General features: G+C 54.7%; 17 protein-coding genes (2 of these 17 running past the window's edge). 13 read left to right on the top strand and 4 right to left on the bottom strand.

Annotated features, from left to right (window positions below; all coding sequences use genetic code 11):
- The 3 genes in view from ACQ4M4_RS04780 to ACQ4M4_RS04770 are tightly spaced (at most 21 nt apart) and all read right to left on the bottom strand, a layout consistent with a single transcriptional unit that may run on beyond the window.
- Positions 1-945 carry the 5' portion of a cyclic peptide export ABC transporter gene (locus tag ACQ4M4_RS04780; protein WP_430683324.1) on the bottom strand. Its footprint begins 723 nt before the window's first position, so the window shows 945 of its 1,668 coding nt (coding positions 1-945); the start codon lies at positions 943-945; its stop codon lies beyond the left edge, outside the window.
- Positions 946-953: 8 nt separating this feature from the next.
- Positions 954-2,006 carry an ABC transporter substrate-binding protein gene (locus ACQ4M4_RS04775; RefSeq protein WP_430683323.1) on the bottom strand — a complete coding sequence of 351 codons (1,053 nt, stop codon included), beginning with the start codon at positions 2,004-2,006 and terminating at the stop codon, positions 954-956.
- Between the two features lie 21 nt (positions 2,007-2,027).
- Positions 2,028-4,670 carry a TonB-dependent receptor domain-containing protein gene (locus tag ACQ4M4_RS04770; protein ID WP_430683322.1) on the bottom strand — a complete coding sequence of 881 codons (2,643 nt, stop codon included), beginning with the start codon at positions 4,668-4,670 and terminating at the stop codon, positions 2,028-2,030.
- An 817-nt stretch (positions 4,671-5,487) separates the two neighbouring features.
- On the opposite strand from ACQ4M4_RS04770, the gene ACQ4M4_RS04765 reads away from it, so the two are divergent.
- The 5 genes from ACQ4M4_RS04765 (at position 5,488) to ACQ4M4_RS04745 (ending at position 35,489) form a co-directional block, all read left to right on the top strand.
- On the top strand, positions 5,488-11,001 hold the full coding sequence (locus tag ACQ4M4_RS04765) for a beta-ketoacyl synthase N-terminal-like domain-containing protein (protein WP_430683321.1): 5,514 nt from the start codon (positions 5,488-5,490) through the stop codon (positions 10,999-11,001).
- A 164-nt stretch (positions 11,002-11,165) separates the two neighbouring features.
- Positions 11,166-16,232, top strand: coding sequence for a MupA/Atu3671 family FMN-dependent luciferase-like monooxygenase (locus tag ACQ4M4_RS04760; RefSeq protein WP_430683320.1), 5,067 nt, complete (start codon positions 11,166-11,168; stop codon positions 16,230-16,232).
- 6 nt (positions 16,233-16,238) lie between these two features.
- Positions 16,239-22,628, top strand: a complete 6,390-nt coding sequence (locus ACQ4M4_RS04755; protein WP_430683319.1) for an amino acid adenylation domain-containing protein — start codon at positions 16,239-16,241, stop codon at positions 22,626-22,628.
- A gap of 3 nt (positions 22,629-22,631) precedes the next feature.
- Entirely contained in the window at positions 22,632-30,917 is an 8,286-nt protein-coding gene (locus tag ACQ4M4_RS04750) for an amino acid adenylation domain-containing protein (RefSeq protein ID WP_430683318.1), read from the top strand.
- A gap of 12 nt (positions 30,918-30,929) precedes the next feature.
- Entirely contained in the window at positions 30,930-35,489 is a 4,560-nt protein-coding gene (locus ACQ4M4_RS04745) for a condensation domain-containing protein (protein ID WP_430683317.1), read from the top strand.
- Here ACQ4M4_RS04745 and ACQ4M4_RS04740 read toward each other — a convergent pair.
- Positions 35,464-35,613: a hypothetical protein gene (locus ACQ4M4_RS04740; protein ID WP_430683316.1), complete on the bottom strand. Its 150-nt coding sequence runs from the start codon at positions 35,611-35,613 to the stop codon at positions 35,464-35,466. The genes ACQ4M4_RS04745 and ACQ4M4_RS04740 overlap by 26 nt on opposite strands.
- Positions 35,614-35,644: 31 nt before the next feature.
- On the opposite strand from ACQ4M4_RS04740, the gene ACQ4M4_RS04735 reads away from it, so the two are divergent.
- From ACQ4M4_RS04735 to ACQ4M4_RS04700, 8 genes are all read left to right on the top strand, one after another.
- Positions 35,645-38,899: a non-ribosomal peptide synthetase gene (locus ACQ4M4_RS04735; RefSeq protein WP_430683315.1), complete on the top strand. Its 3,255-nt coding sequence runs from the start codon at positions 35,645-35,647 to the stop codon at positions 38,897-38,899.
- A complete protein-coding gene (locus ACQ4M4_RS04730) occupies positions 38,896-46,005 on the top strand; it encodes an amino acid adenylation domain-containing protein (protein WP_430683314.1) in 7,110 nt (2,369 codons plus the stop codon). The genes ACQ4M4_RS04735 and ACQ4M4_RS04730 overlap by 4 nt, the downstream gene beginning before the upstream one ends.
- Positions 45,905-50,863 (top strand): amino acid adenylation domain-containing protein, encoded by a 4,959-nt coding sequence (locus tag ACQ4M4_RS04725; protein WP_430683313.1) that lies wholly within the window; start codon positions 45,905-45,907, stop codon positions 50,861-50,863. Before ACQ4M4_RS04730 ends, ACQ4M4_RS04725 begins: the two co-directional genes overlap by 101 nt.
- 59 nt (positions 50,864-50,922) lie before the next feature.
- Positions 50,923-55,353 carry an amino acid adenylation domain-containing protein gene (locus tag ACQ4M4_RS04720; RefSeq protein ID WP_430683312.1) on the top strand — a complete coding sequence of 1,477 codons (4,431 nt, stop codon included), beginning with the start codon at positions 50,923-50,925 and terminating at the stop codon, positions 55,351-55,353.
- Complete coding sequence (locus ACQ4M4_RS04715) at positions 55,350-55,670, top strand: hypothetical protein (RefSeq protein WP_430683311.1); 321 nt, start codon at positions 55,350-55,352, stop codon at positions 55,668-55,670. Before ACQ4M4_RS04720 ends, ACQ4M4_RS04715 begins: the two co-directional genes overlap by 4 nt.
- A 71-nt stretch (positions 55,671-55,741) precedes the next feature.
- The gene (locus tag ACQ4M4_RS04710) at positions 55,742-55,963 is read left to right on the top strand and encodes an MbtH family protein (protein ID WP_430683310.1); all 222 of its coding nucleotides are present in this window, start codon (positions 55,742-55,744) and stop codon (positions 55,961-55,963) included.
- Positions 55,964-55,977: 14 nt separating this feature from the next.
- On the top strand, positions 55,978-56,784 hold the full coding sequence (locus tag ACQ4M4_RS04705; protein WP_430683309.1) for a thioesterase II family protein: 807 nt from the start codon (positions 55,978-55,980) through the stop codon (positions 56,782-56,784).
- Positions 56,777-57,671, top strand: partial view of a sucrase ferredoxin gene (locus ACQ4M4_RS04700; RefSeq protein ID WP_430683308.1) — the 5' portion only. The gene runs 134 nt beyond the window's last position; the window shows 895 of its 1,029 coding nt (coding positions 1-895); its start codon is at positions 56,777-56,779; its stop codon lies off the right edge, out of view. Before ACQ4M4_RS04705 ends, ACQ4M4_RS04700 begins: the two co-directional genes overlap by 8 nt.

The following is a 57,671-nucleotide window of genomic DNA, read 5'->3' as shown; positions in this document are numbered from 1 at the left end:
CTGTTCTAGTTCGCTTGTTTGAGCGGCTAGGGATAACCCTAAAGACTCAATTTTCTCCAGCGCAATGTTCGCTCGCAACAGCTCAGGCAAAGTATTTAAGATGCCTCGAATTGGCGTGAGCATAAAAATTAGAGTAAGAACATATCCAGAGAGAGTGGAACTAGAGATAGTAAACAGACGAGGTGCAATAAATAAAAGTATCCCGATCAACAGAAAAAGGGCAACGAGCCCCCAACTTCCTCCAATGGCAAATAAATCTGTGGCTGCAATGCGATAACGGCGTGACTGGGTCACTGTAGTTTGCAACTCTTCGGTGAGGAACGCCTGTCTTCGCTGATGATGAAGCTTCAGTTCTTTAATCCCTTCGGTGGCTGTTCGAAAATGTTGGAATAGCTCATCTTGTTCATCGCGAGCCATCCTCAAAGAAAGTCTGCCCTGGTAAACCAAATATTGATTGCTAAAGATCCCAATGGGCAGCAGGATGATGGTTAAGCCAAATAACGGTAAAGATAACCAGCTCAAATACACCAAACATCCCAATAGCAAGGATGCAAAAACACAGATCATCGAAATTGGCAGAGAAGCATTCGCAATGACCTCAAGATCCTGGGTTAGGGCCGCAAGAAGTCGAGGAATGCCAATTTCTTCGATATGCCGGAGTGGACACGCCAGGATACGAGATGTTAAACGCAGCCTCAAATTAAAAATGATGGTTTCGGCAGCGCGACTGATACACATTTGGGATGCTGCCGTTGAAACAAGCATCAAGAGACAAAGTCCCAAAAAGCGAAAAACTAACTTTTCGGAAGATGGGCTTGTTTCCAGGAGAGCAACGTTAATAAGAGCAATGAGTCCGGCACTGCTGGCCCCACTGATTAATCCTGTGAACGTCGCAAAAAGAACGTTGACTCCAGCAGTACTCAGCAACAACCGAATAAGGTTCATGAGTGGATTTAGTTTGCACGGGGTTCTAATAGAGATTGAGTGATGTCATCTAAAATTTGATGAGCCGCCTGAATGCTGCGCCCAGCAACCCAGCTTTCGCCATTCACCTGATAGATCTGTCCCGTTTGAACCGCGCTCATCTGCGACAAAATCGGGTCACGGGTGAATTCCTCAATGGTCATACTTCTAGAAGCCTGAGCAGAATGAATGAGAAAGATAACATCTCCATCCAAACTATCCAGCTCTTCGCGGGATACCATTGCCGCCCATCGTTGAGGCCGTGTTTGAGCAGGCGGACGAGCAAATCCAATATCTTGTAAGACCGAGCCAGGAAAACTGTTTAGGGTGTAAAATCCGATCCGTCCCTGTCCAGTTGTGAGAACTGAGATTTGCATGTCGGTTACACTCATGTTTTTCGCCTGAGTGAACTGTGCTCTTAACTCAGAAACGCGCTGTTGATAGTCTTCAATTAACTGGTTTGCACGGTCTGTTTTATCGAGCGCGGCGGCGAATAAGAGGAAGTTTTCTTTCCAGTCGCCAGAACGTCCGCTGCCTTCGGTTAAAACAGTGGGAGCAATGCGAGACAGCGGACGGTACAGCCGTTCTGCAGAGACTTTGGTTCCCAAAATGAGATCAGGCTGCAGTTTCAGAATGCTCTCCAGGTTGGGTTGATTGACCTCTCCGACAATTTCAATATCCTGCGTTTGCTGCCCTAAGTAGGCGGGCCATGCTCCATCGATGGGATCTCCATAGATGGTGGAACCAATGGGCTTTACGCCCAACGCAAGAACTGCATCCAGAGCCGCCGAGTCAATGACGACAACTCGTTCAGGTATTTTAGGGACCTGGGTTGTGCCCATTGCATGGTCAATGGGGCGAACGGCACTGCTAGGAGACATGGTCGATGGGGGATTATTCCGGATGGATTGAGGAATCATCCCTGTACAGCTTGCAATGAGGACCATGGTAAAGCTAAGTGTGGCCAGGGTAGCCAGCGATCGCCACCATGAATGACGGCGACCTTGCAGAAGTTGCCGCAAATATCGAATGTGGATGATCATGACTACCCCTCCCAATGAACCCTAGAAATTCGTGGTATAACGCAGGCTGAGCGTTCGGCCTTGAGCTGCATAGCGTCGAACTTCCTGGATGCCAATTCGTTCTTGAGAATCGACTGGGAAGTACTGGTCGTTCAGCAGGTTTTGAACGCCCAATTCTAACCGTCCGGCTGACCCTAGGCTGAGGCTGCTGATTAAATCGACTGTGGTGTAACCGTCTACATCAAACCGATCAACTCCATCATCAAAGGCGCGATCGCGGCTTCCCACGATCAATGCTTGCAGTCGATTACGCCATCCGGGTAGCGTTTCATTCTCAACGTACAGGCTAAAGCTTAAGGGCTGTACTTCAATCGAGCTGAGCGCGAGATAACTACCACTCCCTTGAGCATCAAATTCTCCTTCGTTCCAGGTAAGAGCACCGCCAACTTGCCATTGTTCGGCAGGTGACCAATCCGCAGTGAGCTCCACACCATAATTGCGTTGGGGGGCTCGAACGACATTGGTAAAACCAGTCGGATCCACAATCAGAGCTGAACCTAATTCAGATTCATTGAAGAAACCAGCTAGGCTTAGCTGAAGATCATCCCAACTCCCACGTACGCCTATCTCATAGTTATCTACCTTTTGAGGTTCAAGACTAAAACTGTCTTCAATGTTCGTTCCAGCAGGCAGAAAGCCTAGAACTGTACTTAACCGGGGAATTGAAAATCCCTGAGCAAAGTTTGCAAACAGCCCCACATTAGGAGTGGCTGCATAAACGACCCCTAAATTGAATACAACATCATTGGCACTGACTTGTCCTCCTGCAATTTGAGGAGGAGGGCCAGCAATGTTTGAAAATGGGGAAGCCGTGTAGTCATCAATATCAGCCGTGATATTTTCGTAGCGCAAGCCGCCACTGACAATCCAGCGATCGCTCACATCCCAATTGAGTTGTGCAAACAGCCCCAAACTGTCCAGTGAGTAAAAGGGTGTTTGAGTCGGGTTGCCAATAATTCGAGCTTCTCGGCGTTGCTCAAAAGCATCGATATCAAGGGCGTTAAACGGCGCTTCATTTTCCTCGTAATTGTAGTCTACGCCCCACAGTAAACTTAACGATTCCGCAAACGGAGTATCTAGCTGCAAGCGAGTACCAAACGCACGGGAATCTAAATTCGTTTGAAATAGCCGGGGTGCATCGGGAAACGCCCCAGGAACAAACGTGTTGCGAATATCGGCAATGGTTTGGGTGAGCCCAGTGGTACGGTAGTAAGCCTGAGCATTGAACTGCGAACCAAAGACATCCTCATGACGATAGGCGAGATTCAGGTTTTGTACCGTCTGCTGGGGGCTTTCATCAAAAATGATATTGCCAACCTCTAAAGCACGGGCTTTTTGCAGACCGGGAATTTGCAAAATAGACCCATCGGAAATGAAGTCGCTGTCAAAGGCATTATTGAAGATGTTGTAAGACAGATCTAACCGCTGCTCATCGGTAATATCAACACCAACCCGCGCCAGAAAGTTCAGCAGCCGATTATCTGTCGATAAACCATTGGGAGGAATGCGATCGCCCTCAGCATCAAAAGAAGCTCGGTCCGAATCAAACGATGCACCTACCCGAAAATCGACGTTTCCTTCTCGCCCAGAAAATCCGTACTGCAACCCATAGCCAATCCCTTCTCCTTCCAAATTCACCAGGTCAGAGATGAGGGATAGGGAAGCTTCAGACGTAAATCCTGCTTCAGTGGGACGACGTGTAATGATATTGATAATGCCGCCCGTCGCACCATTGCCATAAATTGCACTCGGCCCTCGAACGACCTCAATTCGTTCAATTGCCGATGGGTCAATTGCAAACAGCTCTGTTGAAAAACTGGTGTTTGTATTTTGGGGGATTCCGTCAATTAGAATGAGAGCCGGACGCCCGCGCAAACTTTGTGCACGAGTGCTACCTGTTGCCGTCGGCGGCCCAAACCCTGGAACAAGCGTTCCTAAAATTGAGGATAAATTATTACTGAGCAATGAGGCGTCCTCAATTTCCTCTCGCTCAATTACCGTAACAGAACGGGGAACATCCAGAATATTCTCTTCGGTGCGGGTCGCTGTAACCACCACTTGAATGGCGTCACTTTCTGTTGTGCCCACTTCCGTGCCAGGAGCAACGCTGACGACTAATCCTTGTTCAACTGCTGTGATACTCGCCGTTGGTGGAGCATCTACCCCTGTAATGGCGATTCTGACTTGATTGTCCGGCAAATTGGTGACTGAGACGAAGGCAATTCCTTCGGCAGGGCTAACGGCCTGAAACTCGTTTCCTTCTGGTAGCACCAGTGATGCATTCGAAAGATCGGCAATCAAGGCATTTCCAACGGTTGAAGTTGTTGGAGACTGAAGTGGAGCCGATGTTTCCAAAGAAATTTCCACTCCACCTTCTGTTGGTGTGAGTTGTACTCCAGTAATTTGGACAGCGGCTTGAGAAATGAGTGGATTTACTTGGGCAGTTTCAGCCGAAATGTGAGAAATCCATTCCTCAACGGTAGTCGCTGCCGTTTCAGTATCTTGGATCCGAGGAAGGTCAACGTCGGATGTTGCAAGGGGAATTTCTTCAGCCAAGCCGGGCTGAGCCATGATTGTGGCGATCGCCCCTAACCCCAAAATTCCTTTAGAAAATAGATAGTTCACACAGCCTCCTTACAGCACACCACAAACACTTGCTGAACTTTTACAAGAACAGCAAAACAACAGATAGCGGTCGTCAAAGATTTCCTTATAAATGAGAATAGCTCTCAATAGCTAGCGCATCTGTATCTTTTATCAAAAGTAAAGCCTTGTCAAGCTCATTCTTTCTGTGGCTTGTTCCTGGAGCTTTTTGAAGGATGGGAATAAGCCGGATCGCAATCAGAAATAAAATTTTCTATCGGAATATGTATCAATAACAGCTTGCAAATTTTGCGAAAGAGTGTAGATAATAGCGTTGACTAAGACGTGCGCAATTGGATGATTTTTCGTGGGTTTCATCCACGAAAAATCATTAAGGAGCAATTTGGTTTATGGTCGCTGCCCATTCTGCGGTTCCCCCAGCTGTGCGGATGGGAGGGTGGATGTCTATGAATGTCTGCCTATGGACGTGAGTTCATTTTGGTGATGTTCTAGCCATGTGGATGTTGCTGATCGAAGGACAGTAGAGCCGCTTTTTTGCTTCAAACATCCACCCATGTGAACCACAACCTCCATTTCAGTGGGCTTTTTCAATGGTTCGCAGTTCATTGGCGAGGCTGGGTCTCGTTATATTCCAGCCTGTTTGTAAGATCGGTAGCCTCAATTTCAGGAGCTGAGACAAGGCTGCTAGGTTTAGGACGCAAGATATGGGTCGTGTCGGGTCTGTATCCTTGTGGTCACAGTGCTGTTGTCAATTGCTCGTGAACCACTTCCTCAGGAATTTAGAGAAGGTTTTGAGATAACTGCATTTTGCAATGCAGTTTCTAAATTGTGCTGAGTTTTGAACGTACCCGAGGCGATTGGTCTGGGTGGAAATTTGTTTGACCTGCTTAACTTTTTAACGGGGTACACCAGAGTGATGAGTTCCAACGATAAAAATTTGGGCAATCTGGACAGTATTTCTACGCTCGTAGAGTTATTGCAGTGGCGATCGCAACATCAGCCTGACCAGGAAATTTACACTTTCTTAGAAGACGGCGAAGCCGCCTCACTTTCTGTCTCGAACCAGGCTTTGGATCGGCAAGCGAGAGCAATTGCGGCAACCCTGCAAGGCTTAAACGCCAGCGGTGCTCGCGTCTTGTTACTGTTTCCACCAGGGTTAGATTATATTGCGGCGTTGTTTGGCTGCTTGTATGGCGGTGCGATCGCAGTTCCGGCTTACCCACCACGCCCAAACCGCTCCCTGGAAAGATTGCAGGCGATCGCCAAAGATGCTCAGCCGTTGGTTGTCCTCACCACAAGTGCGATTTTGCCTAGCTTAAAGCGTCAGGCCACTGCTCTGGCAGAGTTAAACCGTTTAATCTGGATTGCCACTGATGAAATTTGTCTCCAAACGGCTGAACAGTGGCAAACACCATTCCTTGCACCCAATACCCTAGCGATTTTACAGTACACCTCTGGCTCTACCGCTGCTCCCAAAGGAGTCATGATTACGCATGCTCATGCTTTGTGTAATCTAGCGCTGATGCGCGATCGGTTTGAAATGACCTCTACCAGTCGGGGTGTGATTTGGCTGCCACCTTACCATGACATGGGGCTCGTCGGAGGGTTGCTCCAACCGCTATACGTCGGTGCGCCCGTTTGCTTAATGGCCCCAGTGATGTTTTTGCAAAAGCCCCTGCGTTGGCTCCAGGCTATATCCCATTACCGCTCTGTTGTAAGCGGCGGACCCAATTTTGCTTATGACTTGTGTCTGCAACGCATTGCCCCAGAAGATTGCTCTAACCTTGACTTAAGCTGTTGGCAGGTCGCTTTTACAGGAGCAGAGCCCATTCGGGCAGAAACCCTAGAGCGATTTGCTGCTACGTTTGCGTCCTGTGGGTTCCGCCGCGAGGCTTTTTATCCCTGCTACGGGATGGCAGAAGCAACCCTCATGATTACCGGAGGTAACAGGCGATCGCTTCCGGTGTTAAAACCTGTGCAAAAAGCGGCACTCACAGAGCATCGGGTCATTCCTGCTGATGGGGATGACACCGAGAGTCACATTCTGGTGGGATGCGGTCAGGCTGTTGCTAACCACTCAGTGATGATTGTGCATCCAGACACGCAAGCGGCATGTGGAGCCGAGCAGATTGGAGAAATTTGGGTATCTGGAGCCAGTGTTGCTCAGGGGTACTGGAATCAGCCTGAGAAGACGCAGCAAATTTTTCAAGCCCGCCTTGCACAGTTTCCAGATCAGTCATTTTTGCGAACGGGGGATCTTGGATTTCTAAGTGAAGGTGAGCTTTTTGTCACTGGACGCTTAAAGGATTTGATCATTATTCGTGGTCGCAACTACTATCCGCAGGATCTTGAACTGACGGTTGAACATAGCCACCCCGCGCTGCGGTTGGGTAGTGGTGCGGCCTTTTCGATTGATGTTTTTGGGGAAGAGCGGTTGGTGGTTGCTCAAGAAGTGGAGCGCCACGCATTACGCAATTTGCCGATTCAAGACGTAACCACAGCCATTCGTCGGGCGATCGCGGAACGGGCTGATCTGCAAGTTCACGCGATCGCGTTATTAAAAACTGGAAGTATTCCCAAAACCTCTAGCGGAAAAATTCAGCGACAGGCGTGTAAACAGGCATTTCTCACGCATGCGCTCGATCAAGTTGGATCATGGGTTGAGGCGACGCATCCACTCAACCCCGATCTGACCCACCCTCCCCTCCCCTCCAGTGACCGTACGGCGAATGAAAATTCCCCAGTCCAATCTTCTCTTTCAACTCAGTTGCAAGATCCGCCGCAAGCAAGTAACCGTTCCACCTTCCAACACACTGCCCACCCCTTCACGGCGGAAAAGATTCAAACTTGGCTAGTTGCCCAGCTCGCTCAACGGCTGCACCTCAACCCAGAGTCCGTGGATCGGCAGGCTCCTTTTTCGAGCTATGGGTTGGATTCTGTAACGGCTGTTAGTCTTTCGGGTGAACTGGAGGAATGGCTAGGACGACGGATCTCTCCAACCCTGGTTTACAGTTACCCGACGATCGCGGCACTGGCTCAATACCTTGCCAATGAGTCGGTAGAGCAACATGAGAGGACAACTCCCTCTCAAGCAAGCGTCTCGGATCTGGGATCTGCGGCAGCAATATCCAAAGAGGCGATCGCCATTGTTGGGTTAGGCTGTCGATTTCCAGGGGCTGAAAACCCAGCCGCGTTTTGGCAGGTGCTGCACCAGGGAATTGACGCCATTACCGAAGTGCCAAGCGATCGCTGGGATGTCGATACTCTCGACAGTCCTGAAACCCCGGCAGGAAAAATGAATTCCCGTTGGGGCGGTTTTTTGACTGCGATCGATCAATTTGATGCTGAGTTCTTTAGCATTTTGCCGCGAGAAGCTGAGCAAATTGATCCCCAGCAACGGTTGCTACTAGAAGTTGCCTGGGAAGCACTAGAACAGGCCGGACTGGCGGCTGAACAAGTTGCCGAAAGCCAAACAGGAGTTTTTGTTGGCATTAGCAACAGTGATTATGCCCGCCTACTGGTTAGACATACGGCTCATCAACCTGCTGGTTCTATGGGTTTAGTCAATGCTTACAGCGGTACGGGTAACGCTTTGAGCATTGCGGCAAATCGATTGTCCTATGTATTGAACTTGAAGGGGCCGAGTCTTGCCATTGATACTGCTTGCTCCTCATCTCTGGTTGCAGTTCACCTGGCCTGCCAAAGCTTATTGAATCGCGAATGTGATCTTGCGCTTGCCGGTGGCGTGAATTTGCTGTTGTCTCCTGACCTGACGATGACCTTTGCCCAGGCGCAGATGATGGCTGCCGATGGCCGCTGTAAAACCTTTGATGCCGCCGCCGATGGATATGTCAGAAGTGAGGGCTGTGGCGTTGTGGTGCTGAAGCGGCTTTCTAACGCACTGCAAGATGGTGATTCGGTGCTGGCAATCATTCGAGGGTCAGCCGTGAATCAAGATGGACGCAGCAATGGACTCACGGCACCGCACGGCCTTGCTCAGCAAGCGGTGATTGCCCAAGCGTTAAAACATGCTGATGTCGATCCAGCGCACATTCAATATGTAGAAGCGCATGGTACGGGCACGCCATTAGGCGACCCCATTGAGGTGTCGGCTTTACAGGCGGCTTTGGGCAACCGTCGTGCCGATCAACCCTGCGTCATTGGCTCGGTTAAAACCAATATTGGCCATTTAGAATCCGCCGCCGGAATTGCTGGACTGATTAAGGTGGTGTTGGCCTTGCAGCATCAAGAAATTCCGCCTCAACTTCACTGCACTCAACTGAATCCTCATCTGGCTCTGGACGATACGCCCTTTTCCATTGCGACAGCGGCTCAGCCCTGGCCCAAAACTCATATGCCGCGTTTGGCAGGGGTGAGTTCGTTTGGGTTTGGTGGAACGAATGCCCATGTCATTGTTGAGGAAGCTCCAGAGGATATTGCAGAGGCGATCGCTCCTGCAATACCCGATCGCCCCTGGCATCTTCTGGCGCTATCTGCCAGAAATGGAGCTGCTTTACGGGTTTTGGTTCAGCGCTATCACAGGTTCCTGTCAGACAGGATCTTGGCTGACTCAGCAGAGTCTTCATCGGTCTCCCTTGCGGATCTATGTTTTACGGCTAATGTAGGGCGCACTCACTTTCGCAACCGGGTGGCGATCGCTACGTCTTCCTTTGATCAACTTCAAACTCAACTGGCAGAACTTCTCAACCAGCCGACTTTGGAACAGGTGAGTGATGCTTCCTCACGTCGCAACCGTCTCCCGATTGTGTTTCTCTTTACCGGGCAGGGCTCTCAATTTGTTGGCATGGGGCGGCAGTTATACGACACACAACCCACCTTTCGATACGCCCTAGATCGCTGTGCCGAGATCTTGCGTTCGGAGATGGAACACTCTTTGCTAGAAGTTCTGTATCCAGACAAGAGTGCAACGCTGGATAGTCCGTTCTGTCTCAACGAAACGGCCTATACCCAGCCTGCTCTGTTCGCGTTGGAGTATGCGCTTGCAGAACTGTGGCGCTCTTGGGGCATTGAGCCAGATGTGGTGATGGGGCATAGTGTTGGGGAATATGTAGCCGCTTGTGTTGCAGGAATTTTTAGCTTGGAGGAAGGACTAAAGCTGATTGCGGCTCGCGCCCGACTGATGCAAGCGCTGCCAACGGGAAAAATGCTAGCGGTTCTTGCCCCTGAAAGTTTGGTTGCTGAGCGGATTGCCCCTTATCACCAGGTCGCATCCATTGCGGCTATCAATGGTGCCAAGAATGTTGTGATTTCAGGAGAAGCTGAGGCCATTGAGGCGATCGCCACCCAATTCCAGGCTGACGGCATTCAGACAAAGTTTCTGAATGTGTCTCATGCGTTTCACTCTCCATTGATGGCTCCTATGCAAACGGAGTTTCGGGCGATCGCCTCCACAGTCACGTTTCATTCTCCGCGCATTCGTCTCATCAGCAATTTAACGGGGGAGTGGGCAACAGATGCGGTGACAACGCCCGACTATTGGGTAGACCATGTGCAACAGCCTGTCAGGTTTGCGGCTGCTATGGAAACGTTGCACCGTTTAGAACCGCTGCATCATCCCGAGGCTCTCGCGTTGATAGAAGTTGGCCCCAAGCCAACCCTGTTAAGCATGGGTCGCCAATGTGTCCAGGAACATCATCCACAAGAGCGCCATGACAACTGGTTATGGTTACCGAGTTTGCGGCCTGGGCAGGAAGATTGGCCCGTGTTGCTCAACAGTGTAGGAGCACTCTATCGCGCCGGATGTGAGATTGATTGGCAAGGGTTTGACCAGAACTATGCACGCCGTCGTGTGTCGTTGCCGACCTATCCGTTTCAGCGGCAGCGATATTGGCTTCAGGAACAAACGGCATCTCCTGCACCCATTCAGGGGATGCACAGTGTTCTGCCACACCATGCTCATCCACCTCATGCTCATCTGCCCCATGCTCATCCATTATTGGGGCAATGCAAGGAGCTAGCCCATCGACCGGGCGATCGCCTCTGGGAAGCAACGTTAGATCCGCAACACCTTCCCTATTTGAATGAACATCGAATTTTGGGGACTCCGGTTTTATTTTTGGGAGGCTATGTCGAAATGATTTTAGCCGCAGCAGCAGAGGCATTTGGCACACCCTATCAACTAGTGGATCTCCAACTTCATGCTCCGCTTTTTTTAGATCCAGGCGATCGCCCCAGAGAAGACGCTGCTTCCCATCGCACCTTACAAATTGTGCTTGCAGAACAGCCTGATGGCTCTGCCAAATTTTATGCCCACAGTCGCAACAAATCGTCCACGTCGGCACCGGCAGAAACCTGGACCCTCCATGCCACAGCAACGGTTCATGCTTCCTAATTCATGCCGGATGAGTCTTGAATATTTCTCCTGCAAATGTGGGTTGGGTTGAGGGCAGAATCCTGACCAATGCAAAGGTTCGGTTGAGTTTGTCTAGCATCATTCAACTGACCAATTTGATCGATTACGGCTTGCTTAAAGTGCTTTCTTGAGTTGATTCCACTATGTCACTACCATCGAGTGCATCTCCATCTGAGATCACGACTCCTTCCACCGCTCACCTGTCATCATCACCACCATCGCTGCAATTTGGGCTGATGTTTTTTGCCAGCGGCCAAGAAGTTTTAGAGCGAGATAAGTACAGGCTTGTGCTTGAAAGCGCAAAATTCGCTGATCAGCACGGATTCGCCAGTGTGTGGCTGCCAGAGCGCCACTTTACCCAGTTTGGCTGTTTGTATCCCAATCCGGCGGTGCTGCATGCGGCCCTAGCCCGTGAAACACAACGGGTTGGGCTGCGGGCGGGCAGTGTGGTTCTGCCTTTGCACCATCCCATTCGGGTAGCCGAAGAGTGGGCCATGGTAGACAACCTATCTGGGGGGCGGGTTGGTATCTCGTTTGCCTCCGGCTGGAACCCAAGTGATTTTGCCTTCTTTCCTGAAAAATATGCGAAGCGGCATCAGGAAATGTATGAAGGCATCCAAACGGTGCAGGCTCTGTGGCAAGGAGAATCGATTCAAGTTCAGGCCGGAGACCAGCAGAGGGTGGCGGTGCAGATTTACCCGACTCCAGTGCAGCCTAAGCTGCCAACTTGGATTACGGCGGCGGGCAATCCCAACACGTTTGTTAAAGCGGGAGAAATTGGCGCAAATTTATTAACTCATCTGTTTGATCAGGATGTGACAGCGCTAGCCGAAAAGATTGCGCTCTATCGTCAGGCGCGATCGCACCATGGTCATGATCCTGAAGCAGGACAGGTTACGGTCACGCTCCATACCTTTTTGGGAAAAGACCTGGAAACGGTGCGACAACAGGTGCGAGAGCCTTACTGCACCTTTCTCAAATCGAACCGACATCTTCTAAAAGGATTGGGCTTTAGCCGAGGGTTGCCTTTGAAGGTGGAAGGGTTATCTGCGGCTGATTTAGATGATGTGGCTGGAGTGGTATTTGAGAAGTTTTTTGGCGATCGCCGTGCGTTGTTGGGTACTCCTGAAAGCTGTCTGAATTTGGTGCAGCAGCTTCAGCAGATAGGGGTAAACGAGATAGCCTGTCTGCTTGACTTTGGCCTGGATACGGAGTTGATTTTGCAAAATCTGCCCTATCTCAATCAGTTACGCGAAGCGGCTGCAACCGTATCGACTGATCCTTCTTGCGCCAGTTCCCATCTTTCCCCAAACAGTCGGGATGGTATTCAACCGTCCTCCGACCCGACACTTCAAACTTCTTCCCAAATTTCCTCCCAAATTTCTTCCCAAACGTTTCTTCAAGACTCGTTTCAAACCGTGCAACAACGGTGTGATCAGGTGCTTGCGGGAGCAGAGTTCTATCAGTATTTGAGCGATCGCGGTGTTGACCTGGCCCAAAGTTTTCAGGGAATTGAGCAGCTGTGGCGACGAGATGGGGAAGCGCTGGGGTGCATTCGGCAGTTAGAAACGCTGGATACCAACGCAGCCTATATCGTCCATCCTGCATTTTTGGATGCTTGTTTCCAGGTGTTGTTTGCCACGCTCCCCTTCCAGGCTGAAATTAGCCAATCGAGAACTCACTATTTGCCCGTTGGCTTTGAGCAATTGCACGTTCATCAACCCTTTGGGACGCAGGTTTGGAGCCATGCTGTGTTGCGTCAGGCCCCGCGAGACGCGGCTCTCTATGAGGGAGATGTGCACATTCTTGACGCGAATGGCACGCTGCTAATGCAGGTCACTGGGCTACGGTTACAGCGGGTTGCTGGAACGTTAGCGAGCGATCGCCCCTCCGAGTCACGCCCGGCTGTTGCGCCTGATGCTACCCATCAATCTGCTATTCAAGATTGGTTCTACCACGTTGAATGGCAGCCTACGTCCTCCTCCGTTCTTCCCCTGCCCGCTCTTGCCTCTCCTCAAACGATTGCTGCCCAACTGCGCCAGCACGGTTTTGCTTCGGAGCAAGCCCTCGGAGACTATCGGCAACTGTTGCCCCAGCTTGAAGCGCTCAGTGTGGACTACATTGTGTCGGCATTCCACCAGATTGGTTGGCAGTTTCACCTTCAGCATTGTTTTTCTAGTGCCGAGTTTGTGCAGCAGTGCCACATTGTCAAACCGCATCAGCGGCTTGTGGAACGGTTGTTACAAATTTTGCAGGACGTTGGAATATTGGCTGAGGTGGGCGATCGCCAGTGGCAGGTTTGCCAGGTTCCAGCAGTGGGTCATCCGTTGGAGACGTGGCGATCGCTGCATGAGCAATACCCGACTCACGCGGCCGAACTCGATTTGTTGGGGCGGTGTGGGCAGGCATTGGCCGATGTGCTTTTGGGCCATTGCGATCCGCTGCATGTTTTGTTTCCCAATGGTTCGTTTGCCCTGGTTGAGCAGCTTTACCAGCATTCTCCTGCCGCAAAGGTGATGAATCAGATGGTGCAGCAGGCGATCGCCACGGCTCTTGCGTCACTGCCGAGCGATCGCCCCCTGCGCATTTTGGAACTGGGGGCCGGAACTGGAGGCACTACCGCCTCGGTATTGCCGCACTTGCCACCGCAAACCGACTACCGATTTACCGATGTTTCCCCTCTGTTTCTTGCCAAAGCGCAGCAGAAGTTTGGGGACTCTCCTGGGGTGCAATACCAAATTCTAGATATTGAGCAACCTCAAGCAGCGCTTGCCCAGCAGTTTGACCTAATTTTGGCCGCTAACGTTTTACACGCAACGGCTGATCTAAATCAGACCTTAAACCATGTACAGCAAATGCTGGCCCCTGGTGGCTTGATGGTGTTGCTGGAGGGAATGCAGCCTCAACGCTGGCTCGATCTCATTTTTGGCTTGACAGAGGGCTGGTGGAAGTTTCGCGACAGTGATTTGCGACCGCACCACGCGCTGCTGAGCCAAGGGCAATGGCGAGAGTTGTTGCAGGAGCGGTTTGCAGCCGTTGAAGTGGTGACCCCAACCGACGATGAGTCCTTGTCTCAGCAGGGGGTCATTCTGGCGATGCAGGCTTCCGCTGTTCAGGCCGATTTTCAGGGCGATGTTCAGGGCGATCAGTCGCCTGTGGTGGAACCTGGTGACTGGCTGGTGTTTGCCGATCGGCTGGGCGTGGGCCAACACTTGGCTTCGGCGCTGCGAACCCAGGGCGATCGCTGTACCCTCGTGTATGCGGTGGAGTCAGGTACCCGGTTTGATCATCTAGATGCCGGAACGGTATACATCCACCCCGATCAGCCAGATGACTTTCGGCGGTTGTTTCAAACCCTGGCAGCATCGGGAACTCAGCGCTATCGGGGGCTGATCTATCTGTGGGGGCTAGAAGCGGGGGCAACCGATAAAACGATGGAGTCCCTAGAGGCGGCTTCCATGCGAACGGTTGAAAATCCGCTGCACCTGCTGCAAGCTCTAGAAACCAGTGCGATCGCCCCCACAACTCCCCTCTGGCTGGTGACTCGTGGTGCCCAAGCGGTGATTTCTGGTGAGGCCGTGGCGATCGCCCAGTCGATGTTGTGGGGGCTAGGTCGGGTGCTTGCGGTCGAGCAGCCGCAGCGTTGGGGTGGGCTAATTGATCTCGATCCCGCGTCTTCGTTGGTTCAGGCCGCAACCGACCTGTGGCAGACGATTCAGGCAGGGTCAATGGCTGAACCAATTGCCCTGCGACGGGGACAATGCTATGCCGCTCGGTTGGTGCATCAGGCGATCGCGACACCAGCCTCTCCTCAAATCCGCTGGCGATCGCAGCATAGCTATCTGATTACTGGAGGATTGGGCGATTTGGGGCTGGCGATCGCTCATTGGATGGTTGAGCAAGGTGCCCGTCATGTTATTTTGCTGAGCCGCCGTCATTTGCCGCCCCGTGACCAATGGCCGGCGATCGCCGCCACTGCCGCCACTGATTCGATTGGCACTGATGCCATCGGGATTGATGCCATCGGGATTGATTCTATCGGGATTGATTCCATCCGCCGTGATGCCGATGCTACTGCCGCCACCATTGCCACCGAAATCGCCGCCATTCAAGCGCTAGAACGTCAGGGTGCAAAGGTTTATGTGGCAACGGCTGATGTGAGTTGCCTGGAGCAGGTGCAAGCGGCACTACAGGCAGTGCAGGCCCAAGGGTGCCCTGCGGTGCGGGGAGTGTTTCACCTGGCGGGAGTGCCACAGCCCTTACAGCCCTTGGCGCAAATCGATCGGTCAACGCTTACAGCGGTTCTAAAGCCGAAGGTGTTGGGCGGATGGGTGCTCCATCACCTGTTTGCCGAAACGCCATTGGATTACTTTGTGCTGTTTTCATCTTGGTCCAGCCTGTTGGGCACGGTGGGGCAACGCATTGGTGGTTACAGCATGGCCAATACCTTTTTGGATGCGCTAGCTCACCATCGGCAGTCACTCGGCCAACCTGCCCTCAGCATCAACTGGGGCGATTGGGCCGAGATTGGCATGCGGCATCGCTCGGTGCAAGCGGGATATCGGCTCCTGCCCGATGCCTGGACGCTGCGCCCGCAGCAGGGGTTGGATGCGTTGGCTCTCCTATTACCACAGCAGGGGCAAACGGCGGTGTTGCCAGTGGCCTGGTCGCAGTTTTTCCAGCTTTTTCCCCAGGCTTCGCAGTCCTTTTTGGCGGCGATCGCCCCTTCTGCCCCACCGTTGCCAACTAGCGGCGCTGACCCAAACCATGCAGCCTCTGTTGCCCATGCTCAGGCATTGCTCCAGGAATTAGAGACCCTGCCTCCCAAAGCAAAACGGCAGCGGTTGATGGCCCATGTGCAAACCCAGGCCGCCGCCGTCATGGGCATTCGCCCAGCAGATTCGCTCGACCCTCAGCGCGGATTGTTTGAAATGGGCATGGACTCGCTGATGGCCCTGGAGCTAAAAACCAGCTTAGAGTCTAGCCTGGGGCAGCCCATTCCGGCAGTGGCCGCGTTTGAGCATCCCACAGTGGCCGCGCTTGCAACCTACCTGGCCCAGGAAATATTGGGCTGGGATGCAGCAGTGCCAGACCTGCCTTCCCAAGCCGCCGAGTTTGCTGACCCAGAGTTTGCTGACCCACTGACCAGCATTGCTCAGCTTTCAGACGACGACGTTGACCGACTATTTGCCGAAAAGATTTCGAGGTAAGCAACCGTGAGCGATTTTCTTGAGCAGATTAAAGATCTGTCGCCCAAGCGATTGGCGCTGCTCGCCGATGAATTGCAGTCCAGGCTCAATGCCATTGAGCAGGCCAGTACCGAAGCGATCGCCGTGATTGGCATGGGCTGTCGCTTTCCGGGGGGTGTTACCGATCCGGAGTCCTACTGGCACTTGTTAAAAACAGGCACCTATCCCATTACCCTGGTGCCTCCAGAACGATGGGATGGGGATGAATTTTACGACCCAGACCCCAACGCTGCTGGCAAAACCTACACCCGCTGGGGCGGTTTCTTGGATGGGGTCGATCAGTTTGATCCAGATTTTTTTGGCATGAGTCCCAGAGAGGCGTTGAGTCTCGACCCTCAGCAGCGGTTGTTGCTGGAAGTAAGTTGGGAAGCGCTAGAGCGGGCAGGGCAGTCTCCGCAGCAGTGGGTAGGCAGTCGCACAGGGGTGTATGTGGCGATTGGCACCGCCGACTATGCCAATCTGCAAACCCGAGCTGCCGATCTCACCGACATTGATGCCTACACGGGCATGGGCAGCGGATTTTGCTTTGCGGCGGGGCGGCTATCCTATGTGCTGGGACTGCAAGGCCCCAACCTGGCACTAGATGCAGCCTGTGCTTCGTCGCTGATGGCCGTTCACTTGGCCTGTCAGAGCTTGCGCCAGCGGGAATGTGAGATGGCGCTGGCGGGTGGGGTCAATCTCATCTTGTCGCCAGAAACCAACATCGCTTTTTCTAAAACGCGCATGATGGCGGCAGATGGCCGTTGTAAAACGTTTGATGCGGCGGCAGATGGCTATGTTCGGTCTGAAGGCTGTGGCGTGGTGGTGCTCAAGCGGCTGAGTGATGCGATCGCCCATCGTGATCCCATCTTGGCTCTGATTCGCGGGTCGGCAATCAGCCACGGTGGAGCCAGCGGCGGGTTGACCATTCCCAACGGAGCGGCTCAGCAGAGTACGATTCGAGCGGCGCTGGCTCAGGCAAAAGTAGAGCCGGCCCAAATTCAGTATGTAGAAGCGCAGGGCACCGGAACCTCTCTGGGAGATACGATCGAGGTGCGGGCGCTGAGTGCGGTATTTCAACAGGGGCGATCGCACCATGAGCCGCTGTGGCTTGCCTCCGTCAAAACCAACATTGGCCACACAGAAACGGCCTCTGGCATGGCCAGCCTGATCAAGGTAATTTTGGCACTGCAACATCAAGCATTGCCGCCCCATTTACACCTACAGCAGTTGAATCCTGAAATTTCCCTAGAGGAAATTCCGGCCAAAATTCCAACCCGCTTAACCCCCTGGACCACAGATGCAGCAACTCGTTTGGCTGGGATCAATGCCTTTGGGATGAGCGGTACCAATGCCCATGCCGTGGTTGAGGCGGCTCCACACCGGCCTCTGCCTGCCAATACGCCAGAGCGTCCGCTACACATTCTCACCCTGTCGGCCAAAACGCCCAGAGCCTTGCGAGATCTGGTCGGTCGCGTTGAGTCAGCCTTAGAGCAAACGTCTGCCGATCGACTTGCCGATGTTTGTTTTACAGCGGGGGCGGGGCGATCGCACTTTGAGCATCGGTTGGCCGTGGTAGGAGCAACTCCTACGGAGATGCGGCAACAGCTCGCGGCTTGTCGGGCAACCCCATTGCCACCCGAACCCATTGGAACCGTTGGGCGCTCCCTCCATCCACCCAAAATTGTGTTTGTCTTCACCCCATCCCCGCGCACCAAGCACGCCGGGCGGCAGCTTTATGCCACGCAGCCAACCTTTCGACAGGCGATCGATCGCTGCGTAGCGCAACTTCAGCCTGAGGTGGCTCGGCGCGAGCCCCAACTGCGACAGAAAACCTATCTACCCAACCATTCATCGAGGAATTCGTTCGAGCATTTACGAGCTGATTCGTCAGACCATTCCTCCAGCAATTCGTTGAAGGATTCATCCGACTATCCACTCTCTTGTCTGCCTGAAAAAACGGCTGCGTTTGTGCTGAGCTATGCGCTGGCGACGCTTTGGCAATCGTGGGGAATCGTTCCGGATGGGGTGATGGGTGTGGGGGTTGGCGAAGGTGTGGCGGCCTGTGTGGCAGGCGTGATTAGCCTGGAGGCGGCGCTGCACTGGGTGGCTCAGAGCGATCGGGGGGATCAGGGGAACGGGCGATCGCCATCCCTGCGTTCCGTTCAACCATTGGAACCTGCGCCCATGGCAACCTGTACCGTTCTGTGTGCCCAAACCGGACAGGCCCTTAGCTCCAGCGAGGTTCTCAACCGCCTGCCCCATGCATGTGAAACGGTTGAACCTTTCGCGATAACTCGGCACGGTTTGCCAGCGTTGAGCACGCAGGGGTATACGCATTTTCTGAACCTTGCCAGCCAGCCGTTGGCAGATCCGCCCGAAATCGGAGTGTGGCTATCGTCACTCGATCCTCACCGATCGGATTGGGAGGTGCTGTTGATGAGCCTTGGCCAGCTTTATCAGCAGGGAGCGATGGTTGATTGGGATGGCTTTGATCACGATTATGTCCGTCATCGGATGCCACTGCCGACCTATCCCTTTCAGCGGCAGCGCTACTGGAAGTCTGCTGCGGAACGCGGACGCAAGGCAGCGATCGCCCCAATTCCAGCCCATCCTCCCCACCAGTCCAGGCTGACTCAAGCCGCTTTGCTGAGTTTGCCTGTGGAAGATCGGTTGCCGCGCTTAGTGGCGGATTTATGCGATCGCCTGGCTCAGCTGTTGGCCATTGACCCTGCTCACATGACGCCCCATCGTCCGCTGAACACGCTGGCCCTCGATTCGCTCATGGCGATTGAGCTGAAGCTGGATCTGGAAACTCGCCTAGGAAGCCCCGTTGCGCTAACCGAGCTGCTGGAGAGCGATTCGATTACAACACTGGCAACCCGAATTTTAGCAACCTTGGAGACGGCTCCAGAGCTGGTGCTCTCGGCGGCGTTGCCTCAGGTGATTCCGGCTCCGAGCGATCGCCATCAGCCGTTTCCGCTCAACGATATTCAAGAAGCGTACTGGATTGGTCGCAATGGCCTGTTTGACATTGGCAATGTGGCAGCCCATGTTTACGCCGAGTTCGATACAGATGGGTTGGACTGCGATCGCCTCAGTCGAGCGTTTCGGCGGTTGATTGACCGCCATGACATTCTGCGCACGATTCTTTCTGAAACTGGCGAGCAGCAAATTTTGGCAGAAGTGCCCCCCTACGACATTGCCGTTTTTGATTTGCGCCATCAGCCCAAGGAGCAGGTGACGGCAGAACTGGCGGCACTGCGTCAGCGGCTTTCTCATCACATGCATAACCCGTACCAGTGGGCGCTGTTTGAAGTCTGTGCCGCGCGACTGGATGATCGGCGGCTGCGGCTATTTCTCAGTTTTGACAATTTACTGGTGGATGCCGCCAGCTTAAGCGTGCTGTGCCGCGAGTGGGGGCAGCTTTACCAAGATCTAGACACCCCGCTGGTGCCACTGGATCTGTCCTTCCGAGATTATGTTCTGGCGCTCAAGCAGTTTGAAACGTCCGAACTCTACCAGCGATCGCTTCATTATTGGCAGGATCGCCTCCCCACCTTTCCCCTTGCGCCAAATTTGCCGCTGGCCGTAGCCCCCTCAACCCTAAAGCAGCCTCAATTTGTTCGCCAAACGACGACCCTGCCGCCCGAAACCTGGCAACAGCTTAAAACAAGAGCCGCGCAGCAAGGGCTGACTCCTTCTGGGCTGCTGGTGGCGGCCTATGCCGAAGTCTTGGCGGCCTGGAGCACCCGTCGGTTTAGCCTCAACTTAACGACGTTCAATCGTTTGCCCATCCATCCGCAGGTGCAGCAAATTGTTGGAGACTTTACCTCGTTAACGCTGCTGGCTGTGGATTATTCTGAGCAGGGCTGTGAAGATCCCCGCTTTGCCCATCGTGCCCGACAGCTCCAACAGCAGCTTTGGCAAGACCTGGAGCATTCCTATGTGAGCGGGGTGCGGGTATTGCGAGAGCTGGCGCGGGTGCAGGAGCGATCGCCCGGTGTCACCCTGCCCGTTGTGTTTACGAGTTTGTTGGCAAACCCTCAAATGAAGACGGATTCTGCGTTTTCGGCGGGTTGGCTCGGCGAACGGGTCTACAGCATTGCCCAAACGCCCCAAGTCTGGCTCGACCATCAGGTTTATGAAGATGCTGGAGCCCTGGTGCTGAATTGGGATGCCGTTGAGGGGCTATTTCCCACGGGCCTGATCGAGGCCATGTTTGCAGCGTACGGTCGGTTGCTGCACGCGCTGGCCTGGTACGAGGAACCCTGGCAGCAGCGATCGCTGTTGCTGGCCGATCAAACTCTGCAAGACAGCCTGAATGCCACAGAGGCTCCTGTTTCCGAAGCGCTGTTGCACACGCTAGTGATGGAGCAGGCCCAGGCGCAACCTCACCATCCAGCCGTTGTCACGGTAGACACAACCCTAAGCTATGAAGACCTGTTGAGTCGTGCTCAGCAGCTTGCCCATCGTTTGCGGCAGTTGGGGGCGCAGCCAAACCAGTTGGTGGCGATCGCCATGGAAAAAGGCTGGGAGCAAGTGGTCGCTGTCCTGGCTGTGCTGATGTCGGGAGCGGCCTATGTGCCCATTGATCCGGGTTTGCCAGAAGCACGGCGTGGCCAACTGCTGCACCAGGGCGAGGTGCGCATTGTGCTGACCCAGCCCCATCTGCAAGACACCGTTTTGCCCACCGCCACACTTCAAACCCCAATTCATGTGATTGGGGTTGAGCCGTGGCCCACCGTTCCTAGTCCGCCACTAGAACCTGTGCAAGGCCCAACCGACCTGGCCTATGTGATTTATACCTCTGGCTCGACGGGGGTGCCCAAAGGCGTGATGATTGACCATCGCGGTGCCGTGAATACCCTGTTGGATATCAATCGGCGCTTTGGGGTGAATTCGGGCGATCGCGTTCTGGCCTTGTCATCCCTTAGCTTTGACCTCTCGGTATATGACCTGTTGGGCACCCTGGCCGCGGGGGGCACGATCGTTATGCCTCCAGCGATCGCCACCAAAGACCCGGCCGTGTGGGCAGATTTGCTCAAGCGCCACCAGGTCACGATCTGGAATTCGGTTCCGGCGCTGCTGCAAATGCTTGTGACCCAGGTTGAAGACCTGCCTGAAGCCATTCCTGAATCTCTGCGGCTGGTCTTGTTGAGTGGAGATTGGTTGCCGCTGTCGCTGCCCGATCGGCTCCGGGCGATCGCCCCTCAGGCTCAGGTGGTTAGCCTAGGCGGCGCAACGGAAGCATCGATTTGGTCAATTTTGTATCCCATTGGCGACGTTGACCCCGCCTGGAAAAGTATTCCCTACGGTCGCCCCATGACCAATCAGCGATTTTACGTGCTGGATGAGCGGTTGGAACCCTGCCCAGTGTGGACTCCAGGTCAGCTTTACATCGGCGGCATTGGCCTGGCTCAGGGTTACTGGCACGATCCGGCAAAAACAGCGGCGAGCTTTATCCTGCACCCGCGCACAGGTGAGCGCCTATACCGCACCGGAGATTTAGGCCGCTATTTGCCAATAGGGCAAATAGAGTTTTTGGGACGGGAAGACCATCAGGTAAAGATTGGCGGCTACCGGATTGAGCTGGGAGAAATTGAAACAATCCTAGAACAGCATCCTGAGATTCACCAGGCTGCCGTGCTAACGGTCGGCGAGCCAACTCAGTCGCAACGGCTGATAGCCTTCGTGGTTCCCGATGAGTCGCAAGCGGCAGAGGTCTTTTCGGTTCTCAAGGATGCTGCGGGCGCGATAGGGCGAGAGCAAGCTGTGACGAGTGGTGTGACTAGTGCTGTGACTAGTGCCATGACCAGCGCTGGCGATGCCAAGACTCCAAGCGCAACCGAGGCAGATCTGACGGCTGGCTTTCAGTCACAGGTGCTGCACGCCGATCTGGCCCAAAAGCTGCCGGAGTATATGCTGCCAGATGCGTATGTGCCGCTCAAGGCATTGCCCCTGACGGCCAATGGCAAGGTGGATCGGCGACTGCTGCAACGCCACTGGCAGGCCGTCCAGCCTGTTCATTCGCCTTCAAAGTCAGCCTATGTTGAGCCGCGCAATGCTCTTGAAATGGCGATCGCCACGCTGTGGCAAGAAGTGCTGAAGTGCGATCGCGTGGGCATTTACGACAACTTTTTTGAACGGGGCGGAGATTCACTCTTGGCAACCCAGGTCATCACTCGCATTCGGCAAATGTTTGTCGTCGAGGTTCCGTTGCGCAATCTGTTTCAGTCACCCACGGTGGCGGCATTGGCAGAGGCGATCGCTGAAGCGCTGGCAGCCCAAGTAGACCCCGAACTCCTCGCCGCCCTGGCCCCGCCCCATTCTGAGCCGCTCCAGGCCATTGACCCAGTTACCCCAGGGGAGAACTAGTTCATGAGTGACCTCGCCAATCGCATTGCCAATCTCTCTCCGGCGCAGCTTGCCCAACTCACCCAACAGTTGCAGCAGCGCCACACCCAAGCCCGCTCCAATCCATCGCATCCAGCTCAACCGGCCCTGGTGCGGCAGCCCCGCCCCGCCGGTCCATTGCCGCTGTCATTTGCTCAGCAGCGATTTTGGTTTCTGTACCAGCTTCAGCCCGATAGCTCTGCCTATCACCTACCGGCGGCATTGGAGTTGACAGGTCCGCTAAATCTGGATGTGTTGGAGTGCAGCCTCACCCAGTTGATAGAGCGCCACGAAGTTCTGCGCACCTGTGTCACCCCAATGGAAACGGGGGAACCGCATCAGGTTATTTTGCCGCCCCAGCCCTGGAATGTGGCCGTGGTCGATGTGCAAAATGTCCCGCTAGAGCACCAGGCGACAACCATCCACCAGTGGGCGATCGCCCATGCCAAACAGCCCTTCAACTTGCTCACCGATCTGCCGCTGCGAACCACGCTGCTGCGGTTTAGCCCCACCCACCATGTTTTGCTCATTTGCTTCCACCACATTGCGCTGGATGGCTGGTCGTTGGCACTGTTTGTTGAGGAGCTGACGGTTTTGTATGAGGCTCTGTCGGCTGGGAAGGTTCCTGCCCTGCCATCCTTGCCCATTCAATATGCAGACTTTTCGCAGTGGCAGCGGCAGTGGCTGCAAGATGGACACCTGGACGCCCAGCTCGCCTACTGGCAGCGGCAACTGGCGGGACCGCTGCCGGTGTTGCAGTTGCCCACCGATTTTCCTCATGCACCCGTTCGCACGTTTCAGGGACGCACGCAAACCTGGACGCTGCCCGATGTGCTGCCTGCACTCAAACGCCTCAATCAGCAAGCAGGCACAACGTTGTTTATGACGCTGCTGGCAACGTTTCAGGTCTTGCTGCATCGCTATTCGGGGCAAACCGATATTTTGGTGGGTTCTCCCATTGCCAACCGCAATTGCCCAGAGACCCAGCGGCTGATGGGAGTTTTGCTGAATACGTTGGTCTTGCGGACTGACCTGTCGGGTGACCCCTCGTTTCGCGAGGTGCTACAGCGGGTCAAGTCCGTGACGTTGGATGCTTACACCCATCAGGATTTGCCCTTTGAGACGCTAGTTGAAACGCTACGACCAGAGCGCAGCCTCCACCACAACCCGCTCTTTCAAACCTGGTTTTCGCTCAATGCTCCACCCATTACATCGCGATCGCTGGCCGATTTAACCCTATCGCCTATCGACATTGATCGAGAAACGGCTCAGTTTGACCTGAGTTTAGAAATTCAGGACCTAGGCGATCGCCTGGTGGGTCGGGTGGAATACCGGACTGAGCGGTTCACGGCAGACACCATCACCCGGTTTCAGGGGCATTTTGCCACGCTGCTAGCGGCGATCGCCGCCAACCCTGACCAGCGCATGTCCGAGCTGCCGCTGCTAACACTTGCCGAGCAGCAAGGGTTTGCCACCTGGAACCAAACCGCATCGGAGTATCCACAGCACTCATGTTTGCACCACCTGATTGAAGCCCAGGCAGAACGGCTGCCCAATGCGGTTGCCGTGGTATTTGGCGATCGCCAGCTCACCTACCAACAGCTCAACACCCAAGCCAATCAGCTTGCCCACCATTTGCAAACGCTCGGCGTTGGTCCCGATCGGCTCGTTGGCATCAGCGTAGAGCCGTCGCTGGAGATGGTGGTGGGGCTCATCGCCATCCTCAAAGCGGGAGGCGCTTACGTGCCGCTCGATCCGGCATATCCTTCAGAGCGGCTAGCTTGGATGATGCAGGATGCTCAGGTTGCCGTACTGCTGACCCAACAGCGGTTGATTTCCCACTTGCCCGCCCACGACAGAACGGTGTGCCTGGATGAGGAACCCAGCCCATTCAATGTCTACAGTTCAGCAAATCCAGCCAGTGCCGTCACGTCTCACCATCTGGCTTATGTCATTTACACTTCGGGCTCTACCGGAAAACCCAAAGGCACCCTCATTTCTCATCGTGGCGTGGTGAACTATCTCACCTGGTGTATTCAGGCCTATGCCGTTGACCAAGGGGAAGGAACGGTCGTGCATTCGTCTCTGTCCTTTGACTTGACGGTGACGAGCCTGTTTTCACCGCTGCTGGTTGGTCGGTCGGTGGAGCTGTTGCCTGCATCGCTGGGGATTGACTCTCTGGCCGATGCGCTCAATCGCCGCACGGGCCTGAGTCTGGTGAAGCTGACTCCGGCTCAGTTGCAGTTGCTCGCTGAGCGATCGCCCGCCAATATGGCCGATCGGGTTCGAGCCTTCATCATTGGTGGTGAAGCCCTTTTGCCCCAGCAGATTGCCGAGTGGCAGGCGATCGCCCCGACCATTCGTTTGGTGAATGAATACGGCCCCACGGAAACGGTTGTGGGATGCTGCACCTACACGGTATCGGGCGATGCCGCAGAAGCGGATACGATTCCGATTGGTCGTCCCATTGCCAATACTCAACTTTACGTGTTGGATGTGCACGGGCACCCCTGCCCAATCGGGGTGGCGGGAGCGCTCTACATTGGTGGGGTCGGGGTGGCTCGGGGCTATCTCAACCGACCTGCCCTCACCGCCGAAACGTTTGTCCCCAATCCGTTTAGTACCACACCGGGCGATCGCCTCTATCAAACTGGAGACTGGGTTCGTCACCTGGGCAATGGTGAGCTGGAATATCTAGGGCGCATCGATCATCAGGTAAAAATTCGTGGCTACCGGATTGAGCCGGGAGAAGTGGAAGCCGTTTTGGTGCAGCATCCCGATGTGCAGAGTGGGGTGGTGGTGCCTCAGCGGATTGCATCGGAAGCTGAGGAGCCAGCTGGTTCTGGCGGGTTGGCAATGCAGCGGCTGGTGGCGTATGCAGTTCCCCACTCTGGGCGATCGCTCAATATGGGTGACCTGCGGCAGTTTTTGGAACAGCGCTTACCGGCCTATATGGTGCCTACGGCATTTGTGCAGTTGGAAGCTCTGCCGCTCACGCCGAACGGCAAGGTTGACCGACAAGCATTGCCACTGCCAGGGCGATCGCCCCACGCAGCACCTCCAACCGCACCCACCACACCCATGGAAGCCCAACTGGCCCAACTGTGGAGTCAGGTTCTGCGGCTAGAGCACATTGGCATTCACGACAATTTCTTTGAGCTGGGGGGCGATTCGCTATTGGCCACGCAGCTTGTCTCGCGCATCCGCACGGCTCTCCAGATCGAACTACCGTTGCGGCAATTGTTTGAGCAGCCCACCATTGCCCAACTGGCCCGCGCGATCGCCGCTCAGCCTACGGTGGCGGCTCTTCCCGCCATTGAACGCCGTCCGCGGCCGCCGCAGGTGCCGCTCTCGTTTGCTCAGCAGCGGCTGTGGTTTCTTGAACAATTGCTGCCCGGTGCCGTGTACACCCTGCCTGCAACCCTGCGGGTGGATGGAGTGTTGCACTTGAATGTATTGCAGCAAAGCCTGGCGGAAGTGGTGCGCCGCCACGAAATTCTGCGCACGACGTTCCCCCTGGTGGATGGAAATCCGGTGCAGGCGATCGCGCCCCAGCTTGAGGTGACCATTCCCTTGATAGATCTGCGGGGCTTACCCCTTGCCCAGCAAGCAGCCGAACGCCAGCGGCACATTGCAGCGGCTACCCAACGCTCGTTTGATCTGGCACAGCTGCCTCTGTTCCACATCTCAGTGGTGCAAACCGATGCGGAGCAAATCCTGGTGGTGAATTTGCATCACATCATTGCGGATGGTTGGTCTATTGACCTGTTGCTGCGCGAGCTGGCGACTCTGTATCACGCCCAGTTAGCGGATTCTGTATTGGACTCTGGAGCAGGTCATGTATCGGATCAGGTATCGAACGCCGGATCGGATCACGTATCGGGCCAGCCTGCGCCCCTACCCCCACTGCCCATTCAGTATGCCGATTTTGCCCTTTGGCAGCGGCACGCATTGCAGCAAGCCACCGTTGCAACCCAACTCGCCTACTGGCAAACCCAACTGGCAGAACCGTTACCTGTTCTCAATTTACCCACCGATTTTCCCCGTCCTGCGGTGCAGCGCTTTCAGGGAGAGGGGCGATCGCACTGTTTACCCCACTCCCTCGTGCATGCCCTCAAAACCTATAGCCAACAGTCTGGAACAACGTTGTTCATGGTGCTTTTGGCCGCATTCAAGGTGTTGCTCTATCGCTACACCGGGCAAACCGACCTGCTGGTGGGCACCCCAATTGCCAGCCGCAACCAGACCGAACTAGAAGGACTGATCGGCTGTTTTGTGAACACGCTAGCGCTGCGTACCGATCTCTCTGGCAATCCCACATTTGGGGAATTGCTGCAACGCGTGCGCGATGTCACGCTGACTGCCTATGCTCATCAGGATGTGCCGTTTGAGGCGATCATCGATGCGCTTCAGCTTGATCGAAACCTGAGCCATGCGCCGCTGGTGCAAGTGATGTTTGTGCTACAGGTGCCAACCGACTGGAACGTGCCAGAGCTAAACCTGACTCCGCTGCCGCTGCCCCGGCGCACCGCCAAGTTTGACCTAACGCTCGATATTTCCGAAACCGACCAGGGACTGGAAATGGAGATGGAATACAGCACCGATTTGTGGGATGGAGCCACGATCGAGCGCATGCTGTGCCACTTGCATACCCTGCTGGAAGGCATTGTGGCACCCCAGGCTCTGTCCCATCCCATCGATCGCTTACCCCTGCTCACATCTTTCGAACAGCAACACCTGTTAACGCTGGGAGTTCCCAAAGCTGTACCGCTGCTTCCCAACCCTCCCCAATGCATTCATGACTGGTTTGCGGCTCAGGCGGCCCAAACTCCTGATGCGATCGCCTTAACGGAGGCAGATCAGCACCTCACCTATCGTGAACTTGATCAACGCAGCAACCAACTGGCTCACGATTTGCACCGTCAGGGCATTGGCGTTGAGTCGCGGGTGGGTTTGTATGTGGAGCGATCGCTCACCACCATCATGGCCATCCTGGGCATCTTGAAAAGCGGGGCAGCCTATGTGCCGCTGGATCCCGCCTCCCCACCCGAACGGCTTGCGTTCATTCTGGCTGACGCAAACATTTCGCTACTGCTCACCCAGTCTGATTTGATTGATTCCCTCTCCCTTGCAATTCCGGCCATGTGTTTAGATACAGCCATGCAGGAGGCGAATGCCGCAAATGCAGCACCGCTGCATCTGCCCGTGCGGCCCGATAACCTGGCGTACATTATTTACACCTCTGGCTCTACCGGACAGCCCAAAGGCGTAGCGATTCCCCACCGCAACGTGACTCGCCTCCTCACCACAACGCAGCCCTGGTTCAACTTCAACCACGAGGATGTTTGGACATGGTTCCATTCCCACGCGTTTGACTTTTCGGTTTGGGAAATTTGGGGAGCATTGCTCTACGGCGGACGGCTGGTGGTGGTGCCCTATGAGCTGAGCCGATCGCCCGCCGCCTTTTACACACTCCTGATTCAGCAGAAAGTCACCGTGCTGAATCAAACCCCTTCTGCCTTTCGCCAACTGATGCAGGCCGAGTCCCTCGCTGATGACTCCAGCCTGCCGCTCCGGTTGCGGTGGGTGATTTTTGGGGGAGAGGCTCTTGAGTTTCAGAGTTTGCAACCCTGGCTGGAGCGACATGGGAATACGCCTCAGCTGGTGAATATGTATGGCATTACGGAAACCACGGTTCATGTCACCTATTGCCCCGTAACCGATCGCCCCATAACCGATTCCACCGTAACCGATCGCCCCATAACCGATTTCACAGCGACCGATCGCCCTACGCCGTCGAGTCAGCCCAGCCTCCCCAGCCTCATTGGCCAGCCCATTCCAGACCTGCAACTTTACCTGCTCGATGCGCAGCTTCAACCGGTGCCGTTGGGGGTGCCTGGTGAAATTTATGTTGGTGGCGAGGGTTTGGCCCGAGGCTATTTCAACCATCCAGCGTTGACCGCAGAACGCTTTGTTCCCCATCCCTACAGCGATCGCCCCGGTGCACGGCTGTATCGCACAGGAGACTTGGCTCGCTATCGGGCCGATGGGGCTTTGGAATATGAGGGACGGGCTGATCAGCAGGTCAAGCTGCGCGGATTTCGGATTGAGCTGGGAGAGATTGAATCGACCCTAAGCCAACATCCACAGGTGCAAGATGCCGTGGTACTGCTGCGGGAAGATGAGCCAGGGCAAAAACGCCTGGTTGCCTATGTTGTTTGTCCTGAAGGTGAATCAGCCGTTGATCCATCAGCGAACTCGGCAGTGGAATCAAATGCTGACTCGACAGTGAACTCGGCGGTTGATACTGAGATGGACGTAAAAATTGATAAAAGAACTGACGATAAGATTGATGGAGAGATTGCCCCAGCGGATCTGGCGGTGCTGAACGACCTGCGACGCTGGACCCAAGACCGATTGCCCAGCTACATGCTGCCCGCCAGTTTTGTGCGGTTAGAAAAACTGCCGCTGACGGCCAACGGCAAGGTTGATCGGCGGCGTTTGCCTCCACCGCCCTTAGACCGACTCGAAACCAGCTACACCCCGGCTCGCACCGCTGTTGAGCACATGCTAGCTACGATTTGGCAGGATGTGCTGGGCATGGAAACAGTGGGAATCCACGACAACTTTTTTGAGTTGGGAGGCGACTCCATTCTCAGTATTCAAGTGATTGCCAGAGCAAACCAAGCAGGGCTTCAGTTCACACCCAAGCAGCTGTTTCAGCACCAAACCATTGCCGAGCTGGCGCTTGTGGTGGATACGGCCCCCAGAGCGATCGCCCCTCAAGGGTTAGTCACCGGAACCCTGCCCCTAACGCCCATTCAGCACTGGTTTTTTGATCAGCCCCTGGTAGACCGTCATCATTGGAACCAATCGCTGTTGCTGGAGGTTCCCCCCGAACTGACGTTGCCTCGGCTAGAGCAAATGACACAGCAGATTTTGGAGCATCACGATGCGCTGCGGCTGCGGTTTCAGCTAGGGGAAGCAGGATGGCACCAGTGGCATGCTGACATGGAGGAAGCCACCCCGTGCCAGCACATTGATCTGTCGGCTTTGCCAGAAGAGCGGCAATCTGCGGCGATCGCATCCTTACTGCTTGCCCTACAAGCTAGTTTGCACCTCACTGCTGGGCCTCTGCTGCGGTTGGTGTTAATTCACCGAGGGGGCGATCGCCCCAACCAACTGCTATGGGTAATTCATCATCTGGTGGTAGATGGTGTGTCTTGGCGCATTTTGCTAGAGGATTTTCAAGCCCTAGTTCAGCAGCTCCTTCAACAGCTTCAGTCACCACAGTCATCGTCCCCAGCCGCACCCCTGCGCCTGCCAGCCAAAACCACCGCCTTCAAAACCTGGGCAGAACGGTTGCAAACCGAGGCCGCATCCCATCCACTCCGGGATGAGCTTCAGGCGGAACTAGAGACCTGGCTGGCGTTGCAGCAGCCCGCTCCCCCCTTACCGATGGATAACCCCACTGGAGAGAATACCGTTGCGGCGATCGCCACCGTAACCACCCTGTTAGATTCAGCGGCAACCCAGGCCCTATTGCAGGAAATTCCAGCCGTTTACCGTACGCAGGTGAATGACCTGTTGCTGACCGCTCTGGCCCATACATTTGCCAATTGGACTGGCAGTTCTACGCTGCGGCTCGACTTGGAAGGCCATGGGCGAACCGATCGGTTCGATGGGATGGATCTATCGCGCACGGTGGGATGGTTTACCAGCCTTTTCCCGGTTTGGCTGAACCTGGACCCCGTTTGTCATTGGGGGGACGCGATTCAGTCGGTTAAACAGCAGTTGCGCCAAATTCCGCATCAGGGAGTTGGGTTTGGGCTGCTGCGCTATCTCAGTTCGGCAGGTGCGCCGTTGCGATCGCTCCCTCCGGCTCAGGTTAGCTTCAACTATTTGGGACAGCTCGACCTCACCGTCTCGGACTCGATTCCTGCATCGATCCGGCTGCGGCTGGCCCCAGAGGGCCTGAGTGCAACCCAAACCCGCGTTGTGCAGGGGGCACGCAATCCGCGCCCCTATGTGCTGGATGTGAGTGGACTGGTTTTGGCAGGGCAATTGCACATGACCTGGGCGTACAGTACCGCGATTCATCACCAGGCCACCATCGAGCGGTTGGCTCAAGACTATTTGGCAGCGCTGCGATCGCTCATTGCCCATTGCCAGTCCACCCCAGTAGCCGCCTACCAACCCTCCGACTTTCCTGATGTTCAGCTTAGCCAAGAGCAACTGGACAGCATTTTTGCAGAACTCAAGCTTGGATAACGGCAGGACGACATGAATCAAAAAACAATTGAAACGATTTATCCGGCGTCCCCTGCCCAACAAGGGATGCTATTTGCCACCCTCAGCGCGCCAGAGTCGGGCTATCACATTGAACAATTGGTGTGTCTGCTGCGCGGCCAGCTGGATGTTGCTGCCTTTGAGCAGGCGTGGCAGCGAGTGATCGATCGCCATGCCATTCTGCGAACGGTGTTTGTTTGGAAAGATCAGGATGCTCCGTTGCAGGTGGTGTTGCGGCAGGTAAATATCCCGTTGGAGCGGCAGGATTGGCGATCGCTCTCCGCCACCGAGCAAACCGAAAAGCTAGCCCATGTGCTGCACCACCAGCGGATTCAGGGGTTTTCTCTCTCCACGGCACCGTTGATGCGCCTTACCCTGATTCAACTTCGCCCCGATCTGTATCGCCTGATCTGGAGTCATCACCATATTTTGTTGGATGGATGGTCGCAGCCGTTGCTGTTCCAGGAAGTGTTGACTTTGTATCAGCATTACCGCACAACCCCGTTGCCCCAGTTGTCCTCGCATCCATCGCTGGTGTTGCCTCCATCACGTCCCTATCGGGACTATATTCTCTGGCTCCAGCAGCAGGACTTGGCTCAGGCAAAAGCCTTTTGGCAGCAGCGCCTTCAAGGATGGACTCAGCCAACGGCTCTTGGAAGGACGATCGCTCCTGCTACCGATGCGCTCCCGGTGCCATCCCATCGAGAGCAGTCGGGTACGCTTTCGGCAGCGGCAACGCAAACCCTGCAAACGCTGGCTCGACAGCACCACCTCACCCTCAACACCGTCATCCAGGGAATTTGGGCGTTGCTGCTTAGCCACTATAGCCAAACCGACGATGTTGTCTTTGGCATTACGGTCTCGGGTCGTCCACCCATGCTGCCGGGCAGTGAGTCCATGCTGGGGCTGCTGATTAATACCATTCCGCTGCGAGTTCGCGTTGATGCATCGGCCATGCTGCTGCCCTGGCTGCAAACGATTCGGGCTGAAACCGTTGAATTACAGCAATACGAAAATATTTCGACCGGACAAATTCACCAGTGGAGTGAGATGCCTGGATCGCTGCCGCTGTACGACAGTCTGTTGGTGTTTGAGAATTATCCCAACCTGTCTGCGGCGGATCTGGCAGATCTAGAGATTCAGATTGAACAAACGCAAGGAGCACAAACGGGCTATCCACTGACGCTTTTGGTGAAACCCGACGCCACCCTGCACATTGTGAGCATTTACGAAGCCTCCCGGCTGGATGACACTAGCGTGGGCTGGATGGTGAGTCATGTGCTGCATCTGCTGGAGCACATTGCAGCCAATCCAGAACAATCGCTGTCGGCGCTTAAACAACAGCTTCCCGCCTATGAAATGCCCCAAATGCGGGTGCAACCCCAGCGGCGATCGCCCTCTTCGACTTCCCCGACTTCCCCGTTGCCTCCCACCACAGCCGTGGAAAAAACGCTGGCCGAGATCTGGCAGTCGCTTTTGGGGGTTGATGCTATTGGCCTACAGGATCATTTCTTTGAATTGGGAGGGCACTCCCTGCTGGCAACTCAGCTGATATCGCGGTTACGCACCCATTTTCAGGTTGAGCTACCGCTGCGCTGCTTGTTTGAGCATCCCACCCTGGCCGGACTCGCCGCCCAATTAGAATCGGTGCTGCGTTCGGCATTGCCCAAGGGCAGTCCGGCGCTGGAACCCATTCAACCCATGTCGCAAAACCGCGATCGCCCCTTTCCCCTATCCTTTGCCCAAGAGCGGCTTTGGTTTGTGGAACAGTTGCACCCAGGCAACACGGCCTACAATGAGCCTGCAGCTTTGCAAATTGACGGCATTTTAGATCTAGAGGTGTTCCGGCGCTGTCTGGCAGAGGTGATCCAGCGGCATGAGATCTTGCGCACCACGTTTCCGGTGATTCAAGGTCAACCCATGCAGCAGATTGCACCCTCGCTAGAGGTGCCACTCTCGGTCATTGATGTGCCAAAGCTGGCGGAACATTCGTCGGCCAATGTTCAACCCTGGATAGACGAGTGGATACACACTGAAGCCCAGCGTCCGTTTGACCTGATGCATGGGCCACTGTGGTGGGTCACGGTGCTGCGCCTAGGCGATCGCCAACAGATGATTGTTTTCACCCTGCACCATATCATTTCCGATGGGTGGTCAAAGGGGGTGTTGGTGCATGAACTGGCAACGCTGTATCGCGCCTTTGCCGCAGGGCAACCCTCTCCTCTGGCTCCTTTGCCGATTCAGTATGCCGACTTTGCCGCTTGGCAGCGCCAGTGGCTCACCGCTGACACGCTCGACCAGCAGCTGATGTATTGGCGGCGGCAACTGGGCGGAACCTTGCCCGTCTTAACCTTGCCAACCGATTTTCCACACCCAGAGCAACCCACGTTTGCCGGGGCGATCGCCCCATTTCGCCTCTCTTCAGCGCTTACCCAGGCGCTCCACGACCTCAGCCACCGCAGCGAAACAACCCTGTTCATGACCCTTTTGGCCGCTTTTCAGGTGTTGCTGTATCGCGATACAGGGCAGCTTGACCTGATCGTGGGAACTGATGTTGCAAACCGAAATCGGGCTGAGGTGGAAGGCTTAATTGGCTTTTTTGTGAATCTGCTGGTGCTGCGAACCGATCTTTCTGGCAACCCCAGTTTTAAGACGCTGCTCAGCCGAGTTCGAGATGTTACGCTAGCCGCCTACGACCATCAGGATGTGCCCTTTGCCCAATTAGTGGAACTACTCCAACCCGATCGGCGTCGAGGAACCCCATTCTTTCAAGTGTTGTTTGTGCTGCAAAATGCGCCAGCGCCAGCCATAACGCTGCCTGACCTAACCCTCACCCCATTGCCTATCCACACCCAAACGGCAAAATTTGACTTGGCTCTGTTCTGGCAGGAAACACCGGAGGGATTGGTGGCCCACTGGAATTACCGCACCGACTTGTTCACTGCTACCACCATTGCCCGCATGGCACAGCAGTTTGAAGCGTTGCTTCAGCACATCCTGGCTAGCCCTGATAGCGCGATTGATGCTTTGCCCATGCCAACCATGACGCAGCCCTTGCGCCCAACCCAGTTGAAATCAGTTTTGGCTCAATCGTTAAAACAGCAATCGGAACAGAATTTAGAACAAGATCTAGAACAAGATTTAGAGCGATCGCTAGAACAAGAATTAGGACAGAAATCGGCACATCAATCTGAATGTTGCTTAGAACAAAATCTGGGGATTGAATCAGAGTGCTACTCGGAATTTGATGCAGAACAAGATTCTGAACGCAAATTGGAACAAAATTCAGGACAATATTCAAAACAAAAGTCAGAGCAGCAGCTAGAGCAAAAATCAGAACAAAAGTCAGAGCATTCGTTAAAACATCCATTGAAGCAACGATCCGAATTTTCCCCTTCAGCTTTATCTTCTATGCAGCAATCCCATCCTCGGAAGCGATCATTTCAAAAGATTGCGCCCAAAGCCATTCAGCTTCCACAGACTCCCGTCGTTCAATCCAGCTTTTTCTCAAACCACGTGCCGTTGCCGCTGGTGTTGCAACCCAACTTCACAGGTCTAGATTCAGGAGTGGATTGCAGCATTGATCTGGCTGATTGGGTGAGTAGCCATCGAGACCAGATCGAAGGTGACCTGCTGCGCTACGGGGCGATTTTGTTTCGCGGGTTTGGCTTGCGGGCGATCGCCGACTTTGAGCGAGTTGCCCAGGCCTTATGCCCACAGCTCTTTGGTGAATATGGAGACTTGCCGCGTGTGGAGATCGGTGGCAAGGTGTATGGCTCCACTCCCTATCCAGCCGATCAGGCCATTCTCTTTCACAATGAGAGTTCTCACCTCAACCTGTATCCGCTCAAAATTTGGTTTTACTGTGTGCAGGCGGCTCAGCAGGGAGGCGAAACGCCCATTGTGGACTGTCGTCAGGTGTATCAGCACCTTCGCCCCCAAACCCGCGAACGGTTTGCCGAAAAACAGCTCATGTATGTTCGCCAGTACATCAAAGGATTGGATGTATGCTGGCAGGACTTTTTCCATACCTCTGATCCGGCAGTGGTTGAAGCCTATTGCCGTCGATCTGGGATGGAGTTTGAGTGGCTGGATCACGATGGGTTAAGAACGCGGCAAATTCGTCCGGCGATCGCACAGCATCCCAACACCCACGATTGGGTGTTCTTCAATCAAATTCAGCTGCACCATCCTTCCTTTTTGGATCGTTCCACTCAGGATTCGTTGGCGTCGCTACTGGGGGAAGGGAACTTTCCCCGCCAGGTTTATTACGGCGATGGTTCGGCAATTGAGCCGGAAGTTTTGGCAGAAATTCAAACGGTGTATCAGCAGCTTGAAGTGTGCTTTACCTGGCAGGCCGGAGACGTGCTGATGCTGGATAACATGCTGACTGCCCATGGCCGCAAACCTTATGGGGGTGCTCGTCGAATTGTGGTGGCACTGGGCGACATGGTGACGGGCGACCCGGTTATAGGCGACCCGGTTATAGACGACCCAGTTATGGGCGATCCGGCTACAGGCGATCCGGTCACAGCGGCTCAGCAACTCCGTTAAGGCAAGCGTATTCAGACAAGCGCATTGAGGCGATCGCACCTGAACACACGCTGCGAACTGGGGCAATGGCGATCGCCTCCAACAGGTTGATGTAAGGCCGCGATCGCACGCGACACAAACGCACCCATCAAGAACATGTAGGAGGGATATTTTTCGTGATAACTGGATTCAAACTGTCACCGCAGCAGCGGCACCTGTGGTCACTCCACCCCGACTCAGGAGCCTATGTAGCGCAGTCGGTAATTTCCCTGCGGGGAGATGTGGACGAAGCACGATTACGAGCGGCGCTCGAAGGGGCGATCGCCCGCCATGACATTCTCCGCACGACCTTTGTGCGTCCGGCTGGCATGATGCCTCTGCAAGTGGTTGAGGCAAGGGAGGAAGCGCAGAGCTACTGGCAACCCCTGGACTGGAGTTTGGGGGGTGAGTCGGAGCAAACCCAGAAAACCCAGCTTGAGGCTCTGCTACAGGCCGAGCGATCGCACCGATACCATCTTGACCAAGCCCCACTGGTGCGGGCGGTTTGGGTGCGGTGTTCGACTCAGCGGCATTGGCTTGTGTTAACGCTGCCATCGCTCTGTGCCGACGCCCAAACGCTCAATGCTTTGTTTGATGAGCTGATCCATCTTTATGCTGGGCAAGCGGCAGACGTGTCTTCCGTGGAGGTGCAGTATGCCGAATATGCCGAATGGCAAAACCAGGTGCAGCAAGCCGACCCTCAGGCCGAGTATGAGGTGAGAGTGGGGCAGAACTTTTGGCGGCAGCAGCCTGTACCGCCGCCCCTCACACCGCCCCTCCGAAACCGCACAGCAGTTCCAGAGCGGTTTTGGCCGAGCTGCCATTCGGTGCACCTCTCAGAGGCGGCGATCGCCCAGGTACAGGAACAGTCTCGGCGCTGGGAGGTCTCTCCGGCGGTGTTTCTGCTGAGCTGCTGGCAGGTGTTGCTGTGGCGACATGCCGCGCAGGCACAAATGGCGATCGCGGTGGCCTGTGACGGGCGACAGTATGCCGAGCTAGAAGCGGCGTTGGGGCCATTTGTTCGCTATTTGCCGCTGCACACTGAGCTACAGAACGACACCTGTTTTCACCAACTATTGCGCCATACCCAGGAGGCATGGCAAGGGCTGACGGAATGGCAGGACTACTTTCCGGAACGGGGCACCCATGCGCCTTGTCCTGCGATCGCCTTTGACTGGGTGGAGTGGGCCGCAGAGCGCACTGTAGATGGCTTGACGTTTGCTGTGGAGCACCAGCGGGTGTATGGCGATCGCACCGAATTGCGGCTGACGGGGGTGAGTCAGGCCGAACGGTTGCACCTGGAACTGCACTACGAAGCGGAGCTGTTTTCTCCAGAGGCGATCGCCTGTGTTGCCCGTCAACTGCAAACGCTGATCCACAGCGCCACGGCTGACCCAACCGTGGCGATCGCTCGGTTAAACCTACTCGCAAACGAGGAACGGCTGCATCTGCTGCAAGGCTGGCCGAGGGCATCTATTAGTTCGACCTTTACGGCTGACCAAACGCCCGCCCCCGATTCGAGCGAGTGCATTCACCACTGGTTTGAACGGCAGGTCGGCTGCACCCCGCAGCACATGGCCCTGGTTTATGAAGATCAACAGGTAACCTATCGGGAACTGAATCATCGGGCCAACCAGCTTGCCCATTATTTGCAGCAGGCCGGTGCCCAGCCCGATCGCCCGATCGCCATATATCTGGAGCGCTCTCTGGATGTGATGGTGGCGATGCTGGCTGTGCTCAAGGCTGGAAGCGCTTACCTGCCGCTTGATATAAGCTTGCCTTCAGCAGGGGTACAGGCTCGCTTGCTGGATGCTCAGGCGGAGATTGTGCTGACTCACGCGGGTCTGCTGCCATCCTTTTCCCCGGAGGTGGCCCAGGTCGTTTGTCTGGATCGCGATTGGGGAGCGATCGCTCAACATAGCACCGAAAACCCTGCCAGTTCGGCCACTCCAGCCCATCTGGCTTACCTGCTCTACACCTCGGGTTCCACCGGACAGCCCAAGGCGGTTGCCGTCGAACATCGGCAGCTACTCCACTATGTGCACAGTGTGGTTGAACGGCTGGATCTGCCTGCGATCGCCAGCTATGCCACCGTGTCCACCCTGGCGGCCGACCTGGGCAACACCATGATTTTTCCCTGCCTGTGTCGGGGTGGAACGCTGCACCTGATTGCGGCTGAGCGGGTTGCCGATGCCCAAGCTTTTGCCGCCTATTGTGTTCAGCATCCCATCGACTGCCTCAAGATTGTGCCATCGCACCTGCAAGCGTTGCTGACTAGTTCTAACTCGGCGGCGATTGTGCCGCGTCAGCGCTTGATTTTGGGCGGGGAGGTTTGCCGCTGGACGCTGATTGAGCAAATTCAGACAATTCTGGCTGCCCAGTCATCGTCCTGTCGCATCTTCAACCACTACGGCCCCACGGAAACGACCGTTGGCGTGCTGACATATCCCGTTGAGCTGGGGCAGACCGAGCGATCGCCAGCCGCCTCGGTGCCATTGGGATGGGCGATCGCCCACACTCAGGTCTACCTGCTGGATGAACACCTTGACCCGGTGCCCATGGGCGTACCGGGGGCGCTGTACGTGGGCGGGCGGGGAGTGTCTCGCGGTTACTATGGGCGTCCGGGCTTGACGGCTAGCCGATTTTTGCCCAATCCATTTGCAACGACGGTGGATGCCGCTGGGCGACTCTACCAAACTGGCGACCTGGCGCGATACCTGCCGGATGGTTCGCTTGAGTTTTTGGGACGGCTGGATCAGCAAATTAAGCTGCGCGGGTTTCGGGTTGAGCTGGGCGAAATCGAGGCGCAGTTGTTGCACCATCCCCAAATTAAAGAAGCCGCTGTGGTGGCTCACGCCGACTCTGCCGACCAGCCGCTGTTAGTGGCGTATGTGGTGACCCATGCGGTGTCTGGAGCGCCAGCGATCGCCCCGTCTGATCTGCGGCAATTTCTCCAAACGCGGCTGCCCGTTTACCTGATTCCAACGACGTTTGTCTGCTTAAAGGCGCTGCCTCTCACCCGCAATGGCAAAGTCAATCGTGCGGCCCTGCCCCCGCCGGAAACGGTGAGCCTCAATGCACAGGCCGTTGCGCCTCGCACCCCCACCGAAGCCGCGATCGCCGCCATTTGGGCAGAGGTGTTGGGGCGGGAAACCGTCGGCATTCATCAAGATTTCTTTGCGCTGGGCGGCCATTCTCTGCTGGCAACGCAGGTGCTTTCTCGTCTGCGCGATCAGTTTGAGGTGGAACTGCCGCTGCGCCAACTGTTTGAGGCGCAAACGGTGGCAGAGCTGGCCGCTGTGGTGGAAGCCGCGCTGCTGGCAGACATTGCAGCGCTCACCGAGGCAGAAGCAGAACGGCAAATGGCTCAAGCAAGCGAGGTACAGCTATGAACTATCCCGTCGATCGCAGCATGCAATCCTCTCAGCTTTCTCCTGCAAAACGCGCTTTGCTAGAGCAGCGGCTGCGCGGCAAGGCCGAGGCTCACCGTCCCCGCATTCCCCGGCGGCATGCTCAATCTGCGCCCTTGTCCTTTACTCAGCAGCGGCTCTGGTTTTTGCATCAGCTTGAGCCAGATAGCCCGGTGTACCACATTCCAACAGCGCTGCGGCTACAGGGGCGGCTGCAGGTGGGGGCATTGCAGCACAGTTTGCAGGCGATCGCCCAGCGCCACGAAATGTTGCGCACTCGGTTTCGCGTGGTCGATGGCCAGCCGGTGCAAATGGTGGTTGAGGCTCAGTCGCTCCCCGTGCTGATGATTGACGTGCAGCACCTCCCCCCGGCACAGCAGGAGATGGAGGTTCAACGGCTGGCGATCGCCGAAGCCCAGCGTCCGTTTGACCTGGAGCAAGGCCCACTAGTGCGTTGCACCCTCATTCAGCTGGCGAAAACGGATTATGTGGGACTGCTCACGCTGCACCACATCATTTCCGATGGGTGGTCTACCGGAGTGCTCATCCGCGAATTAGTCGCTCTCTACCAAGCGGCCCAAGGGCAATCCTTACCCCTGCCAGACTTGCCGATTCAGTATGCCGATTTTGCCGTTTGGCAGCGGCAGTCGCTTCAGGGAGAAGCCTTAGACCGCCTGCTTCACTATTGGCGACAGCAGCTTGGCGGGGAGTTGCCCGTGCTGAATTTGGCTGGGTGCGCTGCTCCTAAGACGGGTTCCGCAACCCACCGCCCCGCTCAGGGAGACATTCAAACCTGGACATTGCCCCGCCAGCTCACGACCGATCTCAAACACTTGAGCCAGCAAACGGGGGTCACGCTGTTTATGCTGCTGCTGGCGGCCTTCAAAACACTGCTGTATCGCTACACCGGGCAAACTGACATTTTGGTGGGGTCGCCGATTGCCAACCGCAACCACACCGAGCTGGAAGGGCTAATTGGCGCGTTTGTGAATACGCTTGTCTTTCGTACCGACCTTGCTCACAATCCTCCGTTTCGAGATCTGTTGCAGCGGGTGCGGGAGGTCACCCTCGCGGGCTATGCCCACCAGGCGCTGCCGTTTGAAAAATTGGTGGATGACCTCCAGCCCACCCGAACGCTCAACCAAAATCCCCTGTTTCAAACCTGGTTTTCCTTGGGCAATGCGCCCATGCCCCGACTGGAATTGCCAGACCTGGTGATTACTCCCCTCGAAGCTCAGACGCGTACGGCGAAATTTGATTTGAGTCTGGATATGACCGAGCAGTCTGGTTCGCTGATGGGCCGTGTGGAATATCGCACGGATCTATTTGATGCCGCGGCGATCGCCCGTCTTCGAGGCCATTTTGAGCAGTTGCTTACCGAAATTGTGGCGAATCCCGATCGGCGATTGGCCGATTTTTCCCTGCTGACTCCAGCTGAGCAGCAGCAGTTGATTGGGTGGAACCAAACGCAGGTTGAGTTTGACGCACCGGACTGTTTTCCTCAATGGTTTGAGGCGCAGGTTGGCAGCACACCCGATGCGATCGCCGTTGTGTATGAAGGGCAGCATCTGACCTATCGCGAACTCAATCTCAAAGCGAATCAGTTGGCCCATGGCTTGCAAGCATTGGGGGTTACCCCCGAGGTGCGGGTTGGCTTGGGGTTAGACCGATCCCTAGAGCTGGCGATCGCCATCCTGGCCGTGTTGAAAGCGGGCGGAGCCTATGTTCCGCTCGATCCAAGCTATCCAGCAGAGCGGCTGTCTTTCATGCTGCAGGATGCGCAACCCGCTGTCTTGCTGACCCAACAGGCCCTGAGCGATCGCTTTTCTACCCTTAGCCCCTCCGCGTTTTGCCTGTGCCTCGATCGGGACTGGCACACGGTAGCCCAGCAGCCCACCACCAATCCCGTTTGCCCGATTGCTCCTGCTCATGTGGCCTACATAATCTACACTTCTGGCTCTACCGGGCAACCCAAAGGAGCCATGAATACCCACCAGGGATTGTGCAACCGTTTGCGGTGGATGCAGCAGACCTATGCCCTGACTGCGGGCGATCGCGTCCTGCAAAAAACTCCCTTCAGCTTTGATGTGTCCGTATGGGAACTGCTCTGGCCGCTGGTGGTGGGTGCCCAGTTAGTCATGGCGCGGCCTGGGGGACATCAAGACAGCCACTACCTGGCCGAAACCATTGCCCGTCAGCACATTACCACGCTGCATTTTGTGCCGTCGATGCTGTCCGTATTTCTCGAAGAGCCGGATTTAGACTGCCGCAGCCTCAAGCGCGTGTTCTGTAGTGGCGAGGCGCTACCCGTTGCCTTGCAGCAGCGCTATTTTGAGCGGTTTGATGTACCGCTGTATAACTTGTATGGCCCCACCGAAGCCGCTATCGATGTCACGGCGTGGGTCTGTCAGCCCCGGTGCCCCGGTGCCACCGTGCCCATTGGACGGGCGATCGCCAATACCCAGATTCATCTGCTAGATGCCGCTGGACGAGCCGTACCCATTGGTGTACCGGGGGAATTGCACATTGGCGGTGTCCAGGTTGGGCGGGGCTATTGGAATCGGCCCAAGCTCACGGCGGAACGATTTGTGCCCGATCCCTTTAGTGCGCAGCCCGGTGCCCGCCTTTACAAAACCGGCGATTTGGCTCGCTACTTACCCGATGGCCAGGTGGAATTTTTGGGACGGATCGACCACCAAGTGAAGCTGCGCGGCTTTCGGATTGAGTTAGGTGAAATTGAGGCTGCTCTGCACCATCACCCTGATGTGCAAGCCGCCGCTGTGGTGGTGCGGGAGCCGCAGGGGCATCGGCAATTAGTGGCCTATGTCGTTCCCAAAAAATCGATGCGGCTGGAGCTACCAGCTCTACGGCAGCACCTGCGGGACTCGCTGCCCGACTATATGGTGCCTGCAAGTTGGGTAGAGCTGGATGCGTTGCCCCTCATGCCCAATGGCAAAATCAATCGTCGGGCACTGCCAGAGCCAGAGCCTCAGTTGCGATCGCCAATCCAGGGGTACGTGGCTCCCCGATCGCCCCTAGAAGCGCAACTGGCCGACATTTGGCAGCAAGTCCTGCACCTGGAGCAGGTAGGAATTCACGACAATTTCTTTGAACTGGGGGGCGACTCCATTCTCAGTATTCAAATTGTGGCGCGATCGCACCAGGCGGGCGTGCAGTTCACGCCCAAGCACCTGTTTGAGCATCAAACCATTGCAGAGCTAGCGGCGATCGCTCAGCCCGTTACGCCCATGCAGACTGAGCAAGGAGCGGTGAGCGGTCTGGTGCCGCTTACCCCCATTCAGCAGCGGTTTGTTGCGCAACCCTTCCCCCATCCAGATCACTACAACCAATCGCTGTTGCTGGCCGTGTCGCAACGGCTCGATCCGCACTGGCTCGCGCAAGCGGTGCAGCATTTACTGCGTCATCACGATGCCCTGCGGCTACGGCTGACCTGGGTAGATGGCCAGTGGCAGCAGGTCAATCTGGCGGCTGAAGCCATGACCCCATTCCTCCCAATCGATCTGTCCGATCTTCCACCCGACCGCCAAACCCAGGCAATAGAAGCGGCGACTGCTGCCCTGCAAACCAGCCTGAATCTGGCTCAGGGGCCACTGCTGCGCGTTGCTTGGTTTGACCTGGGGGTGGATCAACCCGGTCGTTTGTTCCTGGTGATTCATCACATGGCGGTGGATGGCGTGTCGTGGCGAATTTTGCTGGAAGATTTGCAGACGGCCTACCGCCAACTTAGCCAGGGGCAAGCCCTTCAGCTTCCGCCCAAAACGACGGCCTTTCAGCAGTGGGCACAGCAGCAGCGCTGGACAACTGAGGCGGAGCAGCAGCAGGCATTGTTGGACTGGCTCCCGCATTTGCCACAGGCGATCGCTCCGTTGCCCACCCAGGCAAACGACGCTGACCTGACCGCGCTCAACACCGAAGCTCATGCGCGCGTGTGTTCTGTCACCCTGAGCCGGGACGAAACTGCCGCGCTACTGCGCCAGGTTCCCCAGGCGTATCGAACGCAGATCAACGACATCCTGCTAGCGGCTGTGGGTAAAACCCTGGCCCAATGGACCCAAAGCCCCACGGTGTTGATTGATGTAGAAGGCCATGGCCGCGAGACGGATCAGGCGGCGATCGCCCTTTCTCGCACGGTGGGCTGGTTTACGAGCGTGTTTCCAGTCTGCTTGAGCTTTGAGGTACGGCACTCACCAGGAGAAACCCTCAAGGCCATCAAAGAGCAGCTCCGTCATATTCCTCAACAAGGCGTGAGCTATGGACGGTTGTGCTACCTGGGGGATGAGTCGGTTCAGGAACAATTGCGATCGCGTCCTCAGGCTCAGGTGAGCTTCAACTATTTGGGCCAGCTGGATCAATCCCTGGCAGATGGGCTGTTTCAGCTCGCTCCAGAGTCCAGCGGCCCTGAGAAAAGTGCCCACAACCCTCGGTTTTATCTCCTAGATGTGAGCGGCTTTGTGCTGGAAGGGCGGCTTCAGCTTCATTGGGTGTACAGTGAGCAGCTGCACGAGCCCCATCGCATTGAGCAACTGGCTCACGATTGTGTGACCGAGTTGCGATCGCTGATTCACCATTGCCTGTTGCCCGATGCCGGTGGCTATACGCCGTCAGATTTTCCCCTATCCCACCTGCATCAATCCCAGCTTGATTGGCTGTGGCAGCGCGATCGCCAGATTGAAGACCTCTATCCTCTTTCTCCGGTGCAGCAGGGCATTTTGTTTCATACGCTCTATGCTCCCGGTGGCGAACTGTATGTGACCCAGCTTGCCTGCACGCTACGGGGGGCGCTCCATGAGTCGGCGCTGCAACGCACTTGGCAGCACCTGATCGAGCGGCATCCCATTTTTCGCACCGCCTTTCTGTGGGAGTTGGATCAGCCGTTACAATGCGTCCGGCAGCGGGCATCGCTCCCCTGGCAAAGTCTGGATTGGCGATCGCTCCCTTCCGCCGCACAGCAGACTCAACTCAACGCCTGGTTACAGCGCGATCGCGCCAGCGGGTTGCATCTGCAGGAAGCGCCTGTGATGCGGCTAACGCTGATTCGTCTGGCCGATCAGGTCTATGAATTTGTTTGGACTTCCCACCACCTGTTGCTCGATGGCTGGTCATTGCCGCTGGTCTTCAACGAGCTTTTCACCACCTACGCAGCGTTCAGTCGTGGGCAGCTCCCCAGTTCGCCTTCCACTCGCCCCTATCGGGATTACATTACCTGGCTACAAACCCAGGATCTCACTGCTGCAGAAGCCTTTTGGCGACAGCAATTTCAAGGGTTTCAGTCTCGGGTTCAGTTCAGGTCTGCAACCTCGCGGTTCAGCCACGATTCCGCCCCATCGGCTCAGGGTTATGCGATCCAAACGCAACCCCTGTCTTATCAGGCCACCGAAACCCTGCAAACCTTTGCACAGCGTCATCGGCTCACGTTAAACACGCTGGTACAGGGTGCTTGGGCCCTCATGGTTAGCCGCATCAGCCAATCTACCGATGTTGTGTTTGGAGTGACCAGTGCTGGCCGACCCATCGATTTAACGGGGGCTGACTCGATGATTGGCCTGTTCATCAACACGCTGCCTGCCCGCGTGCAGATAGACCCTCAAATGCCGCTGCTGTCCTGGTTGCAGCACATCCAAACCCAACAATTGGAGGCTCGGCGCTATGAGTACACGCCGCTGCGCTCCATTCAGCGTTGGCTCAATCAACCGGCAGATACGCCTTTATTCGAGAGTTTGGTGGTGTTTGAAAATTATCCCGTTGATGCGGCGGCTCAACGGTTACCTGTGGATTTGGAGATTCTCAATGTTCGCTCTGTGGTGAACAACAGCTATCCGCTGACACTGAGAGTGCTACCCGGCGAGGAGTTGAAATTACAAATGATGTATGACGGTCATCGCTTTCAATCTTCTGCGATCGCTCAATGGCTAGAGCAACTGGCCATGCTACTTCAGCAGATTGCAACACCCTCCCAGCCCGATCTGTCCCTCAACCATCTGGTCATGGCCATTCCTGAGGGGACTGCTCCAGCGTCGGTGTCGGTGCCGCCTTCCCTCAAGGGACGCCGCCGCAAGCTGGTGAGTGTATCGGCAGATGAGTTAGTGCAAATTACCTCTCTGCAGCCCAATGGTTCCTTACCGGCTTTGATTCAGCCTACGGGGCAAACCTTGGGGTTAACCGCCTGGGCCAAGAGCCATCGGGCATTGATTGAGTCGTTGCTTGAGCAGCGGGGCGGCATCCTGTTTCGCGGATTTCAAATTCAGGGTGCCGCAGACTTTGGGGAGTTTATGCAGGCGATCGCCCAGGAACTCATGTCTTACACCTACCGCTCTACCCCACGCACCCAGGTTCAGGGACAGGTGTACACCTCAACGGAGTACCCTCCCAACCGCACCATTCCGCTGCACAACGAAATGGCCTATGCCAGTCAGTATCCTGCCAAGATTGCCTTTTACTGCGTGCAGCCTGCTCAGCAAGGTGGAGAGACGCCCATTGCCGATAGTCGCCGCGTTTTTGCCGGAATTGACCCCGCAATTCGAGCCCGGTTTCAGCAACAGGGCGTGCTGTATGTGCGCAACTATGGCGGTGGGTTAGATTTGCCCTGGCAAAATGTGTTTCAAACTGAGCAGCGCTCGGTTGTGGAAGCCTATTGCCGCAGTGCCAACATTGACGTTGAGTGGTGGGGAAACGATCAGCTCCAAACTCGGCAAGTGTGTCCGGCGATCGCCACTCATCCCCGCACGGGCGAATTGGTTTGGTTTAACCAGGCGCACCTGTTTCATGTGTCTAGCCTAGATCCGACGGTGCAGCAAAGTTTGCTGGCAGAGTTATCCTCTCGTCTGCCGCGCCATGCCTATTACGGCGATGGATCGGAGATTGAAGACCATGTTCTAGCCAAAATCCGCCAAGTTTATGCCCAGGAAACCATCACCTTCTCCTGGCAAGCCGGAGATGTCCTGCTGCTTGACAATCTGTTGGCGGCTCATGGTCGCCGTCCGTTTGTGGGTTCCCGCACGGTGCTCGCGGGAATGGCAGACCCCATCACAAGCCAACTTTTACAAGCCAACCTTCACAATCAAAGGTGACAAGCGTATGCAACTGGATGCGATCGCAGGCTATCGCCTATCTCCACAACAACACCATTTCTGGTCATGGCAACAGGCCTATGCCGGGTTGCCGTCATGGGCGCAGTGTGCGCTGCTGTGGGAAGGGGAGCTTCAGCCTCACGCTTTGAGAGCGGCCATTCGCCAAACTATTTTGCGCCATGAAATTCTGCGCACTCGATTTCAGGGTTTACCTGGAATGGTGCCGCTCCAGGTGATTCAAGACGAGATTGACGATCCCGATTCGCTGTTTACGCTGCAATTCAATCTGGGTCAACCGGACTCTGCAGCTGAGATTCACTCTGAAATGCAGGCTGACATCAACACAAAGGTTCACGCTGGGATTCAGGCTGATGTTCAACAGAACATCCACGCTGAGATTCCAACCGGAATTCATGCTGAGATTCCAGCTGAAATTCCAACCGAGATTCCAACCGGAATTCACGCTGAGCTGCACGCCGAGATTCAAGCGATCTTTCAAGCCTGGAACCAAACCCCTCCAAGGGTGGATTCCCTGCCTGTGTTGCATGTTGCGGTTGTGTTGCGATCGCCCCAGCGATATCTAATTTTGCTGCGGCTTCCCAGCCTTTGTGCAGATGCCACCACATTTCAACGGTTGATCCATGAAATGGGTCAGGTCTATGCCGCAATGGTGAGTGGTGAGTTCCCAGACCGATGGGTGCATGACGTTGAAGCGTTAGCGGATCAAACTGGGGATGACCCAGCGCCCATGCAATATGCGGATGTGGCCGATTGGTTGAATGAACTGTTGGAAACCCAGGCGGAAAATGCTGACCCAGACCGTTGGCCCACCCTCGATCGCACAAACGAAATTCCATTTCTTCCGTTTGAGCACCAGATTCCTCAGCCTCAGGCGTTTCACCCAACCTGTTTGACGGGGGCGCTGCCTGCCCCTGTTGTGTTGCAGTTGGAATCGCTGGCTGAGCGGCAGCATGTTTCCCTCCAGAGTTTGCTGCTAGCCAGTTGGCAGGTGGTGCTGTGGCAACTCACCGAAGCAACCGATCGAATGCTGCATGTTACCCACAGCGGTCGTCAGCAGGCTGAATTGGCAACTGCCTTGGGTTTGCTAGCCAGAGCGCTTCCGGTGCAGATGCGCTTGGATACTACGCAATCTGTTTGCCAATTGCTGCAGCAGGTTGAGCAAACCCTGCACGATATGACGGAACGGCAGGATGTTGTTATTGGAAGCCAAACCGTTGCCCCGATCGCCTTTGAGTTTGAAGCATGGGAACCGCTGTCGATCGCACAGGCTCATCTATCGCTGATTCAGCACGCCATTTACCCGGAACCTTTTCGGCTGCGGTTAACGTGCATCCGTCAGGCAACGGGTCTGCAAACGGCGCTTCATTATGATGTCAGTCGGTTTTCAGCAGAGGCGATCGCTCAAATTGCTGCTTATTTTGAACGGGTGGTCACGGCGGTTGTTACGCATCCAGAGATGCCGCTGAATGCGCTCAACTGGTGGAATGAGGGCGATCGCCAGCAGCCATGGATAGAAGACCATCAGCCGATTCAACCTTTGCCGTTTTCCTGCATTCACCACTGGGTGGAAGCGCAGGTTGCCCAATCGCCCGACCGCATTGCAGCCATGGGTGAGCACGAAACCTTAACCTATGCCGAACTCAATGCACGGGCCAATCAACTGGCGCATTTTCTGCGGCAACGCGGCATTCAGCCCGACGATCGCGTGGTCTTGTATGGCGATCGCACTCTCACCCTGCTCGTTGGCTTGCTGGGCATCTTAAAAGCGGGTGGAGCCTATGTGCCCATTGAGCCGGGTTTACCCACCGCAAGCATCGCAGCACGGTTACAGGTGGTACAGCCCAAGGCCATCCTGACGCACCATCACCTAGCGCAAACCTTGCCGTTGCCAGCCCCATCGCCCCAAGCTGCCTCACCTCAAGCTGCCTCATCCCAAGCTGCATCGCCCCAATCTCCGGTGACCATTTATCTGGATGCCGATTGGTCGCAGATTGCCGAGTGCTCTGCCGAAAATTTGGCGATCGCTGCATACCCTGAACAGTTGGCCTATGTCCTGTTTACCTCTGGCTCTACCGGACAGCCAAAAGGCGTTGCTGTAGAACACCGCCAGTTAGTGAGCTATGTGCAGAGTCTGTTGCCCAAGCTGGCAGCACCCGAAGGCAGTCACTTTGCGCTAGTGTCTACCCTGGCAGCCGATTTGGGGCACACCATGCTGTTTCCCAGTTGGTGTACGGGGGGATGTTTGCACCTGATGAACACCGCCCAAACGCTCGATCCAGAAGCCCTGATGGATTATGTGCGGCAACATCCGGTGGACTATCTCAAAATTGTGCCGTCTCACCTCAAAGTTCTCTTAGCGGCGGCTCAGTCGTCCACAATGTTGCCGCGACGGCAGCTCATTTTGGGCGGGGAAACCTGTCACTGGGAGTTGGTTGAGCAGATTCGTCAGCTCGCTCCAGATTGCGTCATTTTGAATCACTATGGCCCTACCGAAACAACGGTTGGGGTATTAACTCACTGGGTGGGCACGCGGGAATCTGCGCCCGATTCCGGTACTGTTCCGTTGGGGATGCCGTTAAACCATACGCAACTTTATCTGTTGGATGGCCACCTTCGGCCTGTACCGTTGGGCGTACCAGGAGACGTGTATGTGGGTGGACAAGCCGTTAGCCGGGGGTATTTTAACCGTCCTGATTTAACGGCGATCGCCTTTATGCCCGATCCATTTACGCCCCATGCAGGGTCACGCATGTATCGAACAGGAGACATTGCCCGTCGTCGATTAGATGGCACGCTGGAATTTTTGGGACGACGGGACCACCAAGTAAAAGTTCGAGGATTTCGGATCGAATTGGGCGAAATTGAAACAACTCTCAGGCTCCATCCTCAAATTCAGGATGCGGTTGTTTTGATTCATGCTCGTGAGTCTGGACATGCGCAACTGGTCGCCGATGTGGTTCCCTGCGAATTGCCTGGCCCAGCCCCTGGGGAACTGCGCGATTTTCTACATACCTATCTGCCAGAACCCATGATTCCTGCGGCGTTCATTCCTTTTCGCCGCTTTCCGCTAACCGCCAATGGCAAGGTCGATCGACAAGCCCTGTTGCACGTAGGGTTGGACTCGACTCTTTCTGTTTCGGCCACGGCATTTGTGGCTCCAGAGTCTGCAACTGAAGTGGCGATCGCCCAGCTTTGGAGCAATGTGTTAGGGGTTGCCCAGGTGGGACGGTATGATAACTTTTTTGAGCTGGGTGGAGATTCCATTCTGTGTATCCAAATTGTGGCTAGAGCGGCGCAAGCTGGGCTACGATTTACCCCCAAACACTTGTTTGAAAACCCAACCGTTGGGGCGCTTGCTGCGGTTGTAAATACCGCTCCTGTTATCATTGCTGAGCAAGGAACGATTACGGGAACGGTTCCACTTACCCCCATTCAGCACTGGTTTTTTAATCAATCCATTCCCCATCCACACCATTGGAACCAATCTCTGTTGCTGTGCAGTCAGCAATCCATTCACGTTGGTCTCCTAGAAGCATCTTTACAGCATCTATTGGCCCATCACGATGCTTTGCGATCGCGCTTTCAGGTTGAGCAGGGAACGTGGCGCCAGTGGCAGACCGATGTGAAGGCAGAGGTGCCGCTTGCGCTGGTGGATCTGTCGGCGGTGCCTGAATGTGCTCAAGCGAGGGCTGTACAAACTGCAACCCATGCATTGCAGCAGAGCTTGAACCTGACCGAGGGGCCACTCTTTCGAGTGGTGCTGTTTGACCTGGGATGCGATCGCCCCCAGCGCCTTTTGTTCATTAGCCACCACCTGATTGTGGATGGAGTATCTTGGCGAATTCTTCTTTCTGACTTGCAGCAAGTTTATCAGCAACTCCAGCAACAACAGCCCGTTCAGCTTCCCGCCAAAACAACATCCTTCAAAACCTGGGCAGAGCGACTGCACCACCATGCTCAATCTCTAGAACTGGAGCAGGAGTTGCAGGCATGGCTGACTCGGTTACAGGAGCCAATTCCTGCCCTTCCGGTTGACGGGATACCGGGACAAGATATACCGGGACAAAATACCATTGCCCAAATGGAGGTCGTCACCAGCTTACTGCCCATTCCCGACACACACGCCTTGCTGCACGAGGTGCCTGCCGCCTACCAAACCCAAATCAACGACATTCTATTGACGGCCTTGGTTCAGGTTATGGCTGAGTGGACGGGGTCATCCGTGGTGCAGGTCGACTTAGAAGGACATGGCCGAGAAGAATTATTTGAGGAGATTGATATTTCTCGCACGGTGGGCTGGTTTACAACTCTGTTTCCCGTGCGATTGCACCTCCCCTCTCACCAGCCCGAAGCCGCCATTAAGTCCATCAAAGAACAGCTCCGGCAAGTTCCTAATCAGGGTATTTCCTACGGTCTGTTGCGTTGGTTAAGCCCGTCGCAAACGACGATTCAAATGCAGCAGCTTCCCCCATCTCAAGTTCGGTTCAACTATCTTGGGCAAACCGAGCAAGGCATTGTGGAAACCCCGTTATTTTCCTCAGACACGACGATGGCCGAAACTGCCGATATGGGACGAGATCCCTCCAGCCAGCGGGCCTATGTGTTGGATATTAACAGCCTGATTACCCAGGAACAGTTGACGGTGCAATGGCGCTACAGCACGGCAATTCATCGACGTGAAACGATCGAGGCACTGGCTCAACAGTATCTTGTGGCGCTGCGATCGCTGATTCAACATTGCCAATCGGGTTGCGCTGTCGGGTTTACGCCTTCCGATTTTCCAGATGCGCAGTTAGACCAGGACGATCTAGATCAACTCCTCTCTCAACTGATGTGAGTGCGCTCAGCAACCTCAAGACTGACCCACCATCCCACCACCTTGGATATGGACTCAAAATGAACTCAAAGCCGACTGCAAACAAGATTGCAGATATCTACGAACTGTCTCCCATTCAGCAAGGGCTGCTGTTTCATGCGCTGTATGCCCCAAACTCCGAAGCCTATTTCGACCAAAACAGTGTCACCCTTCAGGGGCCGCTTGATGTCGAAGCATTCAAACAGGCATGGCAGCAAGCGATCGCCAGCCATCCAATTTTGCGAACATCATTTCACTGGGAAAAACTGAAAAAACCGGTGCAAGTGGTTCATCATCAGGTGCCTTTGCCCTGGCAGGAAGAGGATTGGCGCGATCGCACTGAAGCCGAACAGCAGCACCAATTGGATAGTCTGTTGACATGCGATCGCCAGCAAGGATTTGACTTCACCCAACCGCCCCTCCTGCGGTTAAGGCTAATTCGTCTCGCCGACGAAAAGTATCAATTTATCTTTAGCAAACACCACATCCTGTTGGATGGCTGGTCGCGCATGCTGGTGTTAAAGGAAATTTTTGCGCTGTACCAAGCCAGCATCCAAAAAACCTCACCCGTCCTGCCTGCGCCGCCCCCTTACCGCAACTACATTCACTGGCTGCGGCAGCAAGACAGCGCCCAGGCCGAACAGTTTTGGCGCACTGCGCTGCGGGGCATGAACGCCCCAACCCGGCTCCATGTCGATCGGGCTCCCACAGGGCCGCACCAAACCCCACGCTCTGATACTCAGCGGATTTATGTGCCAGAATCCACCACCACCGCCCTAAAAACGCTGGCACGACAGCAGCACGTCACGCTCAATACCCTGGTGATCGCTGCCTGGAGTCTACTCCTGAGCCGATACAGTGGCGAATCAGACATCACCTTTGGAGTGACCTCTTCAGGTCGTCCCACCGATTTGCGGCAGGCAGAAGAGATGGTTGGGCCATTTATCAACACCTTGCCGCTGCGGCTGCAGGTGTCGCCCGATGCATGGTTGGGACCCTGGCTTCAGCAGCTTCAGCGCCATCAACTGGAAATGCGGAACTATGAATACGCGCCGTTGGTTCAAATCCAGTCGTGGAGTGATATGCCAAAAGGAGTGCCGCTGTTTGAATATGTGGCTATTTTTGAAAATTATCCGATCGACTCAACGCTGCAACAGTCTGAACTTCCCTTACACATTCAGGCTGGACAATCGGTGAGCCAAACTCACTATCCGCTGAGCTTGGTGGCGGCGGCAGGGGCAACGTTAACCCTGGAATTGGGGTATCACTGCGATCGCTTTCATGTCTCAACCATTCAACAACTGTTGCAACATTTGCAAACCCTCCTTGAGCAGATTGCGGCCAATCCTCAACAGCAATTGGGGCACCTTTCCCTGCTGACAGATGCCGAACGACAAACACTACTCATCACTCCCAATCAAACTCAACAGGAGTACCCACGTCACGCGTGTATTCATCACTTGTTTGAAGCGCAGGTGCAGCAACATGCAGATGCCGTTGCAGTCACGTTTCAAGATCAACAGCTGACCTATCAGCAGCTTGACCAACGAGCCAACCAACTTGCCCATTCCCTTCAACAGCTTGGCGTCCGTCCAGGTGTGCGGGTGGGTATTTGCTTAGAGCGATCGCTCGATTTGCTCATTGCATTGTTAGGGGTTCTCAAGGCGGGGGGGGCCTACGTGCCCATTGATCCAACCTACCCGCTCCAGCGTCTGACCTTCATTGCTGAAAATGCCCAAATTTCAGTATTGCTAACTCAATCTTCGCTGCTATCGCTGCTGTCGCTGCCGGTCGTAACGGTGTGCCTTGATCGCGATCAGGAGGCGATCGCCACTCACAGTAAGACCAAGCCATCGTGTCTGGTTCAACCGCTACATCTTGCCTATGTTATTTATACATCCGGTTCCACTGGGCAGCCCAAAGGGGTGCAAATTGCCCATCAAGCGGTTGTCAATTTTCTGTGTTCGATGCAGCAGCGACCTGGAATCACCCAACACGACACGATGTTGGCAATCACGTCTCTTTCCTTCGATATTGCGGTGTTAGAGCTGGTATTACCGCTAACGGTGGGTGCCCGGGTCATGCTCGTTTGCCAGGCGGTAAGTGCGGATGGAGTGCAGCTCGCCAACCTGCTCAACACCTCGAATGTCACTATCATGCAGGCAACTCCGGCAACCTGGCGTTTGTTGCTGGCGGCAAAGTGGACAGGCAAGGCGAATCTAACCGCATTATGCGGAGGAGAAGCCCTCTCTCCAGATTTAGCTCAAGCGTTGCGATCGCGCTGTGCCGCACTGTGGAACCTTTACGGCCCAACGGAGGCAACGATCTGGTCAACCTGTCAGAATGTGACGGAGGGCGATCGCATTTCGATAGGTCAGCCCATTGCCAATACTCAACTTTATCTGCTCGATGCCCAGCAGCAACCTGTGCCCATGGGCGTTCCGGGAGAACTCTACATCGCCGGAGATGGAATCGCTCGCGACTACTTGCACCAACCTCGCCTCACCGCTGAAAAATTTGGCCCCGATCCGTTTAGCCAAGTTCCAGGTCGGCGCTTTTATTGCACAGGCGATCTCGCTTGCTATCACCCAGACGGAAGCCTCGAATTCTTAGGACGAATTGATCACCAGACTAAAATTCGGGGATTCCGGGTTGAACTGAGCGAAATTGAAATCACCCTGAACCAGCATCCCCAAGTTCAACAAGCCGTTGTGGTTGCGCAGAAAGATGCTTCTGGTGAAAACAGCCTGGTGGCCTACCTGGTGTTTAAGTCTGAACCGCTGAATGCTCAGGAACTCCGAACCTTTCTCAAATCTCGACTGCCAGCATTCATGATTCCATCAATCTTTGTGCGGCTGTCGGCCTTTCCCCTAACTCCCAATGGCAAACTTGATCGCCGTGCATTACCCAAACCCACCCCTGTTGATGCTTCCCAGGCTGCCCATAGAACTGCCCCACAAACCCCAACCGAACAACAGCTTGCACATCTTTGGAAAGGGTTACTCAATCTGGAACAGGTCAGCATTGAAGATAATTTTTTTGATCTAGGCGGACATTCTGTTCTCACAATTCAACTCCTAAACCAGATCAACGAAACCTTCCATATCGACCTGCCACTACGACGTTTGTTCGAAACATCTGTCCTGACTCACCAAGCCACCCTCATTGACAGGGTTCAACAATTTGGAAGTGCTGTTTTTCTGTCGGAGAATCCTGTAGATTTACAGGCAGAGATTGGTTTAGACCCAGCTATCCAGCCCGCAAGCGCAGAGAACTGTGTGTCAAATCCGACCGCTATTTTCCTCACTGGGGCTACTGGATTTCTTGGCGCTTTCCTGTTGGCAGAATTGCTGAAACAAACCCAGGCTTCCGTTTATTGTCTGGTTCGGGCTGCTAGCCAAGAGCAGGGAATGCACAAGCTGACTCAAAAGTTGTCATCTTTCTCGCTGTGGCAAGATGAGTTTTGTTCCAGAATCATTCCAGTTGTGGGAGATTTGGCAAAACCGCTCTTAGGGCTCACAGAGGAACAGTTTTCTACCCTATCTCAGCAAATTGATGTTATCTACCACAGTGGGGCATGGGTCAACTTTGTATATAGCTACGCCAACTTAAAATCAATCAATGTTTTAGGTACCCAAGAAGTACTAAGATTAGCTTGTTTGCACCAACCGAAGCCGGTTCATTTTATTTCCACGTTTAGTGTCTTCTCTGAAGGCGATCGCCAAGGGAAAGATCGAGTGCTCGAATCTGATGATCCGCAACAGGGGCATCAACTAAAGAGCGGTTATGCCCAAAGTAAGTGGGTTGCCGAAAAGCTAGTCTCAATTGCTGGCTCAAGGGGGCTTCCCGTCTGCATTTATCGCCCCGGACGGATTACAGGTGATAGCCAAACGGGGCAGTGTAATCTTGATGATTTCATGTCACATTTGATCAAAGGATGCATTCAGCTAGGTAGCGTTCCAGAGCCCGAAAACAATAGTTGGATTGATATGACTCCCATTGATTATGTCAGTCGGGCGATCGTTTACCTATCCACCCAAAACTCTGTTTTTGGGCGAGCTTTTCATCTAGTCAATCCCCATCCTATTTCAGCGAACCAGTTGCTTCATTGGATGGTAAATCAATCTGGTTATTCCCTGAAGGTAAAACATTATGAAGCATGGCGAACTCATTTAGTTCAGGTTGCTCAATCACAAGGAAATGCATTGTATCCTTACTTGCCACGCTTTATGTCAAATCCATCCGTTTCTTTGTCTACTACGCCATTTCCAGATGTTGACAATGGCAATCGAGAAGATTCCCCCGCGACGACTCGGTTTGATTGTCAGGAAACTATCCAAGTCTTGGCAAAAACATCGATAATCTGTCCCCCGGTTGATGATCACCTGCTACAAACTTACTTTTCCTATTTTGTGCAAAGTGGATTTCTGGATGCCCCCAGTTGTGTACACCCCAAAGGAGTAAAATCATGAACGCAAGCGAACAGAAGGTGATGGGAAAATACTGCAAAGCTTACTTGCTGAAACAACTGCGACAGTTTGATCAATGGGCTGAGCAGGTTCGATCTACTCGTTCAGATCAGCAAGGACTGGATGAGCAAACTGGTGCAGTGAGCCAAGAGATGACTGATGATGACATTCTCTATCTTCAAGAAAACTATGTCGTCACCCATGGGGTTTTTCTCAATGAGGACCCTGTCTTTGATTGTGTCTCTCCCGAGTGGATTATTTTCTGCAAAGAAGTTCTCAATTTTGCAGTGCCAGATCCTACGGCGGCCAACCAAGGCTAAATCGTGTTTCGATATCTTGCTTCGATCATTCGTTTGCACAATTTTCGTTTGCACAAATTTTGGAGGAAATTATGGCTACTGAACTCGACGATGTCATGCTTTACCAAGTTGTCGTCAACCATGAGGAGCAATATTCAATCTGGTTTAGCGATCGCCCCCTTCCCTTCGGCTGGCAAACAGTCGGAAAGAGTGGCACCAAGCAAGAATGCCTGGACTACATTGAAACAGTTTGGACGGATATGCGTCCGTTAAGTCTTCGAAACACTATGGAAGCGGCATCTGCTGAGGGATGAACGAATGAAATACCATGACAACCATCAAAGCAAATCCCTGGATTACTTGCCCACAACCAAATCCTGCGGCTAAATTACGCCTGTTCTGCTTACCGTATGCTGGTGGAGGGGCCTCTAGCTTTCGTGCTTGGTCAGCACCATTGCTGCCCTCCATCGAGGTTTGCCCGATTGAGTTACCCGGACGGGGTTCCCGTTTTCAAGAACCCCCCTACACACGATTGACCCCACTCATCCAGGATTTAGCTCAGGCGCTGTTGCCCTATCTCGACATACCGTTTGCCTTCTTTGGGCACAGTATGGGGGCCTTGTTGAGCTTTGAATTAGCTCAATTTTTGAGTCAAACTTACAAGCTCACCCCCACATGTTTGGCGGTTGCTGGCCGTCCTGCACCCCATCTTCCCAATTGTGGTTCCCCCATTCATGCCTTACCTGATTCTGAATTTTTGCAGAAACTACGCGAGTTTAATGGAACCCCTGAGCCCGTTCTTGCCAATGCAGAACTGATGCAAATTCTGTTGCCCACCTTAAGAGCCGATTTTGCGGTAATCGAAACCTTTGCCTATGCAGCGTCACCTGTGTTGAACTGTGCGATCGCAACATTTGGTGGACAGGACGATCCAAAAGTCAGTTTGGCGGATTTAGAAGCTTGGCGTGAACAGACCCACTCTACTTTTCTCCTTCACCTCCTTCCGGGGGATCATTTTTTCATCCACTCTACCCAAGCCCAACTCTTGTCAATTTTGAAACCATTTTTGGCTCAAACAGTGTCCCCAAGCCTCCCCCCCAAGCCTTCCGTTGATATGAGGAATCCCCATGTCTGAGTCTCAAACTTTAGGTAATTGCCGATTTTGTTCTGTTGTTTCCAAAAACAGCGGAGAAGACCCAATCGGTACTGCAGGAACCTATGATCATTGGCTAATCGTAGAACTGGCCCTCCCCTGGACTGAGAAATCTTTGCGAGAAGATCCGAAAGTTCAGCCGATTATGGCGTTGATCCAAAAAATGAGCCTCGAGGGAATGAAAATTCAAGCACTGGCGATCGCCCCCAATCAAGAATATTCGCAGCCTGGATCAACTCGTGTGCTTTACTATCGTCGGCCTGCAAAATTCTTTGCTCAGTTTGAAAAACAGGAATTTTGTATTCCAACGGAAATGCTGCCAGCCTTAGCAACAGCCCTACTCACTCGCTCACAAAACCTGCCTCAATTTGAAGTCTACCGTCAAGAGACTCAAACCATTCGGGATTTGTTCGTGTGCACCCACGGGAATGTGGATATTGCCTGCGCTCGATTTGGCTATCCAATTTACCAGACGTTAAAACGAGATTACGCACGTCACTCCAATGGAAAACTGCGTGTGTGGCAATGCAGTCACTTTGGTGGACACCGATTTGCGCCAACGTTGTTAGATTTACCAGAAGGGCGATACTGGGGACGCTTAGAACCCAACGTCTTAGATACGTTAATCAGTCGAACAGGGTCAGTAAAAGACCTATCGCCATTTTATCGAGGTTGGGCTGGGCTGACTCAACTTGCTCAAATTGTTGAACGTGAAATTTGGATACGCGAAGGTTGGGACTGGCTCAATTATCTTAAAGCCGAAAATACAATACCAGCGACCGAATCCCATAACCTTCAAAAGCCCGATGGGGTCGCGGTTCAAATTGATTTCGTCAACACGAATGGTGATACATCAACGTATCAAGCTC

Origin of the sequence: Leptolyngbya sp. AN02str (genome assembly GCF_050565595.1) — a bacterium.
Lineage (GTDB): Bacteria > Cyanobacteriota > Cyanobacteriia > Elainellales > Elainellaceae > Kaiparowitsia.
Note: the sequence above shows the minus strand (reverse complement) of the source record. Positions and strands in the feature narration are given on the sequence as shown.

Excerpts from the sequence above, each read along its gene's own strand:
- ACQ4M4_RS04705 (WP_430683309.1), top strand. The coding sequence starts at position 55,978 with ATGACAACCATCAAAGCAAATCCCTGGATTACTTGCCCACAACCAAAT.
- ACQ4M4_RS04760 (WP_430683320.1), top strand. The coding sequence starts at position 11,166 with ATGTCACTACCATCGAGTGCATCTCCATCTGAGATCACGACTCCTTCC.
- ACQ4M4_RS04750 (WP_430683318.1), top strand. The coding sequence starts at position 22,632 with ATGAGTGACCTCGCCAATCGCATTGCCAATCTCTCTCCGGCGCAGCTT.
- ACQ4M4_RS04775 (WP_430683323.1), bottom strand. The coding sequence starts at position 2,006 with ATGATCATCCACATTCGATATTTGCGGCAACTTCTGCAAGGTCGCCGT.
- ACQ4M4_RS04725 (WP_430683313.1), top strand. The coding sequence starts at position 45,905 with ATGGTCGCCGTCCGTTTGTGGGTTCCCGCACGGTGCTCGCGGGAATGG.
- ACQ4M4_RS04730 (WP_430683314.1), top strand. The coding sequence starts at position 38,896 with ATGAACTATCCCGTCGATCGCAGCATGCAATCCTCTCAGCTTTCTCCT.
- ACQ4M4_RS04745 (WP_430683317.1), top strand. The coding sequence starts at position 30,930 with ATGAATCAAAAAACAATTGAAACGATTTATCCGGCGTCCCCTGCCCAA.
- ACQ4M4_RS04715 (WP_430683311.1), top strand. The coding sequence starts at position 55,350 with ATGAACGCAAGCGAACAGAAGGTGATGGGAAAATACTGCAAAGCTTAC.
- ACQ4M4_RS04710 (WP_430683310.1), top strand. The coding sequence starts at position 55,742 with ATGGCTACTGAACTCGACGATGTCATGCTTTACCAAGTTGTCGTCAAC.
- ACQ4M4_RS04720 (WP_430683312.1), top strand. The coding sequence starts at position 50,923 with ATGAACTCAAAGCCGACTGCAAACAAGATTGCAGATATCTACGAACTG.